Raw genomic sequence first — 55,542 nt, 5'->3', positions numbered from 1 at the left:
GCGCAAAATGACCCCGAAATTGAGGCAGTATCATGAATTTCCCCGAGCGGTTTTCGAACCTACCGGAATACGCGTTTCCGCGTCTACGCGCCCTGTTGGATCATCATCAGCCGGGTGGTGAAGTCGTTCACATGACCATTGGCGAGCCCAAGCATGATTTCCCATCTTGGGTGACCGACGTGATCATGGAAAACGCCGCCGGGTTTCAGGGCTATCCCCCGAACGAAGGCTCACCTGAATTGCGCGCAGCGATCACGGGTTGGATCAACCGCCGCTATGGTGTGTCGATGGATGCAGATGCCAATGTGATGGCACTGAACGGCACGCGCGAGGGTCTGTACAATGCCGCAATGGCGTTGTGCCCTGAGAAGAAGAACGGACAGCAGCCAATCATCCTGTGCCCGAACCCGTTTTATCAGGTTTACATGGTCGCCTCGATTTCGGTCGGCGCGCAGCCCTATTTTGTACCTGCAACCGCTGCGACCGGCCATCTACCGGACTATGCAGGCCTGCCCGAAGAGATTCTGAACCGCACTGCAGTGGCTTATATCTGCTCACCCGCGAACCCTCAGGGGGCGGTCGCCTCGCGCGATTACTGGGTCGAGCTGATTCAATTGGCTGAAAAGTACGATTTCCGCATCTTTGCCGATGAATGCTATTCCGAAATCTACCGCGACGCCGCGCCGGTTGGCGCGCTGACCGTTGCGCAGGAACTGGGTGCTGACCCCGAACGTGTCACGCTGTTCAACTCTCTGTCCAAGCGGTCGAACTTGGCCGGGCTGCGGTCGGGGCTGATCGCAGGTGGACCTGAAACAATCAGCCGTGTCAAACTGTTGCGCAGCTATGCGGGTGCCCCTTTGCCCGCCCCGCTGCAGGCCGCCGCCGCCAAGGTTTGGGCGGATGAAGCGCATGTGCAGGAAAACCGCGCGCTGTATCAGGAGAAATACGCCGTCGCGGATGAGGTTTTCGCAGGCGTACAAGGCTACATGCCGCCCGAGGCCGGGTTCTTCCTGTGGCTGCCGGTCGAAAACGGTGAAGAAACCGCATTGAAGCTTTGGCAGGAAACCGGTGTTCGGGTTCTGCCGGGCGCATATCTTTCTCAAGGTGATCCGGGGCAAAACCCGGGCGAGCAATTTATCCGGGTCGCGATGGTGGCCCCAAAAACAGAGATGAAGCGCGGGCTGATTACACTCCGCGACTGCATCTATTCGTGAGGTACGAGGGCAAAATGGCATCATATAACGCGCGAAACCGTGACCCGCTGCTGGACAGCAACACGCAAGCCGCCATTGAACGGCGTAGCAAAGAACTGATCGGGATCGCTTTGATCCTGTTGGGGTTGGCCGCTGCAGCGATGATCTGGTCCTATACCCCCGATGATCCAAACTGGATGGTTTCGACCGATGCGCCCGTGCAAAACTGGATGGGGCGCATTGGGGCCTCGATTGCCGCGCCGTTGTTTATGATCGTGGGTTGGGGCAGCTTGGGTGTCGCCTTGGTGCTGATCACTTGGGGCGTTCGATTTGCAGGTCATTTAGGTGAAGACCGTGCCATTGCCCGCCTGATTTTTGCGCCGATCTGGATCGCCGTTCTGGCTGTCTACGCAGCGACTCTGGTGCCGGGTGCCGAATGGCGGACGACGCACAGCTATGGCTTGGGTGGTCTATTCGGCGATACAGTGATGGGTGCGATTTTGACTTTGTTGCCGATCTCATCGCATTTCCTGGTCAAGCTGATGTCGCTGGCGATGGCGGTCGGTATGCTGGCTCTGGGTGTATTCGTGTTGGGTTTCGGCAAAGCGGACGTTCGCAATGGCTTCCGGGCGTTTCTGTTGGGACTGGTCATGGCCTATGATCTGTTGATGAACGCGCTGGGACGCGGGGCATCGGCGACAGCGCGGGCAGCACGGGACCGGAAGGCCCAATGGGCCGAGCGCAAGGCCGAACGTGCAGTTCCGGTTCAGGCGGATTTTGACGACGACCTGGCCTACGCTGATCCGGTCTTTGAGGACCCTGAGATTGAAGCGCAGGAACCTGTCGCCAAGACAGGCCTTCTGGCTCGGATGCCTTCCCTGATCCGTCGTCCTGACCCTATGCCCGAGCCTGAGTTGGTCGAAAACGTTGCGGTCGAAGGGTATTACGACATGCCGGGTGAGGATCGCATCCGGTCCAAGATTTCCGCCGCTGTGCGCAATCGTAAAGTGGCCGCTGGTGTGCTAACGCCCGAACCCGATCCCAACTTGCCATTGACCAAAGGGCGGGGCAGGGGACCGGACCCGTTGATTTTGAACTCTGGCGCGGCAGACGAGTTGCCGCCCGAACCCCCGATGACCTCTGCAGGTTTGCCACCCGAACCACCGCTGACAGCAGGATCTGATGTTGAGACGCTGGCGGCTGACTCCGAGGCTGATAATTGGATGCGGCAGGACTATGTTTCCGAACCGGACTATGATGATGAGGCCGTGTTTGATGATGCCCCCGAACCCGCGCTCCAACCGAGACAGGCTGTCAAGATTCCTGTCGCTGAGCCGCGTAAACCTGTAGTAGCTCAACCGGTCCGACGCACTCCTCCACCTTCGCGCAGGGCGCAAGCCGAAGCACAGCCGACACTTTCTTTCGAGGAACGGCATTCCGATTTCGAACTGCCACCGCTGGGCCTTCTGTCCAACCCTGCAAGCATCCAACGCCATCACCTAAGCGATGAGGCGCTCGAGGAAAATGCGCGGATGCTGGAAAACGTGCTGGATGACTACGGCGTCAAGGGCGAGATCGTAAGTGTCCGCCCCGGTCCGGTTGTGACCATGTACGAATTGGAGCCTGCACCGGGTTTAAAAGCCAGCCGTGTGATCGGTTTGGCCGACGATATCGCACGCTCAATGTCGGCTTTGTCCGCGCGGGTTTCAACTCTACCGGGGCGCTCGGTTATTGGCATTGAACTGCCCAATGAAAACCGTGAGATGGTGGTGCTGCGCGAAATCCTCGCCAGTCGCGATTTCGGCGATGGTAATCATGCGCTGCCCTTGGCGTTGGGCAAGGATATCGGCGGTGAGTCCGTGGTGGCGAACTTGGCAAAAATGCCTCACCTCTTGATCGCTGGTACGACTGGTTCCGGTAAGTCGGTGGCAATCAATACGATGATCCTGTCGCTGCTTTATAAGCTAACGCCGGATGAGTGCCGCCTGATCATGATCGACCCCAAGATGCTGGAACTGTCGGTCTATGACGGTATCCCGCACCTGCTTTCGCCCGTTGTGACCGACCCGAAAAAGGCGGTTGTGGCCCTGAAATGGGTCGTGGGCGAGATGGAGGATCGCTATCGCAAAATGTCCAAAATGGGCGTGCGCAATATCGCGGGCTACAATGGCCGCGTGAAGGATGCGCTATCCAAGGGCGAGATGTTCAGCCGCACGGTCCAGACCGGCTTTGACGATGAAACCGGCGAGCCAATGTTCGAGACCGAAGAATTCGCGCCCGAAGCAATGCCTTATATCGTTGTGATCGTCGACGAGATGGCTGACCTGATGATGGTTGCGGGCAAGGAGATCGAGGCCTGCATTCAACGTCTGGCGCAGATGGCGCGGGCCTCGGGCATTCACCTGATCATGGCCACTCAGCGCCCCTCTGTTGATGTGATCACCGGGACGATCAAGGCGAACTTCCCGACCCGTATTTCGTTCCAGGTGACTTCGAAAGTCGACAGTCGCACCATTTTGGGCGAGATGGGTGCCGAACAACTTCTGGGGCAGGGCGACATGCTGTATATGGCGGGCGGGGCGAAGATCACCCGTTGTCACGGTCCGTTTGTCTCGGATGAAGAGGTCGAAGAAATCGTCAACCACCTGAAACAGTTCGGCCCGCCGGCCTACATGAGTGGCGTGGTAGATGGCCCGGCCGAGGAAAAGGCTGACAATATCGACGCTGTTCTGGGCCTGAACACGGGTGGCAACACGAACGGAGAAGACGCCCTTTACGACCAGGCAGTGGCGATTGTGATCAAAGATCGCAAATGCTCGACGTCCTACATTCAGCGAAAACTTGCCATTGGCTACAACAAAGCTGCGCGGCTTGTTGAGCAGATGGAGGACGAAGGCGTTGTTTCCGGGGCAAATCACGTTGGAAAACGCGAAATCCTCGTCCCCGAGCAGTAAGATATTTAATAACAAGGGCAGAACGCCTATCTGGGTCCTATGAAACAGATTGCTTTTGCCCTTGCTCTGACACTGGCTGCGCCCGCCGCGTGGGCGGCTGAAAAGCTGCCACTGTCGCAAATCTCTAACTACCTGAACCAGATGAAGACGGTTCAGACCACATTCACGCAGGTGAATGATGACGGATCGCTTAGCACCGGTAAGCTGTGGCTCGAGCGGCCCGGAAAAATGCGGTTCGAATATGATCCGCCCAACAGCGCGGTAGTTTTGGCGCGGTCGGGGACGGTGCAGATCTTTGACCCGAAATCCAATCAGCCGCCCGAACAGTACCCGCTGAAACGCACACCGCTGTCACTGGTGTTGGCGCGGAATGTCAATCTGGGGCAAGCCAATATGGTTGTTGGGCACGATTTTGACGGGACCGCCACGGTTGTGACGGCTCAGGACCCCAAGAACCCGGAAAGCGGGCGGATCGAGTTAATGTTTACATCCAATCCGGTTGAGCTGCGCAAATGGGTGATCCACGATAACGCTGGAAGTCAAACGACCGTACTGCTGGGGCCGTTGACTGAAGGCGGAAACCTCGATTCCAGCGTGTTTTCAAGCAAAACCCGTATCAGGTCAGACGATCGCTGACCTGACAGGGTTTGTTTAGTAACGGCAGTTCGCCAGCTGCGCCTGATACAGTTGCGCTCGGGCGTCTACATCGTTCGCAACGTTCAACAGCCAAGATTTGCTGTTGTAGCTGCCGCGCGCGTAGCCGGTTTGCCCTTCGTGATAGGCTAGGTACTGGTTGCGCGCGTCGGTGGGATGAATCCCGTTCCGCTCATAGCTTTTGTTCATGTACCAGCCAATGAAATCCGACGCATCACGGATGCGATCCCGCTTGGCGCGGCGTTTGCCGGTTTCGCGTTGATACTGCTCCCACGTGCCATCAAGTGCCTGACCATAGCCGTAAGCACTGCTTTGGCGACCCATCGGGATGACGCCCAGCACGTATTTGTGCGGTGTGCGCGCATCTGCGCGATAACGGCTTTCTTGGTAAATCGTGGCCATCTGAACGTGAACGGGGACACCCCATTTGCGCTCGGTGCTTTTGAAAGCCTTGATATAATCGGGTTTTTCGCGCGCAATGCTGCACGCGTCATTCAGTCTGCTCGGTGGCTGTTTGGACCCGCCACCACAGGATGCCAAAAGCAGCACCCCGAAGAGTACGAAAAGAATTCTGCTCATGTGCCTCGTGCCTTTTTTCTTTATTCTAGCGCAGATTGAGCTCTGAGGAAATCACAATCGTTACAGAATAATAGCGAGAATTATCGGTAATGCGGCGACCGACAATACTGTCGAGACCATGACCATGCCTGCAACCGCGTCGGAATCCACATCAAACCGCTCTGCCAGCAGGTATGAGGTGACGGCGACCGGCGCACACATTTGCAAAACCAGAACTCCGAAGGCTACAGGACCCAGTCCAAAACTGATGGCAAGAGCCCAGCCCAACCCGAAGCACACCGCGAGTTTCAGCAGGGACAACCATATAGCCTGTTGCAGCTTCTGTGTTGTCAGGCGTGCAATCGCGACCCCAAGGGTGATCAGCATCATAGGCACCGCCATCTGGCCCAACAGTTCCAGCGTGTTGGTTAGAAACAGTGGCGTCTGCCATCCACGCCACAGAAACAATGCCCCCAGCAGCGTGGCCCAGACCATCGGCTCGCGCAGAACCTTGCCAAAGGCGCCGCGCCCCGCGACCAGATAGATACCGTAGGTAAAAGAAAACAGAGCCGTAACGGCCAAAAAGATCACCGCGAAACCCAACCCAGCCTGCCCAAAGGCAAAGATGCACAAAGGCAGGCCCAGATTCCCAGTGTTACCGAAGATAAGAGGTGACAGATAGGTCCGCTGCTCAAGCCCTGAGGCACGTACAATGACCCAGAAAACCACCGCCAAAGCAACATGTGATGCAATCGCAGCGAGCGTGAAAACGGTCAATTCACCGCCAGGAATGTCGGTTTGCATCAAAGCTACGAAGATCAGGCTGGGCACTGCAAGCGTCACCGCAAACCGCGTGACAAATTGCAGCCGATACTCGAACCCGAGCTTGACCCACGCAAACCCGATCCCGGCCAGAAGGAACACCGGGGCAACGATTTCGAACACTGTTAGGAGTAGGTTCACAGACTGTTTCCCCGAATTTCAGCTCATTGGTTGGCTTTTCTGCCCGAAAAGATGTACTAAATGCTTTGGGGGCCGAAACAATGCTAAAGACACAAGCCAAGTATCGCCTGGGACAGGTGGTTCGACACCGTAGACACCCTTTTCGAGGGGTTATTTTTGATGTCGATCCGGAATTCTCGAACTCGGAGGAATGGTATCAGGCCATTCCTGAAGACAGTCGCCCGCTGAAGGATCAGCCGTTCTATCATTTGCTGGCTGAGAATGATCAATCCTTCTATGTCGCTTATGTTTCAGAACAAAATCTGGTTGAGGACCAATCGGGTGAGCCGGTAGACCATCCCGATATCCCCAACATGTTCGGCCCGTTTCAGGATGGATCTTATCCGCTGCACTTTCAGTTGAACTGAATATGTCCGTCATAATGGCGTGTGTCAGTAGCCTAATGCGCAACCATCTTTACGGGGATCGCTAGCACCTTCCAGAACTCCGTTTGAACAGATTCGAATGGCTTGCGCACCACCCAGAGACGTTTCCGGTATTTGGACAGTGTGCCCCATATCGGATAATTGTTGCAGAACGGCATCGGAATAGCCTCGCTCAATTTTCAGAACACCCCCATCTGCAAATGCCCGAGGCGCATCGATGGCTTCCTGCAGCTCTATGTCGAAATCCGTGAGATTTGACACTAGCCGAGCGTGTCCGGTTGGTTGATAGGCACCTCCCATGACGCCAAAGGGCATCGCGATGCGGCCTTGGGCGCGCAACATTCCCGGTATGATTGTGTGCATTGGTCGCTTTCCACCGGCAAGCTCATTTGGATGACCGGGTTCGAGGTTGAAACCAGCACCCCGATTCTGCAGCAAAATGCCGAACTTTTCCGAAGCGATGCCCGACCCGAACCCGTGGTAGATCGAATAAATAAGTGAAACGGCCATGCGATCCCGGTCAACCACGGTGATATAGACGGTGTCTTTGTGAACAGACCCGGTCAAGGGAGCGGCGGCAGCCATGGCGCGTTTCGGATTGATCAGCGCGGCAAGTTGGGCGGCTGTCTCAGGTGCAAGAAAATGAGCCATCCGCGTGCTGTGGTCGGGATCGGCGATGAAACGATTGCGTGCGTCGTAGGCCAGTTTGCTGGCCTCGGCTTCGATATGTACGCGTTCAGCCCCCCAAGGGTCCATTGCGGCCAGATCGAAGTGCTTCAAGATATTCAGCAACAGGATTGCCGTCGCGCCCTGACCATTCGGTGGGTGCTCGACCAGTTCGACACCGCCATAATCTCCGCTGACGGGCACAGTTTCATCGCTTTGCACGGCCGCGAAATCCTGCGCAGTCTGTACTCCACCCAGATCGGACAGGGCCGCAAGCATGTCATCGGCAATCTCACCAGAATAAAATGCCTTTTGACCGTGTTGGGCAATGCGCCGAAGAACTTCTGCCTGACCGGGGGCGCGAAAAACCTGCCCGGTTTGCAAGGGTTTGCCGTCAATCAGATAATGATCACGTGCCGCGCCTTGCAGGGTGGACGCGCTGTTCATCCAATCAAAGGCAACGCGTGGAGCCACCGGAACACCTGACTCGGCATAATGGATTGCGGGTTGCAGGATTGCTTCCAGGCCCAGCCGACCTTCGGTTTTTGCTAGACGGCAGAATGCCTCAACCGCTCCGGGAATTGTCACGGCATCCGGGCTGGTCACGGGAACCGAATTTAAACCGCGATCCCGCAATGCCTGTGCATCCGCTGATGCCGCGGCCCGACCCGAACCGTTTAGTGCGCGAACAGTCTGCTCGCCTGCGCGATTGTACAGAACAAAGCAATCTCCGCCCAAGCCGGTCATTTGCGGCTCGCAAATTCCCAGAAGCACTGCGCCTGCAATGGCTGCGTCCATGGCATTGCCGCCCTGCTGCAGAATATCCAGCGCGATTTTGGCGGCCAACGGATGGGACGTTGCGCACATCCCTTCGGTTGCCAAAACTTCAGAACGGCCTGTCTTGTGAAAATCGCGCATGGGTCTTTCCTTCTGCAAACACGCAGACACTAAGCCGCAGCTGGGAATTGTCCAATGCTATCAGAGGAAGGAGGTCCTCGGCGCCGCTCACTGGGTGGGGGCTGTGACGCTAGGCGCCGAGGGAAGCTATCTGAGCTACCCCTTACTTATGACCTTTGTTTGCGGCGCGACAATGGTTCGATCTAGGCCTTATTGTGGCCATTTGATGCCTGCTAGGGCATCTCGTCAAAGTCGAACCGCAAGCAGAGCAGGTTCCCGCCGCTTTTGCGTTCATATTGTATGTCGCTGGCAAGTTGATGAATCAGGTGCCAGCCAAAGCCGCCCTCGGGCAGGTCCTGCAAAGCAGTGTCGACAGATGGTGGAGTGCCGCTCGGTATCCGCAATTCGGGCATCGGGTCGCCGGTATCGGTGATCTGAATCACCAGCTTCTTTGCACATAATGAGCAATCGATTTGAACGTCAGCGGCGGCCACCCCGGCATAGGCATGTTCGACCACGTTGTTGATCGCTTCCGTCAGCGCGATTCTTACGTCATCTGCTTTGCTTTCCGGCAATCCCTGCGCTGCCAGCCGTGCGCTTAACGCCGCGATCCCTGCGCTGGCCTGCACTTGTGTCGCGGGAAAGCTCACCTCCAGGCAGTTTTGTTTGCAACTCGAGCACACGCTGTTCCACCTCTGCCGATCGTCAGTCTGCACCAGCGCCGATCGCCTCATCCAGCGATTTGAACAGTCTGAACACGGTGTCCATGCGGGTCAGGCGGAACACTTTTTCAACGATCGGGCGCAAGCCGGCCAGATCCAATCTGCGCCCTTTTTCCAATTGTTTCATCGAGGCGACAATGGCGCCCAGACCGCTGGAGTCGATGAATTCGACAGAAGACAAATCCAACACCACCCGTTTGGCATGGGTTTGGGTTTCCGCGCGCATATCTTCCTTGAATTGAATCGCCATTGCGGCATCAATTCGATCACAATGAACGGATATTATCTGTGTCTCGCCGGTGATCTCGCTGCTGAGCCCCATGTTCGTCCGCCTTTGGCAATGCAAAATGATGGTAGAAATACGCTAGACGGTAATTCTTACCATTCGGTATCCATAGGCTGGAAAGTTCAAGGAGATTTCGGATGAACGAGGTTGTGATAGCAGGTGCCGCGCGTACACCAATGGGCGGCTTTCAGGGCATGTTTGACGGCGTCGCCGCTGCTGATCTGGGCGGTGCTGCTATCCGCGCAGCGCTGGAGGGTGCAGGCATTCGGGCCGTGGATGAGTTGCTGATGGGCTGCGTCTTGCCTGCCGGCCAGGGACAGGCCCCGGCGCGTCAGGCTGGGTTTGCCGCCGGTCTGGGGGAAGATGTACCTGCCACAACGCTCAACAAAATGTGCGGTTCAGGCATGAAGGCCGCAATGATCGCGTTTGATCAGATCGCTTTGGGCCATACTCAGACCATGGTCGCTGGCGGGATGGAGAGCATGACCAACGCGCCCTATCTGCTGCCCAAGATGCGCGGTGGCGCCCGGATCGGACATGGGCAGGTCGTCGATCACATGTTTCTGGACGGGCTCGAAGACGCCTATGACAAAGGTCGGCTTATGGGCACGTTTGCCGAGGACTGTGCCGAATCCTATCAGTTCACGCGCGAGGCGCAGGACGAATACGCCCTGCGGTCGCTCTCCAACGCGCTGTCCGCGCAGGAAAATAATGCGTTCGACCAGGAAATTACACAGGTCAAGATTCAGACTCGTAAAGGCGAGGTTGTGCTGGACGCGGATGAGCAACCAAAATCGGCGCGGCCCGAGAAGATACCCACACTGAAACCAGCCTTTCGCAAGGATGGAACGGTAACGGCAGCCAATTCTTCTTCGATCTCGGATGGCGCAGCCGCCCTTGTGCTTGCCTCGGCAGAGGCGGCAGAACAGCAGGGCCTGACCGTGCGCGCACGGATTCTTGGCCACGCCAGTCACGCGCAGGCACCGGGGTTGTTCACAACTGCTCCGGTTCCGGCGGCGCAGAAATTGTTGGGCCATATCGGTTGGAAAAAAGAGGATGTCGATCTGTGGGAGGTTAACGAAGCCTTCGCCGTTGTACCCATGGCTTTCATGCACGAAATGGGCTTGTCCCGTGAGATCGTGAATGTGAATGGCGGCGCATGTGCGCTTGGCCACCCGATAGGTGCCTCGGGGGCCCGGATCATGGTCACGCTGCTCAATGCGCTAGAAAAGCGAAATCTCAAGCGCGGTGTCGCTGCAATCTGCATTGGCGGCGGAGAAGGGACGGCCATCGCAATAGAACGCGTTTGACGCTTTGTCTTTTTGCAAATACTCGGGGAATTGGCGGCAGCGCCCGCAGTTCCCCGGATGCAAGGTCTACCAACATGAAAGCCGACTACGACACACTCGCCAAAACCATAGCCGCCTTGACCGACGGTGAAACCGACGAGGTTGCATTGATGGCTACGGTGGCATGCGAAGTGCATCACTCGGACGACCGATTCGACTGGACGGGATTTTACCGCGTAACTGAGCCCGAAGTGCTAAAGATCGGGCCTTATCAGGGGGGGCATGGCTGCCTAGTAATCCCTTTTGAACGCGGTGTGTGTGGTGCGGCTGCCCGTACAGGGCAAGTGCAATTGGTTTCGGATGTAGATGCTTTCCCCGGCCATATCGCTTGTGCGTCATCCACTCGGTCCGAGTTGGTTCTACCGGTGCGGGATGCGAATGGTAACGTGATCGCTGTCTTTGATATCGACAGCGACCAGCCCGACGCGTTTACCAAAGATGATGCGACCGCACTTGGTGCTATTCTAACGGATGTATTTGCGCGTTAGAGGGTTCCGAGCTATCGCAAAAATGCGCCAAGATCTCGGGACATAATCAGATAGCAAAGCCCGGCCTGAAACGCTGTGATCGTGTATAGCCAAGCCGAGAAACCGCGCTTGCGGGTCTTGTGCCCGAAGATCCAGCGCCCCAGTAGCGCGGCCAAGCTGCCACCTAGTGCCGCCAACCATAACAAGCGCCGCTCGGGGATGCGTCGCCTTCTACGGCGCGCGCGCAGCTTATCCAAGCCAAACGCCATCAAAGTCAGGGTATTAATGGCCCAAAGATAGATTACGGCAATCCACATGGAGCGTGCATAGCCAACTAAATTTGCAGACCCAAGTGAAAAAATGCTTGGAAATTTCACCGATTCGAGGCACCGTGAAAAAGTAACAGAAAATTTCACGCAGACTCGGAACGCAACTTGAATTCGCAAGCCCCTCATAGCGCATCCCTCGGTGCCGACCTTCGCGCACTGCGCAAGGCGCGCGGGCTGACTCTGACCGAGATCGCCAACCGATTGGATCGGTCCGTTGGCTGGCTCAGCCAGGTCGAGCGTGACATGTCCGAGCCGTCGATTTCGGATCTACGCCAGATTGCCGAATGTCTGGGTGTGCCGATGTCGATGCTGTTTGCCCATTCCGCTGCGCCGGTGGATGAGCAAGGGTATATTGTGCGGGCAGGGTCCCGTCGCCCGATGGGCTCTGGCGAAGAAGGGTTGATCGAAGAACTGCTTTCGCCTGACCTGACCGACGATTTCGAGATGGTGCATTCGACCTTTGAGCCGCATTCGCAGATGCAGACCCCGGCAAACCGGCCGACGCAGGAAGTCGGCTATATGGTTTCAGGCCGTCTGGAACTGACGATCGGCTCGCGCAGCTTTCAGGTCGGCCCCGGCGATAGCTTCCGGATCAAGCACGAGCCCTACACTTGGTCCAACCCCTTTGATGAGCCCGCTGTGGCCATCTGGGTCATCGCCCCTCCGGTGTACTGATGAGTTTTGAGGCCTGGACCATATTCGCTCTGTTCTGGGTGGTGTTCGTGACCACCCCGGGGCCGAATGCGGTCAATTGCATCTCAAATGGGATGAGCCTGCCGTTCTCCAAGGCTATGTTGGGTGTCTTGGCTATTTTGACTCAGGCGAGTGTGTTCCTGATCCTCTCGGCTGTGGGAATCACAGCGTTGATTGCCGCGTCGCCAACGGGTTTCTTTGTCGCCAAACTTATCGGGGCCGGGTTTCTGATCTGGATGGGCATTCGCGGTTGGATGAACGCAGCGAAACCCGCTCCGGCATCAGAGCGTCCGGCAAGACATGTTTACTTTCACGCGCTGGCTGTTGCCACGATCAACCCCAAGAGCGTCGCCGGATACCTTGCGGCGTTTTCGCAATTTGTGCAGCCGGATGTACCCATCTGGCAGCAAATGGCGGTGATCATGCCGACGGCACTGGTCATCACGACGCTCAGCTATACCGGGTTCACGTCGCTGGGGGCGCTGATGGGCAAGGCTGCGTTGGGGGCGGTGTTCAATATCTGGGTACGCCGCGTGATGGCGACCTGTTTCATCATTTATGGCGTTTTGCTGGGTGCCAGTTCGACGCCGACAGCGAGGGGATAAAGACATGCATACCGGTTCCTGCCTGTGCGGCGCGGTCGCTTTTGTTGTTGACGGAGACCTCACGCCACCAAATGCCTGCCATTGCGGGCAGTGTCGCAAACAGTCGGGTCATCTGTGGGCCTCGACCGTTACGCATCAGGACAATCTCAGCTTTACCACCAGCGAAACGCTGGGCTGGTATCGCGCCTCTGCCATTGCCAAGCGCGGATTTTGCCGCGCTTGTGGCTCGTTCCTCTTCTGGCAGCACAATGACGAGGACACGATCGCAATTTCCGTGGGCTCACTGGATGAGCCGACCGGGTTGAAACTCGCCCAGCACATCTTCGTTGCGGACAAGGGCGATTACTATGACATCAAAGACGACCTGCCCCAGCGGGCACACTAATAGGGAACCAAACACATGAGTGATTTTCCAACCAAGGCCCGTGTGGTCATCATCGGCGGCGGCGTTGTGGGCTGTTCATCGCTGTATCATCTGGCCAAGAAGGGCTGGACGGATTGTGTTCTGCTGGAAAAGAACGAACTGACCGCAGGCTCGACATGGCACGCGGCGGGTAACGTTCCGACGTTTTCGACCTCGTGGGCGATCATGAACATGCAGCGCTATTCGACCGAACTGTATTCGCGCCTCGCGGACGAGGTCGACTATCCGATGAACTACCACGTTTCCGGGTCAATTCGTCTGGCGCACAGCAAGGAGCGGATGCAGGAATTCGAACGGGCCATGTCTATGGGCCGCTATCAAGGCATCCCGATGGAGATGTGGACTCCGGAAGAGGCCAAGGAACGCTATCCTTTCCTGGAGACCCATGATCTTGAAGGCGTTCTGTATGACCCGACCGATGGTGACATTGACCCGGCGCAGCTGACTCAGGCTCTGGCCAAGGGAGCGCGGGATATGGGGCAAAAGATCATCCGATTCTGCCCGGCAACCGGTGTGACACAGCAGGACGACGGCACATGGACCGTGCATACCGAAAAGGGTGATATTGCCTGCGATTATGTGGTGAACGCCGCCGGTTACTATGCGCAGCGCGTAGGGGAATGGTTCAAACCCTTTGGCGGCCGAACCGTCCCGGCCATGGTCATGAGCCATCAGTATCTGCTGACTGACGAAGTTCCCGAAATCGAAGCGTGGTCGAAAGAAAATGGTGGCAAGAAGCTGCCGCTGCTGCGCGATGTCGATATCTCGTACTACCTGCGGCAAGAGAAGAATGGCTTCAACCTTGGCCCTTATGAGCCTAATTGCAAGGGCCACTGGATGACCGAGGATGACCCGATGCCCGAGGATTTCAGCTTCCAACTGTGGAACGATGATCTGGACCGGATCGAGGATATCGTCACCGATGCAATGGAACGGGTTCCGCTGATGGCAACCTCGGGCGTTGGTCGCGTCATCAATGGCCCGATCCCCTATGCGCCAGATGGTCTGCCGTTGATTGGCCCGATGCCGGGTGTGACAAACGCGTTCGAGGCTCATACCTTCACTTTCGGTATCGCCCAAGGTGGTGGTGCAGGCAAAGTTCTGGCCGAGTGGATCGTCGATGGTCACACCGAATGGGATATGTGGGCCGTCGATCCGCGTCGTTACACCGACTACACCGATCAGGACTACTGCAATCAGAAAGGGATGGAAGTCTACGGCAACGAATACGCCATGCATTTCCCACATCACGAATGGCCTGCCGCACGCGACAAGAAGGTCTCGCCTGTGCACGCCAAGGTCAAGGAATTGGGCGGTGTCATGGGCGCGTACAACGGCTGGGAACGCGCAAACTGGTTTGCGCAAACCGGCGATGACACGTCACTGGAAGCCACCCATACCTGGGGACGTTCGGGCCCCTGGGAGCAACGGGTCAAAGAAGAATGCGAAGCCGTGCGCGATCACTGCGGGGTGCTGGATCTGCCGGGCTTCTCGCGGTTCTGGATACAAGGCGAGGGGGCGGATGACTGGCTGCGTGGCTTCTGTACCGGAGGTATCCCTAAAGCAGGGCGCATGAATCTGATCTATGTCTCGGATGAAAGAGGGCGCATTTTGACCGAGCTGTCCTGTATCCGTCTGGCTGAGAACAATTTCGTCCTAATCACTGCTGCCACGGCACAGTGGCACGATGGTGATTTGATCCGCAATTCGGTGCCCGAAGGTGTGACCGTTCGGGAAACCACAACCGAGCGCGACACACTGATCGTGACCGGACCGATGACGCGGAATGTATTGTCCGGCATCACCGATGCAGATTTGCAGCAAGGGTGGCTGACCCACCAATTCGCCAAAGTGGCCGGGCAGGATGCCTTCCTGATCCGTGTATCTTTCGCGGGTGAGTTGGGTTGGGAAATCCATGCTGAAAATGATGCGATGCCCGCCATCTACGAAGCTGTGCTGGCTGCCGGAGCGAAACCCTTTGGCATGTATGCGTTGAATTCGCTGCGGATCGAGAAAGGCTATCGCGCGTGGAAAGGCGACCTAAGCACAGATTACTCTCTGCTGGAAGGTGGTTTGGGGCGCTTTGTCAAGCTCGATAAACCACAGGATTTTGTTGGCAAAGCAGCCATTCAGAACGAAAAACAGCAAGGCGTTAAAAAGTCCTTTGTCACTCTGATCGTGGACGCAGGTGAGGTCGATGCGCCTTACATGTCCTGCATCTGGAGCGGTGATGAGATCGTGGGTGAAACCACATCGGGTGCGTGGGGGTATCGCATTGGTGCCTCGGTCGCGCTGGGCATGGTGCGCGCAGATCTGGCTGTCCCGGGAACTGAGCTAGAGGTTGAAATCTACGGTCAGAAATGTCGTGCTGTTGTTCAGGAGGATCAGCCGCTCTGGGATCCTGCAAATGAACGGTTGAGGGCCTGACCCCTACGACAGAAAGGCGCTGATATGACCCGGCAGATGGAAGGCGTATATCTGACTGGCCATGGAGGTCCTGAGGTGTTGGAATGGCGGGAAGACGTCCCCGTTCCGACCCCCGGTCCGGGGCAGGTTCTGGTGCGCGTAGCCGCTGCCGGGGTGAACAACACCGACATCAACACGCGGATCGGCTGGTACTCGTCGGATGTTACAAAAGCGACGGATGCGGTAGATCAGCAGGTTGAGGCCGGCGGGTGGGGAGGTGCGCTGCACTTTCCCCGCATCCAAGGTGGTGATCTGTGTGGGATTGTTGAAGAGGTTGGACCGGGAGCGGCGTTCAAGCCCGGCCAACGCGTGACCTGTCCTATCAACTTGCCACGCCCGGGGCCGGGTAGACCGCATGGTTTTATCGCGCTTGGTTCAGAAATCGACGGAGCGTTTGCCCAATACTGTCTGGTCGATAGCAATGATCTCTATGATGTGACCGCCTCGCCCCTATCAGACGTGGAAATCGCCGCTATTCCCTGCGCGTTTGGGACCGCAGAAAACCTGCTGACTCGCGCTGGTGTGTCGGCAGGCCACACAGTGCTGATTACAGGGGCTTCAGGCGGTGTGGGCCTCGCCGCGGTCCAGCTCGCGGCGCTACGAGGAGCGACGGTCTGGGGGGTGACAAGCGCTGCCAAGGCGGATGTGGTCAAAGCGCAGGGGGCGTCGGCAACCTTTGACCGGGATGCGCAGCTGCCGAAGGATATGTTCGATGTCGTCATCGATGTGGTGGGCGGCTCGGCTTGGCCCGATCTCATACTGGCGCTGAAACCCGGCGGGCACTATGCGGTGTCAGGTGCAATCGCTGGCCCCATCGTCAGCGCCGATTTGCGAGACATCTATCTGCGCGACATCACAATCCATGGCTGCACCCATCAGCCTCCCGAAGTCTTTGGCCGACTTGTTGTGCTGATGAATGCAGGTCGGATCAGGCCTTTGGTCTCAAAAACCTACCCGTTGCGTGACATTGTTCAGGCGCAAGAGGATTTTATGTCCAAGACCTTGCCCGGGAAACTGGTATTAATACCGTGAAAGGGGGGTAGATGGCTGACATTACGCTTTTAGATGGTTCGATCGGGCAGGAACTGGTGAAACGCAGCGGTGACCAGCCCACGCCTTTGTGGTCAACGCGGGTGATGATCGACAAACCTGACTTGCTGACCGAAGTTCACGCGGCCTATTTCCGCAGTGGCGCGACGATTGCCACCACGAATACCTATGCCATTCACCGCTCGCGGCTGGTGCGTGAGGGGATCGAAGACCAGATGCCACTTCTGATCGAGGCTGCTCTTTCGCGGGCCGAGCAGGCTTGCGCGGGAACTGACGGTCGTATCGCTGGTGCGCTTGGTCCGCTTTTGGCCAGCTACCGGCCCGATCTGAATCCCGACCCAGACGATGCGGCTGAAAAATTTGCCGAGCTGGCTCAACTGATGGCAGACCGGGTTGATCTATTCCTGATCGAAACCGTGTCCTCGGTTCTGGAAGCCGAAGGTGCGCTTCGCGGTACCGAGAATTGCGGCAAACCCGTCTGGCTGGCAATGTCGGTTATGGATGATGACGGCACGCGATTGCGGTCAGGCGAAGCGCTGGAGGACATCGCCCCGCTTGTTGCGCGTTACGCCCCCGAGGCCGTTTTGATCAACTGCGCGCGCCCGGAAGCGATTCCGGCTGCACTGGAGATCATCGCAAAGCTGGGTCGCCCGTTCGGCGCTTATGCCAATGGCTTTACTGGTATCAAAGACGGTTTTTTGAAGGATGCCCCGACGGTTGACTCTCTGGAAAGCCGTCATGACCTAGACCCTGACGCCTATGCGCAGCATGCCATGGGCTGGGTGGCGCAGGGCGCGACGATTGTTGGCGGTTGCTGCGAAGTTGGGCCAGATCATATCGAAACCCTTGCCGACAGTTTACGTGCGGCCGGGCACACAATTGTTTGAGTGTGCCTCATGTCGATCCGCAACAAACCTGAACGGCGAAAAGATCGGGATCAGCAGCATTTCGATATTCTGGTTGCACCCGGTTTCGTGTTGCTGGAACTCGCGTCGCTGGTCGATGTGTTGCGCCTGGCCAACCGGGTTTGCGCGCATCCTCCGTTCACATTCACTTACCGGTCCCGAAAGGGGGGGCCTGTTGAAAGCAGCAGTTGCGCGACGGTGTCGACCGAAACCATACCTGCGCAGCCCGATGCGGATTATCTGTTTGTGATCGGAAACTCGGATCCGGATCAGCCAGAGCTTTCTTTAGGTCGCGTCGTGCCCGACTATACGTACCGGGGAGCCCAGGTCTTTTTGCTGGCCGAAGCGGCAAGCAGGTACATCGATGAAAACGGCGCTGATCATATGGCAACCCATTGGGAAAACGCCTCTTTCTTACGCGAACGTGGCGCGCGTTTTGAGGCCAAGCTTTCAATTGCGACCGAACAGGGTTCGGTGGTCACCTGCGCGGGAATGGAGGCAACGACGGATGTGGCACTGGCGGTGATTGGGCGGCACATTTCGGGTGCCGCCAAGATGACAGTTGCGGATATCATGCTGCACGAGAACATCCGCGATTTCTCATCCATGCAGCCGTTTTCGGGCGCTCGGAATACAGCCACAGGTGACGCAAAGCTGGATCAATGTATCAAGCTGATGCAGGCGAATATCGAAGAACCGTTACCGATCAATCAGATCGTTGACATGTTACACGTGTCGAACAGATCGCTCGAGCGCAAGTTCAAGGCAACTTTCGCAACCACTCCAAACGGATTCTACCGAGAAATGCGCTTGGCCAAAGCCAACAACTTGCTTTTGAACACAACGATGAGCGTGCGGGAAATCGGCTTGGTGTGCGGCTTTCCAAACGGATTCTCATCCGTTTACAAAAGCGTCTTTGGCGTCACTCCGTTTGTTCTGAGACGTCAAAAAAGACGTGCAGAATATAGGTGATTTTCGCGATTGAGATGACGTTTTTGACGCTTTTTTTGTCGATCCTTCATGGCATTTTGCAAAAAACCTGAGACAGCGGAGACATCAGGATGGTTGATCTTCCCACCAAGGCCCGTGTGGTCATCATCGGCGGCGGCGTCATCGGATGCTCGGTCGCGTATCACCTTACCAAGAAAGGGTGGACCGATGTTGTGTTGCTTGAGCGCAAGCAACTGACCAGCGGCACCACATGGCATGCTGCAGGTCTGATTGCGCAGCTGCGCGCGACCGCAAACATGACCAAGCTGGCCAAGTACAGTCAGGAACTCTATGGCGCACTTGAGGAAGAAACTGGCGTTGCCACAGGGTTCAAGCGTTGCGGATCGATCACGGTGGCCCTGACTGAAGAGCGCAAGGAAGAGATCTATCGTCAGGCCGCCATGGCCCGCGCCTTCGGGGTTGAGGTCGAAGAGATCGACAATGATCGTGTGCAAGAGCTGTATCCCCATCTGAACCTCGAAGGGGTCAAGGGGGCGGTTTATTTGCCTTTGGACGGGCAGGGTGATCCAGCGAATATCGCTCTGGCTTTGGCTAAAGGTGCGCGTCAGCGCGGTGGCGTCGTCAAAGAACGTGTGAAAGTCACCGACATCGTCAAGCAGGGTCGTAAAGTCACCGGCGTGGACTGGATTGCGGACGATGGCAGTTCCTCGGGCCATATCGAATGCGACATGGTGGTGAACTGTGCGGGCATGTGGGGCCACGAAGTTGGTAAGATGGCAGGTGTGAACGTGCCGCTTCACGCCTGCGAACATTTCTATATCGTGACCGAAGGGATCGACGGGCTGACCCAACTGCCGGTGCTGCGCGTACCGGATGAATGTGCCTACTACAAAGAGGATGCCGGAAAAATCCTGCTGGGCGCGTTTGAGCCAAATGCAAAACCCTGGGCGATGAACGGCATCCCCGACAGTTTCGAATTCGACCAGTTGCCAGAGGATTTCGATCACTTTGAACCAATACTCGAAGCGGCCTGCAATCGGATGCCGATGTTGGCCGAGGCGGGGATTCACACCTTCTTTAACGGCCCCGAATCCTTTACGCCGGATGATGCCTATCACTTGGGACTCGCCCCCGAGATGGATAACGTTTGGGTCGCTGCAGGGTTCAACTCGATCGGTATTCAGTCGGCGGGTGGTGCCGGTATGGCACTGGCCGAGTGGATGGACTCGGGCGAGAAACCGTTCGATCTGGGCGATGTTGACATCAGTCGCATGCAGCCGTTTCAGGGCAACAAGCAGTACCTCTTTGAACGTTCGAAAGAGACGCTCGGCCTGCTTTATGCCGACCACTATCCCTATCGCCAAAAGGCCACCGCGCGCGGTGTGCGCCGGACACCGTTTCACCACCACTTGATCGAGCAGGGTGCCGTGATGGGCGAATTGGCTGGGTGGGAGCGCGCCAATTGGTTTGCCCACGAAGGGCAGGAACGGGAGTATCAATACAGCTGGAAACGGCAGAACTGGTTCGAGAATTCGGCTGCCGAACACCGTGCCGTGCGCGAAAATGTAGGCATGTATGACATGTCGTCCTTCGGCAAAATCCGCGTCGAAGGGCCGGATGCCGAGAAATTCATGAACTATATCGGCGGCGGCGATTATTCAGTGCCCAATGGCAAGATCGTCTACACCCAATTCCTAAACCGTAGCGGTGGGATCGAAGCAGATGTCACGGTCACACGGTTGACTGAGACCGCCTACCTGGTCGTCACCCCCGCGGCGACCCGATTGGCGGATCAGACCTGGATGATGCGTCATGCAGGCGGCTTCAATGTGGTTATCACCGATGTCACCGCTGGCGAGGGCGTTTTGGCCGTCATGGGGCCGAATGCACGTGCATTGCTTGAAAAGGTTTCGCCCGCTGATTTCTCGAACAGGACCAACCCCTTTGGCACGGCGCAACAGATTGAGATCGGTATGGGTCTCGCTCGCGCCCACAGGGTGACCTATGTGGGTGAGCTTGGGTGGGAGATCTATGTGTCGTCCGACATGGCAGGTCATGTTTTTGAGGCGCTGCACGAAGCCGGACAAGATATGGGCCTGAAACTCTGCGGCATGCACATGATGGACAGTTGCCGGATCGAGAAGGGTTTTCGCCATTTCGGTCATGACATCACCTGCGAGGATCACGTGGTCGACGCGGGATTGGGATTTGCCGTCAAAGTGGACAAAGGCAGCGATTTCATCGGTCGCGAGGCGGTGATGGCCCGAAAGGAAAGCGGGCCCAAGAACCGGCTTGTCCAGTTTAGACTGACTGATCCCGAACCACTGTTGTTCCACAACGAACCAATCGTGCGCGATGGTGAATATGTAGGTTACCTTAGCTCGGGCAATTATGGTCACACGCTGGGTGGTGCCATTGGTCTGGGCTATGTGCCCTGCGAGGGCGAAAAGCCTGCAGACGTGCTGGCCTCGACCTATGAGATCGATGTCTGTGGTGTGAAAGTCCAGGCAGAGGCGTCGTTGAAACCGATGTACGATGCGAAATCCGAGCGGGTCAAAGTCTAGAAAACATCGACAGGGGTAGGCTCTGCCCCACCGTCCGTAACGGGCGACGCGCGCGAGAGTATTTTTGGCCAGATCAACAAGGGATCACCTGCTCATCTGGCCAACAATATCCATGAGCGTGAGACAGCGCTTCGCATGTAGGTTGGCTGCAGAACGCGCGACCTATCAGAAACTTTGATGCCCTGCTTCACAGTTTTGATAGTTCCCAAGCCCATCTGATTTGCCGTAGAGAAACACGGTATCAGTCGGAGACTCTCTGTGGCAGACACCCGCGTACCACCAAACAATACCGATACGCCTAAAGGGCTGGCGTTGGCTGTGATGGCCTATGTGCTTTGGGGCTTCCTGCCACTTTACATGAAAGCAATGGAGCATATCGGCCCGATCGAGGTAGTTGCGCATCGGGTGATCTGGTCGGTGCCGGTGGCCGGGCTGCTGCTGATAGCGCTCGGGCGGACCGGCGATCTGAAAACTGCACTTCGCAATCCCAAAATGTTGGGTATGGCGGCAATTACAGCGGCGCTGATCTCGGTGAACTGGGCGATTTATGTCTGGGCGATTTCATCGGGGCATGCGCTGGACGCGGCTTTGGGCTATTACATCAACCCTTTGTTCAGCATTGCGTTGGGTGCGATATTGCTGCGTGAACCTCTGAACCGAACACAGTTGGTTGCGGTCGGGTTGGCCGCTTTGGGGGTGTTGGTACTGGTGTTTCAGGCGGGAAGCTTACCCTGGGCGGCTTTGGGCTTAATGTTCAGCTGGGGGTTTTATGCGTTCTTCAAGCGCTCACTCCCGATCGGGCCCAACCAAGGGTTTTTGTTGGAAGTCCTGATTCTACTGGTACCCGCCCTGGCCTACGTCACCTGGCTTGGAACAAGTGGTGCCGGGCATTTTGGAGCAGCCGTGTCAGACACTGCGCTGCTTGCAGGCGCGGGGCTGGTGACTGCAATTCCGTTGCTGCTTTATGCCAATGGGGCCAAACTGGTGCGTCTGTCGACGATGGGCATCCTGCAGTACATCGCGCCCACGATGATTTTTATCACCGCGATCACGTTGTTCGGAGAGCGTATTGATCAGGCAAGATTGATCGCGTTCCCCCTGATCTGGGCCGGGTTGATTGTGTATTCGATCCCGATGATCCGGCAAATACGGTCTCAGGCCTAGCGAATGAGCTGGGCAAGCTGTTCGGCCCAGATTGCATAGGCCTTGGGGCTTGGATGATATCCGTCCGGCGCGGCGAGCGCCGGGTCATCGGGCAGGTTCAGCGCCAGATGTGAAACTTGCGGATATGCTGCAGCCACCGTCTGCAAGCCGTGATCCAGCCTTGCAGCCTGTTGCCCCAAAAACCAGGCGAGCGGCTGAGGCAGAGCGGGAAAACGCGCCATCTGAGGAACCGCAGACACGATCACCTGCCGGGCTTTCATCGGCCCGGTCAGAAGGTCTAATAGGCGTGCTTGGTGGTCCTCAAAGCTTTGTCTGCTTACCGCTCGGGTCACGTCGTTCACACCCAGCGCCGTTACGGCCACATCAAACTGTTCGGAAAGCCCTTGCAGCTGCTCAATAGTGTTTTGAGTGGTATGCCCGGTGGTCGCTTCAAGCCGCCATTCCACGGTATAACGCTTTGCCAATTGGCCGACCAGTTGCCCGGATAGCGCCTGGCCTAGGGTGCCCGCCCCAACGCCAGCGGCCGAGCTGTCCCCGGTGATCAACAAGCGCAGTCTGGGCCCGCGCCCTGCACACCCTTGGCGGGGACCAGTCGGTTCTGGCAGAAATTGCGCATTGCGTCTTACCGCGAACCCCTGAATTGCCAGAATAGGCAAAAGCGGAATTCTGAGAATCTGATCGGCGGCAACAGGCAAAGGAACCGTTAGCTCAGCGCATCTTTGAACTTTAGAAAGCGCGCATCTTTCATAACTCGTGCCATCATGGCTTCGCGCAAGGCTCCGACGGTCTTGTAAGGACGCATGACGACCTCAAATTCCTGAATAAGTCCGTCTGCGTTCAGCGTGATCAAGTCTACACCCACGGCGTCCAAGGCACCGACTTTGCATTGAAACTCCAATGCCCAATCGTCGCCGTCGCCCATGATCCGACGATACTGAAATTCGGAAAACACCTGACCCACATGACCCAGAACCGCTGCAACAGGTTCACGCCCGGTCCAGGTGCTGTAGTAAGTGGGTGGTGAAAACCGCACATCTTCGGCCAGCAACTCTTGGATCAGGCCTTCATCGCCCTTGGCCACCACTTCTTGCATTCGTTTGATCGTCGGGTGCATACCGTCTTCCCTCTTGTTGACCAAAGAGTTGCTGAACCTTTTCACTCACGCAAGGACGACGTTGCGGGAGGGGGCCGCCTGAGATAGGCAAGCGCGCATGAGCGAAACCTATGATCCCCCAAACTCCCCTCTGGATGTGCTGTTTGAAGACACGCAATTGATCGTGGTGAACAAGCCGGCGGGTTTGTTGTCCGTGCCGGGGCGGGGCGCGCATCTTGCTGATTGTCTACTAACCCGCGTGCAAGTTGCGTTTCCACAAGCGTTGCTGGTGCATCGGTTGGATCGGGATACATCCGGTGTAATGGTGTTTGCACAGACGCCGCATGCCCAGCGGCATCTGGGGCTACAGTTCGAAAATCGCCAGACCCGCAAAACTTATGTCGCGCGCGTATGGGGGCGGGTAGAACCAAAAACGGGAACGGTTGACCTGCCGCTGATCGTCGATTGGCCCAATCGCCCCCGTCAGATGGTCTGTCACGACACCGGCAAGCCTGCTGTTACGGATTGGCGCGTGGTTAAATACGAGGGCGAGACAACGCGTGTTCGCCTGTCTCCCAAGACCGGACGATCGCACCAGTTGCGGGTTCATATGCAGGCGCTGGGGCATCCTATCTTGGGTGATCCGTTTTATGCCGATGGCGCGGCGCGCGACTTCCCGCGGTTGATGCTTCATTCGGAAGAACTGCGCCTCAAAAATCCCGAAGGCGGGGTGTCGATGAAATTTCGCGCGCCAGCCGAGTTCTGATTCTAAGCGTTACTGGTCCAAAGCATCTTCAGGTTTCCGAGCGAAAACCGCCTGGTGCGATTGACCGGGCGTACAACTTGGCGTTCCCGTGCGGCAGCAATTTCACGTTCGATTTCGAATCCGCGCAAAACGTGATCTTGGGACCAGCGGTCCAGTTTCAAGGTCATCATGACGTGATTGTCGAGGTAGGGCATGGTCACTCTCCTGAATTGCAATTGCCCAATCTTCGCCCAACACTCCTGACACCACCTTGTCAGGGGGGTGTGCTAAGTTGTCAGCAGATCTTTAGGAGACCCGGATGCGCCGATCGACACGTCTGTTCGAAATCATTCAGATCTTGCGTGCTGCTGAAGCGCCCGTGACGGCCGATGCGTTGGCCGCCAAGCTCGAGGTTTCGGTGCGCACCGTCTACCGCGATATTGCCGTGTTGCAGGCCCAGCGTACGCCAATCGAAGGCGAAGCGGGTGTTGGCTACTTGATGCGGCGCGGCTATGATCTGCCGCCATTGAATTTCGATGCGGAAGAGGTTGAGGCTCTGTGGGTGGGCCTGTCGATGCTGGCCCGCACTGGTGACAGTACCCTGCAACAGGCCGCTGACCGGGTGTGTCGTAAGATCGAAGCCCTGCGCGCGCCAGCTGACTGGCTTCAGGTTGCGCCTTGGGGCGCGCCGATGGATGATCCGGAAAAGGGCTGTGTGCCGGTCGTAAACTATCGCGAAGCGATCCGGGCCGAACGTAAAATTCGCATCACCTACGTGAATTCGGAAGGCGAACGTACCGAACGCACGGTGCGGCCCGTCGCCCTGATCTACCACATAGAATGCACTATGCTGGCCGCGTGGTGCGAGCTGCGAAACGGGTTTCGCCATTTCCGCACAGATCGGATCTGGGCATGCGAGCTGACCGAGGATCATTTCTGCGGGCAAGGGGAACCTCTGCGCGCGATCTGGCAGGAGCAGAACAGCTGGGATAACTCCGCAGGGGTGGCCTGAATGGCGGGTATTCGCCGATTTCACTCAATTGTTGCTTGAGGCCTATTGTTCTCACTGTGTTATACTAAGCGTAACGAAACAAACCCGGTGAACGGGTACGCGAGCAGAAGGTGATTCAATGACGATTTCCAAATGTGTACTGACGGTTGGACTGTGTTCAGCCCTGTTTTTGGGGGCGTGTACCGACCCGGGCACCCTCAGCGTGCAGAACGATCCCAACCAGAATGCCAAGCAAGGCGCGTTGCTGGGTGGTCTGATCGGCGCTGGTGTGGGCGCAATTGCCAATGACTCTGACCCACTGTTGGGGGCGTTGGCCGGTGGTGCCATCGGTGCCGCAGGCGGTGGCGTGATCGGCAACCAACTTGACCGGCAGGCTGCAGAGCTGCGGCAGCAGTTGGCAAATGACGGCATCACGATCGTCAACGCGGGTGATCGCCTGATCGTCACGGTTCCGAATGACATCACCTTTGACACCGACAGTTCCACCGTGCGCCCGGCCTTGCGTGCCGATTTGGTGAAGGTGGGGCAGAATCTGGTCAATTACCCGAATTCGAATGTCCAGATTATCGGTCATACTGACAGTGACGGAGAGGCGTCCTACAACCTCGGACTGTCTGAACGCCGCGCCAATGCGGTGGCTGATATTCTGCAGGCCAATGGTGTCAGCTACGCCCGTATCACTACTGTCGGGCAAGGTGAAAACAACCCGATCGCATCGAACCTGACACCCGAGGGAAAAGCCCAGAACCGGCGGGTCGAGATTGTGGTGGTTCCCAGCGACAACACCTGATCACGCGTCTCGCGCACAATGACTGCGCGTCATCGGGTCTTTGGTTCGATGGTGTCTCGGGATAACTAAGGGGAAACACCAAAGCGGAGTTTCCCCATGTCCCAACCGATCCTTCTTGGCCTTTCCGGCTCGCTACGGCAGGATGCGACCAACCGTAAATTGCTGCGCGAAGCTGCACGCCTGTTCGAACCCGGCACGTTCATTGAGGCTGATCTCAGTCTGCCGCTTTATGACGGCGATCTCGAAGTTGGCGAAGGCATACCTGAAACCGTGCAGGTTTTGGCCGATCAGATTGCCCAGGCCCACGCGGTGATCATATCAACCCCGGAATACAACAAAGGGCCTTCGGGTGTTCTAAAAAACGCGCTGGACTGGGTCAGCCGGACGAAGGGCAAGCCTTGGATGGATAAACCGCTCGCCGTCATGTCTGCGGCTGCGGGCCGGGCCGGGGGGGAGCGGGCGCAAATGATCTTGCGGTCCTTCATGGTCCCCTTTCAGCCACGCATTCTGCAAGGTCCCGAGCTTCACTTGGCGGACAGCTCGAATGAATTTGATGCAGACGGGCGGCTGTCTAACGACCGCTACGAGCATACGCTGCATAACCTGATGCAGAAGCTGCGGGCAGAGGCCGGGTTTTAATCCCCTTTGCTTGCCGGTCTGTACCGCAACTTCTAGGTTATGCGGATGAAGGATCAAGACCAGATAGAGACTCAGGCCGATGTCGTAGATCCTGCCCGAGCGGCTGCACTGCAGGTAGCAATGGGGCGGGAACCGACGATTGAGGCAGGCTCAGTACTCCCTCCCTTCTTTCATCAGCTCTATTTCTGGTCGCCGCATGTGCCGAGCGATCTGGGGCGTGATGGACATCCGCGGGTAGGCCAAGGTCTGATCCCCGATATGGGACTACCAAGGCGCATGTGGGCAGGTGGGCGACTGCAGTTTCATCAGCCCTTTGTGGCAGGGGTCGCAGCCGAGCGTCGGACGGTCAGAGAAAGCGTCGTGGCAAAGACAGGACGTAGCGGACCGTTGGCATTTGTCACACTGCGTCACGAGATTTGGCAAAAGGGCGCGCTGAGCGTGACCGAATGGCAGGATCTGGTTTATCGTGAAGATCCCTCATCAGACGCACCGGCTCCAAAAGTTCCGATGGCTCGAACGGATGAGTTGGATCACCGCATTGTTGAATTTGATACAACCCTGTTGTTCCGCTATTCGGCGCTGACGTTCAACGGTCACCGGATCCATTACGATCTTGACTATGCACGCGACGTGGAAGGCTATGCCGGGCTGGTTGTCCATGGGCCTCTGCTGGCCCAATTCCTCATGTTGTTCGCAACCGATCTGTTGGGACCCTTGGCAGAGTTCAAATTTCGCGCGTCGTCGCCGCTGATGCATTTCGAAACGGCGACCCTGTGTCGGAACGGTCAGGAGTTTTGGGTGCGTGGACCCGGAGGCCGACAATGCATGTCAGCCAAGGCAATACCGCAATCAGAGTGAAGCTTCGGGCAGAAAATCCTGCGGGATTCTATCGCGCCTTTCCAGCATCAAGTCGGCCATGACCTCGGCCACCTTCGGTGCCATACCAAAACCGATCTTGAATCCCCCATTGGCGATAAACTGCCCTTTGTGCAGGGGATGCGCGCCCAGCATCGGCGCGCGGCTTTTGCTGCGGGGGCGGACACCGGCCCAGCGTTCGATCACTTCCGCCCCGTGCAGGACCGGCACGGCACGCATGGCGCGGTCCAGTACATCGTCCAGAGCGGCATCTGTGCTGGTCGGATCGTCGTATTCGCGTTCTGATGTCGAGCCAATGGCCAACGTACCATCGGCATGAGGCACGATATGAACAGCATCGGCAAACAACTGTGGTACGTCGCCCGCATCAAATCGCAGCAACGCCGCCTGTCCTTTCACGCCGTTACCGATTGTCTTGCCAAACGCCTTGCTGAGCTCTTGCAGACCCGCAAGTCCAGTGGCGTGTACGACTTGTCCCTTGTCGGGCGCTTCGGCGGTAACTTCTACTCCCATTACGGCAAGCGCGGCCACCAGCGCTGCGCAGGCACGCCTTGGGTGCATGCGCGCGCTTAGCGTATCGTGGACGACATATCCCGTCGGGCTGGGTGGGCACCAGGCACCAATCTGATCTATAAACCGGACGCGCCAATTAGCCTGACCCTGCCAGAGTGTTGCAGCTGTTTGTTCACGCGCTTGGGCCAGCTCCAAACCGCGTGCGTCTGGTATGGGTTGCAGACGCCCAAGACGTGCGTAGCCGGGCGACACACCACCGGTGGCCTCGACCTGTTTCCAGAACGGTTCAGCCATGATTAAACTTTCAAACTGGAACGCCTTTTTGGTGTTCCAGTTTTCGGGTACATGTGGGGCCAGCGCGCCAACAAGCCCTCCACTGGACCCCGCGCCCGGACCAAATGGGTCGACGATCTGAACCTTCGCGCCGCGCCGTGCGCAGGTCCAAGCGATGGAGAGGCCAAATATTCCTGCGCCCCGCACCGTCACATCGACCATTGCCAATCCCCTTTTCGTTGTTCAGTGTCGCGCCGCTTAGCTACAGGATTCCCCGATGTCAGACCAGCGCGCCGAACTTACTTGGACGGAAGACCAGATCCCGGTCTCGGATCGGTTCGATGACCCCTATTACTCGTTGCAGAACGGGTTAGAGGAAACGCGGCATGTGTTTCTGGCAGGCAACGATCTGCCAACGCGCTTTGTACCGGGGTTTCACATCGCTGAACTAGGCTTTGGCACCGGCCTGAATCTGTTGACCGCGTGGTCGGCGTGGGAAGCAGCAGGGCAGACTACACCTTTACGGTTCACCAGCTTCGAGGCTTTTCCGATGGCGCCTGACGATATGGCGCGTGCTTTAGCCGCCTTCCCCGAGATGACACCGTGGGCCGATCGCTTTCTGAAAACATGGAATGGGCAGAAATGCGTGCTGGACACGTTGCATCTTGAGGTCAACGTCGGAGACGCGCGCCAGACCTTGCCCACATGGGCAGGTGAGGCAGATGCGTGGTTTCTGGATGGCTTCTCACCCGCAAAAAACCCCGAGCTGTGGGAGGCTGACCTGATGCAGCAGGTGGCGGAGCACACGATTCAAGGCGGTACAGCGGCAACCTATACTGCCGCGGGTTTCGTGCGTCGGGGCCTATCCGACGCAGGTTTTGATGTTACCCGCAGCCCCGGCTTTGGCCGTAAACGGCACATGACCCGGGCGGTGAAGCAATGAGCCAGAAGAACAACGTCAACGCCGGTATAGCGCTTATGGTCAGCGCGACGATCGTGTTTGCTTTGCAGGATGGGATTTCGCGCCATCTGGCCGGTACCTACAATACGTATATGGTGGTGATGATCCGGTACTGGTTCTTTGCCGCATTCGTGATTGCTCTGGCTGCGAGATCTAGCGGAGGTTTGCGGGCGGCGGCGCAAACCAGCCAGTTGGGACTCCAGATATTCCGGGGTGTGTTACTGGCCGCAGAAATTTGTGTCGCCGTTTTCAGCTTTACCATTCTGGGCTTGATTGAAAGCCAGGCCGTTTTCATCAGCTATCCGCTGTTGATCGCTGCTCTCAGCGGCCCGGTTCTGGGTGAGAAAGTCGGCTGGCGTCGCTGGGCCGCCATCGGGGTCGGCTGCATCGGGGTGTTGATCATCCTGCAGCCCGGTGCCGGTGTGTTCAACCCTTGGGCTGTGATCCCGCTGATCTCGGCGTTTATGTTCGCGATTTATGGCCTGCTGACACGGTATGCGGCTCGGCGGGACAGTACCGCGACCAGTTTTTTCTGGACTGGGGTGGCTGGTGCAGTCGCAATGACTGCTGTCGGTGTCTGGTTTTGGGAACCCATGGCCAGCAGCGATTGGTTTTGGATGGGGTCGCTTTGCATCGCAGGCGCTCTGGGACACTGGCTATTGATTAAGTGCTACGAAATGGCCGAGGCCAGCGCCGTGCAACCCTTTGCCTATTTCCATCTGATGTGGAGCGCAATTCTCGGCATCACGATCTTCCACGAAACCCTGCGCCCCGAGGTTGTTCTGGGCGCAGCTTTGGTGATCGCGGCGGGCCTGTTCACCTTATGGCGCGAACGACGAAAGGGTTGAACCGGTTAGTTCCTTTGAGAATGGCACTGGTAAAGCTGGCTGCCCAAGCCGAGCGCGATAGACCGGCAGGCTTTCGGCGACACGCATGACATAGTTGCGCGTCTCCTTGAAAGGAATGGTCTCAATCCAGTCGATCACGTCCACCTGGCCCCGGCGCGGGTCGCCATAGCGTTCCATCCACGAAATCGGCCGTCTTGGCCCCGCGTTATATCCAGCGGCCATCATCACGACATTGCCGTTGAAATCCTCTGCAAGCGTTGCAAGATAATTCGCCCCCAGCTTTGCGTTATATTGCCAGTCCGAGGTTAGGCGCGCGGTTTTATGGCCACCCAGAATACCCAAATCCTGAGCCACAAGTTTGGCGGTAGCGGGCATGACCTGCATCAAACCGCGCGCGCCTGCGCCACTGATGACTACCGGATCGAACTCACTTTCGCGTCGGGCAATTGCCAGTGTCATTTCCTTCGCCATGGGAAGTCCCATATCTGCGACCGGGTGCACTGGGTAATAAGCGGCAGGCAAAACAACACCGGTTGTTGCCGCGCGCTTGGCGATCATGACGGCCAGATGCGGTTCGTTCAGTTCGATCACCAGGTCACCCAGCTGAGCGGCTTGGGTTTGATCGAGACCTTCCACCAAATGGGTCAGAAACCGTTCTGAAAGGTTTCCCTCTCCTGCGCGCTGCAACAGCAATCCAGCCTCCAACACGCTTGAGTCAGCGAATGCGGCTTGTTTCCAATGCGGCGCGCGGCGTGGGTTGGCCAATTCGCTGTCAAACGGACGGCCGATTTGTTCCGCCGCCAGCAACCCGTAGAACGAGGTCTGATAGTTCGCGCCTTCGGCATAAGCCTCGTGCGCCTTGTCAGCATCCCCCTGCGCCGCATAGGCGCGGCCCAGCCAATATCCACCTCGGCCCTTCGAAATCGGCGATTGCACCGCCTCCGAGAAATTCTGGAAATGCCGCACCGCCGTGGCCGGATCATTCAGCTTGCGCAGCGCCAGATATCCCGAGAGCCACTCTAAATCAGCGTAGCCATAGCCCATTTCGGGGGTCATGTGGTGATTGGCGGCAATCGCATAGGCGCGTTCGGCATCTCCCGTGCGCATCTCAAGACGTGCCAGTCTGCGTCGCCCTTCCGCCCATTTGTCGGGTTCACCCAGCGATTTTGGTCCGGTCGAGCGTGCCAACATCAGATCAATGGCGCTGTCGTCCAGTTCTTTGCGATCCCGCCACACGAAACGATCAAATGCCAGGCCAGGGTCTTTGGCCAGTGATTCCGGCACTGCGGCGACTTTGCCGTCCACTCCGTTTTCGCGCTTTTGCAGGGCAATGCGCGCCTCGGCCAGTTTGCGCTGATCAGAGTTGACCAGGGGCAGCATCCGCCCGGCGCTGACCAGATGCCCATCCCACAACATCCGATCCAACCTGGCCTCGTGATGTGGTCTCAGAAGTTTCCCGAAGTTCTCAAGATAATCCTTTTGCAGGCCCGACCCCATCGGCATAGTTCGCCACGCGGTTACGACGTCGGCTTCTGCTTCACCATTGCGGCCTTGGCTTTTCAAAGCCACGGCATAATTCAAAGCACCTTCTGCTGTTTGCGGAGGCATCCCTTCGTAGAATTTCAGAACTCGATTCGGATCGGCCCCGGTGAATGATGGCTCGCTTTTACGGCGCAGCCAGGCCAAACCGGGCCAATCCGGGCGCCGCTCAAGAAACACCAGCACATCGCCCGAGCTACCAAAACCTTCGCGTAGCCAATGCCAGACAATAATGTCACGCGCCACCGATCCACGCTGGCCTGCCACGCGCAGCGCGGCATTCCAATCGCCCTTGCGCATCTCATAGAGCCCCGCGCGCAAATCCTGCGTCGCATCCGCCCGAGTGGCATGCGGCTGTAGCATCAGCGCCAGAATCATCGCTATTCCAAGCGACAGAATACGTCTCATCCCTTGCATTCCCCAACAAACCAAGGATACAGCCATGCAGGATAAACCTTGCGCCGCCGGGATCAACTCACAAACCCTTAATCGTGACAGACCGGTGCGCAAAAAACACCTAAGGAGCGTTCCATGTTTAAAGGCTCAATGCCAGCCCTGGTCACCCCGTTCAGCAACGGCGCGTTGGACCTGGAAACGCTCAAACACCTGGTGGAATGGCAAATACAGCAAGGTTCGACCGGTCTGGTTCCGGTTGGTACGACCGGCGAAAGCCCGACCCTCAGCCATGAAGAACATGAAACGGTTATCGCCGAAGTGGTGAAGGCTGCAGCAGGTCGCGTGCCTGTCATCGCAGGCGCGGGCTCCAACAATACTGTCGAGGCAATTCGGTTTGTTCAGTTTGCGCAAAAAATCGGTGCGGATGCGGCGCTGGTCGTAACCCCCTATTACAACAAGCCGACCCAGAAGGGGCTGCTGGCGCATTTCCAAACTCTGCATGACAGTGCCGATATCCCGATCATCATCTACAATATCCCGGGTCGTTCGGTCATCGACATGACTCCTGCAACGATGGGTGAGCTGGCGAAACTGCCGCGCATCATCGGAGTCAAGGACGCGACCGGAGATCTGGCGCGCGTCAGCCAGCAGCGTGCAAGCTGTGGTGCGGATTTCTGCCAGCTGTCCGGGGAAGACGCGACTGCACTGGGCTTCAATGCTCATGGCGGAGTGGGCTGCATCTCGGTCACCGCAAACGTGGCTCCGAAGCTCTGTGCTGAATTCCAGCAGGCAACGCTGAATGGCGACTACAAAATGGCGCTGGAGTATCAGGACCGCCTGATGCCCCTGCACGAAGCGATCTTCATCGAGCCCGGTCTGGTTGGCGCAAAATACGCGCTCAGCAAACTTGGCCTGTGTAGCACCGAAGTGCGCTCGCCTCTGACCGAGCTGGAAGACAGCACCAAAGCCGCTATCGAAGCAGCAATGGCGCATGCTGGATTAACCTGAAATCAATATACGGACTCGTAAGGGCGGCCTCGAAGATCGAGCGCCGCCCTTTTTTAATTCGGGATCCAAATTTCATCTGGCTAGAAATACCTCGGGGGAGGCGCGGCTTGCCGCGACGGGGGCAGAGCCCCCATCAACGCTTGCCGTAGTACAACCCAACCACATGCTCTGCTTGCGCGAAGAACAACCAGCGTGAAACAGCAACGCCGGTGAGATGCGACAACACCGCCACAAGCGCAAAGACATGCTTGATCAGAACGCCGCCAAAGGGGATCAGAAGCAGCAGTAAAGGCAGCACAAAAGCCAGACCAAAAGATATCATCCGTAGTTTCTGCGCATGCTTCCGACCGACCACATGCACAAACTCACGCAGCAGATAGTTTGTACCTGTATGAGGTGGTTCGAATGCGCGGACAGCGCCTCGCTCACCAAGCCCTGTCGCGGTTGCCAGCGTGGTTCCCGATCGGGACAACGCATCGTCGCCCTTGGCCCAATAGGCAAGCTGTACAGCGCCGGCAATAGCCAGCAACCAAGGGGCAAGCGCTTCCGCTCCGGCCAACAAAGCACCGCCTGCAAGGCTGAACGACAAGAACATGGCCGGTGTCAGGTTCATGTTCCAGCGAGGGATGGTCTTGAGCTGCGTGTAGATCATCGATGTGGTGAAGACCGTGGCCAGCGAGAATGCCGCCCCGATCCAGCCCAGCACACCCCAGCGTTGGCCTAGAAAGACCGCACCAATGGCATAGAGCCCCATGACGAGCAACGCGATGACCGCGCACCAGCCCTCGCGGCTGAGCCAGCTTGAGCGCCACTGGGTGAAGGCTTTCCAGGCACGCTCTGGGTGGCCGAGGTGGAAGGTCGACGCGAGCAAACCTCCGACGGACAAGCCATAGGCAATTGCGAAAAACACAAACGCGACCCAGCCCGAGACGTCAGGTATGCCGAGCCCCAGGAAGAACAAGAGTCCAAATCCGAGGCCGGACAGGGTGGTAAAGATGATAACGGAAGGTGCCGGGTGCATCAGAGCTTCTCCAGGGTCTTGTCGAGCCAGCCGAGGAAACCCTTGGGCTCTTCGGCGACCGGGGCCAGCAGAGGGGCCAGGATGTCAATCTGCTCCTCAATTTTGTCCTTGGGTCGAGGCGGCAGGTATTTATTGACGGGTTTGGTGCCCATTTCAGGCATCAGGTCCATGCCCTCACGTTCAGCGACCAGCTTGCTGACATCGCTGTCGGGGTCTCCGAGATCGCCAAAGTGCCGGGCACCCGCCGGGCAGGTGCGAACGCATGAGGGCACACGATCCACTTCGGGCAGGTTCTCGTTGTAAATCCGATCGACGCAAAGCGTGCATTTCTTCATGACACCTTCGGCCTGATCCAGCTCGCGCGCGCCATAGGGACAGGACCACGCGCACAGGCCGCAGCCGATGCAGTCACTTTCGTTGACCAGAACGATTCCGTCCTCAACCCGCTTGTAGCTCGCACCAGTGGGGCAGACGGTCACGCAGGGTGCGTCTTCACAATGCAGGCAGGATTTTGGGAAGTGGATCAATTGGGCATGCCCTTCGGCGGGTTGCACCTCGTAAGAGTGCACCCGGTTCAGGAAGGTGCCTGAAGGGTCAGCACCATAAGCATCCTGATCCGACAGTGGCGCGCCGTAGTTTTCGGTGTTCCAGCCTTTGCATGAAATGACGCAGGCATGGCAGCCAACGCAGGTGTCCAGATCAATGACCAGACCCATCTTGCGTTCGATTGATTGGGGGAGCTGGGTCATGACTGCCTTGCCTCTGCGATTGTGGTCAGGGCGGGCTGGGGCTCTGCCCCAGACCCCGAGATATTTATAGCCAAATGAAGAACGGATCGGGTCATTTGCCCACCTTCCAGGCCAAATCCTTTGGCCCTTGCCCGACCGGCGATTTGATTGGAGCGAATTCTGGCTGGCTTTCAGCATCGCTTGGAGCGGCGGCCTTTTCGATTTTTACCTTCAGATCGAACCAGGCGGCCTGACCGGTGATCGGATCAGAGTTTGCCCAGCGCAGGCCGTCACCTTTGGGGGGCAGCAGCTCGTGGATCAGGTGGTTGAGCAGGAAACCCTTGGTGGCCTCGGGGGCGTCTTTCTGCAAGGCCCAGGCCCCTTTGCGCTTTCCGATGGCATTCCAAGTCCACACGGTATTGTTGTTCAGCGCAGCCATCTCCATGACGGGTACCGTGATCTCGCCATGTGGAGAGCTGACTTTGGCCCAATCGCCGTCTTGCAGCCCGTGTTCACGCATCAGCTTGGTCGGGACGTATAGCGGGTTGCGCCCATGTAGCTGACGCAACCAGGCGTTTTGTGTGCCCCAACTATGATACATCGCCATTGGCCGCTGGGTCAGAGCGTTGACGGTGAAGCCTTCATTGCCGGTCTGATCGGTTTCGTACCAAATGGGCAGGGGGTCCATTGTATCTTGGATCTGCGCGCGCAGGTGATCTGGGGGCTGGCGTTCCCCGTAGCCTTCGGCGGCCAGTTGGAATTTACGCATCGGCTCGGAATAGAGCTGGAATAGATAGGGCTGTGGGCTGTCATAGATACCCATGCCCACAGCCCAGTCTTGATAGGCAGTGTTCCAAGGTTTGTAGTAATCCGCACCTTCGGGAATATGCGCGACATAGAAGCCACCATTCTCGATGTATTGGTTCAATTGGTTGGGGTTAACCTCGCCACGACCTTCCTTGTCGCCGTTTTCGCCCCGGAAACCGGCAAGCGGTCCAATGCCCGGCTTACGTTCGTGGTTGACGATATAGTCGGCGTAATCCGTCCACTTGGCGCTGCCATCATCGTTGGTAAAGCCGGGCAGATCCATGCGATTGGCCAGATCAATCAGCACCGACTGGAAGCCGCGTACGTCGCGGTCGGGTTCAATCACTGGCCAGCGGATCGCGTCTGCCGCTGCCTCGGCCTCGCAGATCGGGCGGTCCAGCAGCGAGATACAGTCGTGTCGTTCCAGATAAGTTGTGTCGGGCAGGATAAGGTCGGCATAGGCCACCATTTCCGAGGAATAAGCATCGGAATAGATGATATGCGGGATCACGTAGTCGCCGTTCTCATCCTTGTCCGTCAGCATCTCCATGACACCCTTGGTGTTCATGGTCGAGTTCCAGGACATGTTCGCCATGTACATGAACAACGTGTCGATCTTGTAGGGATCGCCCGCATGTGCGTTCGAGATCACCATATGCATCAGCCCGTGGCTGGACATCGGGTTTTCCCATGTAAACGCTTTGTCGATCCGCGCCGGGCTGCCGTCTTCTTTAAGCGCCAGATGCTCGGGGCCGCGAACAAACCCCAGATGCGGCCCGTCCAGAGGTGTATTCGGAGTCACCTTACAATGCGGAGTCGGATGCGCCTCAACTGGCTTGGGGTAGGGCGGCTTGAAGCGGAAGCCGCCGGGGACTTCGACCGTTCCAAGCAGGATCTGCAACACATGCAGGGCGCGGCAGGTCTGGAAACCGTTCGCGTGGGCCGAAACGCCGCGCATCGAGTGCATCGCGACGGGGCGACCAATCATCTTCGAGTGTTTCTCGCCCCGGAAATCGGTCCATTCATGGTCCAGTTCGAACGCTTCATCAAATGCCACACGGGCGAGCTCGCCAGCAATCGCGCGAATGCGGGTCGCTGGTACGCCGCATTTTTCTGCGATTGCCTCGGGGGCGTATTCATCCGCCAGATACCGTTCTGCCATGTGGTGGAAGACGGGGCGGTGGGTGACACCGTCCTTTTCGTAGGTCGCTGATAGGTCAGGGCGGACGCCGGGGGTGTCGAAAGCAGTCAGCTTGCCGGTATTGCGGTCGATGACCAATGGCTTGCCGTCATCGTCTTTCAGGAACAGACCCTTTTCCGGACCGTCGGATGCGTTGATCAGGACCGGCGCGTTGGTGTAGCGACTTAGGTAATCCAGATCGATTTTGCCTGCCTTCATCAGCACATGGATCATCGACAAGATGAACAGGCCATCGGTACCGGGGGTGATGCCGACCCAATCATCTGCCACGGCGTTATAGCCCGAGCGGATCGGATTTACCCCAATCACCCGGGCACCGCGCGCCTTGATCTTGCCGATGCCCATTTTAATCGGGTTGCTGTCGTGGTCTTCTGCAACGCCGAACAGCATGAACAGCTTGGTGTGATCCCAGTCGGGCTGACCGAATTCCCAGAATGCACCGCCCATCGTGTAGATGCCACCGGCTGCCATGTTGACCGAACAGAACCCGCCATGGGCCGCATAGTTACAGGTGCCGAAATTCTGTGCCCAGAAACTGGTGAAGCTCTGGCTCTGATCACGGCCGGTGAAAAAGGCCAGTTTCTCAGGGTTGTCTTCGCGGATCGGTTTTAGCCAACCGACAGCGATCTCGAGTGCCTCGTCCCAACTGATCTCTTCGAACTCGCCAGACCCACGCGGGCCGACGCGTTTGAGCGGTGCGCGTAGGCGCGACGGGGCGTTCACCTGCATAATCCCCGCGCTGCCTTTGGCGCAGAGAACGCCCTTGTTTACTGGATGATCCCGATTGCCTTCGATATAGGCGACCTTCCCATCCTTCATGTGCACGTTGATACCGCAGCGGCAGGCACACATATAGCACGTGGTCCGGCGGATCTCGTCTGACACGGGTGGGGATAGGTTGAGGTTCGGTTGTTGATTCACGCTGTCTCTCCCTGTGGCGGATCGCCTTGGTACCTGTACGTGTTGAACACACTGGAGCGTAAGCACACCGGGCTCAACCATATAGAGGAAGAGAGTGCAGGCACCCCCTTCCTCTGCTTTTCTTTAAGCGGACCGGTTGAACCCGGTCCGACTTATGTTTTTGACAGCATTCAAACCTGCTGCAGACGCATGTCGCTTGCGTCGATACCTGCAACCTCAACCGGCTTCTTCATCGCGTCGCGACGGAAGGGTTCACCCAGTTCCTGGTTGATCATTGCTTCGATCAGGGTGGTGATGCCGTTCTTCTGGTCCTCGATCGCCTGGCTCAGCGCCGCTGTCAGTTCATCCTGAGTGCGCGCGATGACGCCTTTCAGGCCACAGGCGTTGGCGATGCCGGCATAGGACACTTTTGTGTCCAGCTCGGTGCCGACGAAGTTGTCATCGAACCACAGGGTCGAGTTGCGCTTTTCCGCACCCCACTGGTAGTTGCGGAACACAACCTGAGTGATGGCGGGCCATTCTTCGCGACCGATGGCGGTCAGTTCGGTGACTGCAATGCCGAAGGCACCGTCGCCAGAGAAGCCGACAACCGGTACATCCGGGCAGCCGATCTTCGCGCCAATGACCGAAGGCAGACCATAGCCACAGGGGCCGAACAGGCCGGGGGCCAGATACTTGCGGCCTTCTTCAAACGAAGGATAGGCGTTGCCGATGGCGCAGTTGTTGCCGATGTCGGACGAGATGATCGCCTCTTTCGGCAGCGCGGACTGGATCGCGCGCCATGCTTTGCGCGGGCTCAGCCAGTCCGGCTTGGCAGCGCGAGCGCGCTCGTTCCAGGTGGTGCCCGGATCGTCCTGCTCGTGATCCATCGAGGTCAGTTCTTGCGCCCAACGCGATTTGGTTTCGGCGATTTTCGCCTTGCGCGCGTCGCGGCCTTCGTCACCGGCTGTGTCGGACAGTTGGTTCAGGATGCTGGTGGCAACGGTCGCCGCATCGCCCACGATACCAACCGAGACCTTCTTGGTCAGGCCAATGCGGTCGGGGTTGATGTCGACCTGAATGATCTTTGCATCTGCAGGCCAGTACTCCATGCCGTAACCTGGAAGGGTCGAGAACGGGTTCAGGCGGGTGCCGAGGCACAGAACAACGTCTGCTTCCTTGATCAGCTGCATACCGGCTTTCGAGCCGTTATAGCCCAGCGGGCCAGCGAACAGTGGGTGCGAGCCGGGGAAAGCGTCATTGTGCTGGTAGCCAACGCAAACCGGAGCGTCCAGACGCTCGGCCAGTGCTTTCGACGCTTCGATGCCGCCTTTCGACAGAACGGTGCCTGCACCGTTCAGGATAACTGGGTTCTTTGCGTTCGACAGCAGAGCGGCAGCTTCGGATACGGCCGATGCACCACCCGAAGGCAGTTCAAACTCAACAACAGCAGGCAGCTCGATGTCGATCACCTGAGTGAAGAAGTCGCGCGGAACGTTGATCTGCGCAGGTGCCGAAGCGCGCTTGGCGTTCATGATTACGCGGCTCAGAACCTCTGCCATACGGCTGGGGTCACGCACCTCTTCCTGGTAGCAAACGCAGTCTGCGAACATGCGCATCTGCTCCATTTCCTGGAAACCACCTTGACCCATGGTCTTGTTTGCGGCCTGCGGAGTGACCAGCAGCAGCGGAGTGTGATTCCAATAGGCAGTTTTGACGGCGGTCACAAAATTGGTGATGCCGGGGCCGTTCTGGGCGATCATCATCGACATCTTGCCGGTTGCGCGGGTGTAGCCGTCAGCCATCATGCCGCCGGACCCTTCGTGGGCACAATCCCAGAAAGTGATGCCTGCTTTGCCAAAGATGTCGGAGATCGGCATCATGGCCGAGCCGATGATACCGAACGCATGTTCGATGCCATGCATCTGCAGGGTTTTTACAAAGGCTTCTTCGGTGGTCATCTTCATCTGCGTAATCTCCGATCATAGAAGGATGGAACGGGGGTTTTGCACCCAGTTTTCTGATCGGTTTTGGCGTACGGGTGTCTGTGGCGTTAGGGCCAGAACCGGTAGCGGTTTAAGTCCAGAGCGCTTAAGAACGCCGGATCGCTTCAGCAATCTGTTGGATTCCCGGTTCGATACGATCCGACGAGATTGAAGAGTAGCCCAGCCGATAAAAGTTCTTTGGCCTGTTCTGGCTTGAAAAAAATGCCTCACCCGGTTCGATATGGACGCTTTGGCACTGCAGGTCTCGGGCCAGTTTGCTGGTGTCTACATGCAGCGGCGCTTGCATCCAGATCGATGATCCGCCCAGCATCCCGCGCCCAGCAACAGTCAGACCATATTGTCCAATCGCCTCCTCAATCGCTTCGCGACGGCGTTGCAGCGTTTTAGACATGCGCCGGATCTGAGCATCATAGTGGCCGAGCGATAGGAAGTAGGCTGCGGTTCGCTGCATGTGGCCAGGAGGGTGACGCAAGACCAGAGATCGCAGGGCGCGCGCTTCACGGATAAAGGGTTCGGACCCGACCATGTAGCCCAATCGAAGCCCCGGAAACAGCGACTTGGAAAAGCTGCCTACGTAGATCACCCGCCCATCGCGATCCATTGACCTGAGCGCCGGTGACGGGGCCCCGAGAAATGACATTTCGAATTCATAGTCATCCTCGACGATCATGGCATCCAATTCGCGGGCACGACGCAGCAGTGCATGTCGGCGGTCCACCGGCATGGTCGCGGTTGTCGGGCTCTGGTGGCTGGGGGTGGTGAATATGACGTCGGTATCGTCAGGGATTGTTTCCGGGGGCAACCCGTCCCGGTCGACCTTCAGATAAGACAGCTTGCATTCCGAGTGAATCAGAAGATCGCGCAGGGCGTAATAGCAGGGGTCCTCGATCGCTGCCCTACGGTTCCGGTTCAGCAATATGCGAGACGCCAGCCAAAGGGCGTTCTGAGCGCCCAGGGTGATCAAGATTTCTTCGGGCCGGGCTACAATTCCACGGCGGGGAAGAGTATGCCGGGCGATGAATTCAAGCAGCAGCGGGTCATCTTGATCGACATAGTCCCCGGTCAGAGAATCAAAGTCCTTATGTCCCAACGCCCGAACTGCGCAGAGACGCCAGTTTGCATGATCGAACAGCTTTCTGTCGACTTGGCCATAAATGAAGGGATAGCGGTAGTCACGCCAGTTGCTGGGTTTTGTCAGCACATCACCGCCCGAGAAACGGCGGGCAAACGCCTGATCCCAGTCAACCACTTCGGTGTCGCGCCGCACTGGCGTGTAGGTCGGCGGCACTGGCGCATTTTCTGAAACATAGTATCCCGACCGGCCTTTGGCGGTCAGGTAATCATTGGCCAGCAGTTCAGTATAGGCAAGCGTGACCGTAATCCGGCTGACACCCAAATGGGCAGCAAGTTTACGGGACGAGGGCAGCTTTTCCCCGACGTGGAAGCGTCCTGACAGAATGCCTTCGGCAATCAGCTGTTGCAGCTGCGCCTGTAAGGTGCCTTGCCCATTGCGTTCCAAAAAGAATGTGTCGACCGAAATACCCATTGCATCGTTATAGGTTGGACCTAAGGCGGTGGCAATCTGGACTTATGGCCCTGCGAACCATGTTGGGAGTTTTACGCACACGTGTGGTTGACGCAGGATACGAATTAAACTAAATAACCAGAAATCTAGTTTAATAGAGATAAAAGATGTGGGAAGAAGCTGCCGCAGGTTTCTCTGCCATGGGCTCGGAAGCCCGATTGAAGGTTCTTAAGACCTTGGTTCGTGCTGGGGAAGCAGGCCTGACCGTTGGAGAAATTCAGACGAGGACAGGAATCGCGCCCTCGACTCTGGCGCATCATCTGCGGTTTCTGGCTGCTGGCGGAGTAGTTGAGCAAGAGAAGATCGGGCGTAGCACGATCAACCGCGCGTGCTTTGACGAATTGAGAAACCTGGCGCAGTTCATCCTTAGTGAATGCTGCGCAGACGAAATCGGAAAGGCCGCAAACGATGGCTGAACTAACACAAAACCCCAAGCCACTTGCCAGAAACCTGATCGACCTGATCAAAACGCCCTGGGCTCTGATCGTGGTCATACTGGCGCTGGTGGCCGTTCTTGATCCGGGCAACTGGACCGAGGTTGTGAGTTTTGCAGCCAAAGCGCTTGCGCATACGGGCCAGTACATCCTGTTTGCTGTTCTGCTGCTATCATACCTGAAGGCAACTGGGGCCGAAGTGATGGTCGCCCGTGCATTTGAGGGTCGCGAGACACGGATGATCTTTCTGGCCGCGTTGTTTGGCGGGCTGGCCCCATTTTGTTCCTGCGAAGTGATCCCATTCATCGCAGGTTTGCTGGCTCTGGGTGCGCCATTGTCGGCCGTGATGGCATTCTGGCTCAGTTCACCGTTGATCGACCCCCCGACGTTGCTGATTACTGCGGGTGCGCTGGGTTGGCCGTTTGCAATTGGTAAAGCGGTTGCCGCTGTCGCGTTGGGTTTGTTCGGCGGGTTTGCCGTGCGCACCCTGATGCGGGGAGGTGCCTTTGCGCAGCCGTTGCGTGAATACAAACCCGCTGGTTGCTGCGGTTGCGGACCAAAGCAAGATGACAAACCCGTCTGGAAGTTCTGGCAAGACCCTGACCGTCGGACGCGCTTTCGGGCCGAATTCGTTCATAACGGTCTGTTCTTGCTCAAATGGCTAGCGTTCGCCTACGTGCTCGAGGCGCTGCTGGTCAGCTATGTTCCGGCAGACCTGATCGCCCGGGTTGTTGGTGGTGAGGGTGTTGTGCCAATTGTCATCGCTGCCTTGGTCGGAATGCCTGCCTATCTGAACTCTTACGTCGCACCACCGCTTCTTGCGGGTCTGATGGAACAGGGTATGAGTGCGGGTGCTGCGATGTCGTTCATGGTGGCCGGCGCCGTCAGTTCGATACCTGCGATGGCGGCCGTGTGGTCACTGGTGAAACCGCGCGTCTTTGCCACCTATCTGGGTTTGGGCATCAGCGGTGCCATCGTAGCAGGCATCCTGTTTCAGATGATCTGAACAAAAAAACCGCCCGGTTGAGCCATCGGGCGGTTTTGCTTTTCTAGCTCGCTTCGCAATATCGTGGCAGTTTGAACCGATACCTTGGCTCTCCAGTTTCAACGAAAACCCGTTTCTCGATACAGGCTTGGGTTCCAACTGTCTGAGCAATCGGCCCTTCGGTCGAGGTGATTGATGCTGCTGAGCCATCCGGCAAGCGCACCGAAGCAATGACCCCGTTCTTGAGATCGCCATTGATCGGTGTCGCCGACAAAACCGCGACGGTGAGAAACGCCTCGTGCTCGTGCTTGCCGTCGTCATTCAGCAATAGCAAGCCAGCGACTATTGCAATCATCACTACGGCACCTGTAATGGCCAACCACCAGGATTTCAGGAACACATAGATTGAAACGGCACGATGCGCGTCGAAGAATAAGGATAGAACCTTTAGCATCAAATCACCCAAAAATCGGGTCCCAGCTACTTGAGGCCGGGACCATGCGCATCTCAGGGGCGCAGATCGTCTTCGTCTTCTTCATCACCACCACCCTTGGGCAGGTTGAAGAAGCTATCCGCATCGACGATGGGCTCTTCTTCTTCCTTCTCGTTGGTGTCCTCGGACAACGAGAATGTCTCGAGACCTTCGATCGCGGTCGGGATCTTGGGCGCTGAATCCATCTCGAGCGACTGTTCGGTCGAGACCAGTTTGCGACGCTCATCATCGCTCATCACGCCACCTTCGGCTGCTTTCTTGGCCGCGGCCTTTTGCACGATGGCATCCAGTTCGGATTGTTTGCACAGTCCCAGGGCAACCGGATCGATCGGCTGCATGTTCGAGATGTTCCAGTGCGTCCGCTCGCGGATCGACTGGATGGTCGGCTTAGTGGTGCCGACCAGCTTGGCAATCTGGCCGTCGCTGAGTTCTGGGTGGAACTTGACCAGCCACAGGATCGAGTTCGGACGGTCCTGACGCTTGGACAGCGGGGTGTAGCGCGGACCACGGCGTTTCTCTTCGCCTGATGCCGCCGGATTGAATTTCAGCTTCAGCTTGTGCAGCGGGTTGTTTTGCGCGGTGTCAATTTCTTCCTGAGTCAGCTGGTTGTTGGCAATCGGGTCAAACCCTTTGACACCTGCAGCCACATCACCATCCGCAATACCCTGCACTTCCAGCTCGTGCATGCCTACGAAATCCGCGATCTGCTTGAAGCTGATCGTGGTGTTGTCCACCAGCCATACGGCGGTTGCCTTGGCCATAAGCGGTTTTGCCATCAGCCCGTCTCCTATAAATACATCTGTCCCGTCGCCGGAATTCGGCGGCCCCGAAGCTATGGGGCAGGTTTCCGTTGTCGGGGAACTTGGGGCCTATATAGTCGCGACAGCTAAAGAAGGGAAGAGGCGAATGCGCTGGGCGATTTTGTGGGTGCTGAGTGCCATGGCTGCGATGGCCGAGGGCGAAAAGGCGGGCGATTTTGACTACTACGTCCTGTCGCTCAGCTGGTCGCCCAATTGGTGCGCCCGCGAAGGCGATGCGCGCGGCTCGGATCAGTGCGACACGCGACACGATCATGGGTGGATATTGCATGGGCTCTGGCCGCAATTCCATCAGGGCTGGCCTTCGTATTGTCGCACGTCCGAAGCGCCACCCACACGCCGCATGACGCGGGAAATGGAGGATATTCAGGGCTCATCCGGGTTGGCCTGGCATCAATGGAAAAAGCACGGCACCTGTTCGGGCCTCAGTGCACCCGACTATTTCGCCCTGTCGCGGCAGGCTTATGCAGGAGTTGCGCGCCCCGAAGTGTTCCGCAAGCTGGACGCTACGGTCAAACTGCCCGCTTCGGTGGTGGAAGAGGCCTTTCTCAAGGCCAATCCCACGCTTGAGCCTGACATGATCACCATCACCTGTAAGCAAGGCTATATCGAAGAAGTCCGCCTATGCCTGTCCCGCAATCTTGACCCGGTGCCCTGTGGCCGCGACGTGATCCGTGATTGCACCGCTAAAGACGCGGTGTTTGATCCGATTCGTTAGAGCTTTTTGTTCTGGCAGTCGCGCGCATAATCCAGCGCTTTGGCGGTGCCTTTCAGATCAATCGCCATGACGGTCTGACCTTCTGGATTGTAGACGGTCATGGTCTTGTTCTGCGCAATCGAGGTGACGAAACTCCGGTCCGTAAAGAACACCGTCGCGCCGGGCACGCGATCCTGCTTGAACCCGATGGCGGTGGCATCAAAGCTCTTGCCGTCCAGATCAAACCGGATCGGATATTGTTCCCCCGGTTTAATGTCGCCCCAAGCCTTGTTGTAGACAGTGAAGTATCCGCGATCGTCCAGTGCGTCATAGCCTAGCCGCACCACCGAAAGATCCTGATACACCGTCTGGATCAGGCACCCATTGCCGAGGTTGGGGTCCATCATGATGTTCCAGCCTTCGACGAAGCCTTTGTCGATGAGTGCCTGCGACAAGGCAGCAGTGGCGGTGAAGGCGGCTAGGGTTAGGGCGAGAAGGCGGGGCATATTTGAAATCCACAGAGTTACGTTGTGAAACTGTGCCCAAGTTACAAGTTTCGACAGCCCAGCCAAGAGCATTCTTTTATTGCGCCCCAGATACTAGGTCGTATTCAGCCAATCTGAATTCTAAGATCACCTAGCTTGTGGAGCGTTCGTCGTGAAGTAATAAAGCTACTAAGAAACTTATAGGCAGGACCCGTCGAAATTAGGCTTCAACTCGACTATGGTGTCATTCTGGGCTTCCCAAAAAACGAGCCAACGAAGCATGCAGGGAAAAGACTGTTTTTCAAAATACGCATAGCTTTTTCCTTTTGAAATAGAAAATCCATCTTGCTCTAGAAATCGGACCAGCTCTTGCTCTTTCAGCGGCAATGGGTATTCAGCGATTATCCTTCGAGCAAACTCTTTGTCAGCTTCGGCAAAACTGTCGGGCAGATTTCGCCCGATTTTTGGAGGTAGCGGAAACGGCGGGGACAGCAACAAGTGAATACCAATCACGACAATCAGCGCAGATGCACAAAAAACTATAATAAACTTTCGCATCAAATGCTTAACCTCCAAGAAATCCTAAGAAAGTGCTTGGTTTCTACAAGGCACGCAAGGAGCAGGCGACTACAAATCTAGATCTCCTTCCGCGCCCGCAACGCCGCAGTAATCGTCCCGTCGTCTAGATAGTCCAACTCTCCCCCAATCGGTACACCTTGCGCCAGGGATGTCAGACGAACCTGCCCCTCCAACTGATCAGCGATGTAGTGGGCAGTGGTCTGGCCATCGACGGTGGCGTTCAGGGCGAGGATGATCTCGCTGATACTCTCGGCCACAACCCGGTCCTTCAACCGGGGGATACGCAATTCATCCGGGCCGACCCCGTCCAAAGCCGACAAAGTGCCGCCCAGAACGTGATAGCGACCCTTGAAGACCCCGGCACGCTCCATCGCCCAAAGGTCGGCGACGTCCTCGACCACGCACAGCTCTCCGGTTGCGCGAGCCTCGTTGTTACAGATGTCGCAGATATCAGTGGTGCCCACATTGCCGCAGTTCAGGCATTCACGGGCAGTTACGGCTACCTGCTGCATGGCGTCAGAAAGCGGCGTTAGCAGCAGGGCGCGTTTACGGATCAGGTGCAGGACTGCGCGGCGGGCCGAGCGGGGGCCGAGACCGGGCAGCTTGGCCATCAGGTCGATCAGATTGTCGATGTCACTGTTCGAACTCACCGTGAGACCCTCGCAATTGGGCCAGAGAAACACGCCCCGGCCATAGATCCGTCAGGAGGGTGTATCAGAACGGCAGCTTGATGTCTGCGGGCAGGCCCATGCTTTCGGTCAGCTTGGCCATTTCTGCCTGTGAACGTTCCTGCGCCTTGGTTTGGGCGTCCTTGATCGCGGCGAGGATGAGGTCTTCGACCACTTCCTTATCGTCACCGTTAAAGATCGACGGGTCGATATCCAGACCTTTCAACTCGCCCTTGGCGGTCGCGGTGGCCTTGACCAGCCCGGCACCGGATTCGCCGACAACCATGATGGTGTTCAGCTCTTCCTGCATGTCAGTCATCTTGGTCTGCAGATCCTGCGCGGATTTCATCATCTTGGCCATGTCACCCAGGCCGCCTAAACCTTTTAGCATCGGTAATCTCCTGTCACTCGATTTGTGGCCTAGATACGAAGCGTAACCGTGCGGCACAAGAGGTCAGGATACTCCCGCCCGTCGTCAAGGTCTTTGGCAAGACCTTTCCTCCCGTTGGGCCCGGCAGCGCGCAAGGCGCGCTGCCGGGCCCAAAGCCGCTCAGGGGTATCGGCGCCAGCCGATGGCCCGTGGCGGGTGCGGGAGCATTTGGTTGAGGTGCGCTTATGCTCGAAAGTCAGTCCTCTTCAAACGGGTCCCATTCGTCTTCGACCTCGGGCAGGGCTTCGGTTTCGACTTGAGCGGCGCGTTGTTCTGCGGTTTCGATGCTCTTGATCCGCGCTTTCGGGAAATGAGTCAGCACTGCTTGCACCAGAGGATGCTGTTCAGCCTCGGCTTTCAGGGCCAAGTCTGCAGCGTCCCGTACCTCGGCAATGGTCGGTGCGTTGCCCTCAGCGACAATAGAAACGGCCCACCGGTTGCCTGTCCAACGCTGCAGCGACGCGCCCAATCGTTGTGACAGGTCGGTCGGGGCGTTGTCGGTTGGGGCGAACTCGATCCTGCCTGGTTGGTAGGACACCAGACGCACGCCGTTTTCAACCTCGACCAACAACTTCACGTCCCGGTTGGCTCGGATCAGTTCGACCACATGTTCAAATGTTGGATAGCGTGCCAGAGCTGCCTGCACATCTTGGGCTAGCGCGGCTGTTGGCCCGCCTGCGTTGCCGCCGATTCCCGATGCGGCATAGGCCGATCGGGCCACAGCCTGTGGCGCGGCAGGAGCATGTCCCGGCGCACCGATTCCCTTGCCGGGGCCACCATTGGGCGGCGGAGGCGTATCTTGCAGACGCTTGATCAGCTCCTCCGGGCTAGGCAAGTCGGCCACATGGGTCAGGCGGATCACGGCCATTTCCGCAGCCATCATTGCGTTGGGTGCGGCGGAAACTTCCTCGAGCGCTTTCAGCAGCATTTGCCACATGCGTGTAAGGACTCGCATGGGCAGAGCCTCGGCCATTTGTTGACCTCGGGCGCGTTCGTCGGGGGAAACGGTGGGATCTTCGGCGGCATCCGGGGTGATCTTGACCACCGAAACCCAATGCGTGATTTCAGCCAGATCGCGTAAGACGGCGAGTGGATCAGCCCCTTCGGCATATTGCCCGCTCAGCTCGGTCAACGCGCCTGCAGCATCGCCGCGCAGGATCATATCCATCAGATCCAGCACCCGGCCCCGATCGGCCAGCCCCAGCATCGCGCGCACCTGATCCGCGCTGGTTTCACCGGCCCCGTGCGAGATCGCCTGATCCAGCAGTGAGGTCGCATCGCGCGCCGATCCCTCGGCGGCCCGGGTGATCAACGATAACGCATCCTCGGCAATCTGTGCCCCTTCGGCACCTGCAATTTTGCGAAGCAGTCCGATCATATCCTCCGGCTCGATCCGGCGCAGATCAAAGCGCTGGCAACGGGACAAGACGGTCACCGGGACCTTGCGAATCTCGGTGGTGGCAAAGATGAACTTCACGTGTTCGGGGGGTTCTTCCAGCGTCTTGAGCAGCGCGTTGAAAGCGCTGGTCGACAGCATGTGAACCTCGTCGATGATATAGATCTTGTAGCGCGCGGACGCAGCGCGATAGCGGACGCTGTCGATGATCTCGCGGATGTCATTGACACCGGTGCGGCTGGCGGCGTCCATCTCCATCACATCGACATGGCGGCCCTCCATGATGGCTACGCAGTGTTCACATTGACCGCAGGGTTCGGTGGTAGGGCCGCCGCTGCCATCGGGACCGATGCAGTTCATACCCTTGGCTATGATCCGAGCGGTCGTCGTCTTGCCGGTACCGCGGATGCCGGTCATGATGAAGGCCTGCGCGATCCGGTCCGCCTCGAAGGCGTTTTTCAGAGTGCGCACCATGGCGTCCTGACCGACTAGATCGGCAAAGGTTTCGGGGCGGTATTTGCGGGCAAGAACCTGGTAGGCGGGGCTGGGCGTCTCGGTCATGTCTGCTCTGTCGGATTCGCGTTACGCCGCAGCGTAGAGGCCCCCGCCGCCCGCGTCCACAGCCGGCCGGGACGATTTTCATTTTGGAATGCGTGGGTATGCGGCTAAAATCCACTCTATTCTATTTACTGGACCAGTATGTTGTTGGGTGAAGTTTGTTTGGGGGGAGATTATGTCGCAACTGGTGGTTTATGCGTTGCAGGTTGGCGGAGGCACCTTGGCCTTGTCCTCGATGCCTGGGCGTGGAGGAACGTATACAGAAGACCTTGATCTTATCGCAGACTGGAAGCCGGGACTTGTGATCTCGATGACCACTGAGGTCGAGATGATTCAGGATGGTGCGCGGAATTTTGGCGCTGATATTCAGGGGCGTGCCAGCAGATGGGTGCATTTGCCGATCGAAGATTTTGGCACGCCACCCAAAGAGATTTTGGACCGCTGGCCCCGCGTTGGCGCGACCGCACGTCAGGCGTTGTCAGGTGGTGGCCGTGTGCTAGTGCATTGCCGTGGTGGCTGTGGCCGATCCGGGATGGTGGTTCTGCGTCTGATGGTTGAATGCGGTGAACGGCCTGAGGCGGCATTGAAGCGATTGCGTACGGTGCGTCCTTGCGCAGTCGAGACAAATGCCCAGATGCTTTGGGCCGTTGAACCGGCCCGTGTTCAAGCCGTTTGACGGCTTAGACACCAACATGTGGCGAGATTTCGCCACCGTTGTGCTGCACCAGAAGCGAAGCCTCAAGCATGGCGCAAGGAGGATTCCTTAGCAGGTGTGCGGGTAGGCTGCGGTACTCGGTTCCGAACATCATGTCTGCGTAGTCATCCAGCCGGCCGGTATCGATTTCAGGATCGGTTCCGCAGAATACACGTATCTGGTCGCATTGGGCGCGAAAGCGGGCGGTGCATCCTTCCGGGCAGTGCGACAGATCTATGGTGCCTTCAATCTCAAACTCAGATTTCGTGACCGGTTTTGTGGCGGACATGGCCTGCGTCAGAGCCCGCGCCATTTGCGCCAGTGCGGGGCAGGTTGCCCCAGTACGTTGGCACACGGTCGCCGCGAATTCGTGCGTTTTAGTCTTCCAGATCATCAATGCGCCCTCCGCGCGCAGGGCGAGGGCGTGGTACAGGTTGGTCCGTGCGGAGCACGATCAAACCCGTCCCGGACACCCCGCCCGAGTTTCGGTTCTACATCCGATGGCAGGTCTCCTGACTTGCGGGTCATCGCTTTGCCGACCTTCCCAGCCTTCGAGGCCAGTGGTATCTCGGCATTGCTCTCCGCTTACAGTTGCGGGGGCAGTCTCGGACTAGGTTCTTTCCGGATTTATCCGGGCAGAACCGCACCGTGTTCCCTTTTCATCCCGGCCCGATTGGGCGCGAGAACCATCGCGACATGGCTAGCGGCTGCGCCGTGCCCGAGTCAAGAAGATTGCGTCAGGCAAGTGACGTATGGTCCAGTCACGTCAACCTTGACTTGAGGCGCTTCGGGTGAACTGATCAGTTCAGTCGGTATTGGAGGGCACCATGTTGGACACGCAGCAGGCGGTTGTGACCGAGGATTTTCAGATCCCGTCCGACCCGGCAATGTTGTCGGCGCGGCTTTACCGTCCGGTTGCCGACCCCGAAAAGGTGGTCGTCATAAACGGTGCGACTGGGGTGCCGAGGGATTACTATCAGCACTTCGCCCGATGGCTTGCCGAGGAACAGGGCATGGCCTGCCTGACCTATGACTACCGGGATTTTGGTCACTCTTTGGTGGGTTCGCAAAAGCGGTCAAATGTCACCATGGCCGATTGGGCGTTGATCGACATTCCAGCCGCCCGGGCCGAGATGCGCCGACGGTTTCCGCAGGCCAAGCTATGGAGCATCGGTCATTCCTTGGGCGGAATGTTTGGTCCGATCCAACCCGATATCGATCAGATTGACAGGATGATCTGTGTCTGTTCGGGTCTGGTAACGCTGGCGGATCACCCTTGGCCTTATCGCGCTTTGGCGGCGTTGTTCTGGTATGGTCACGCGCCGCTGGTGGTCAAGGCGCTTGGCTACCTGCCCGGACGGTTGGTCGGGTTTGGATCGGACCTGCCTGCCCAAGTCTATTGGCAATGGCGCAAATGGTGCACCGCCCCCAAAAGCTATGTGCCAGAGATCGGCACGACACTGCCCGCCGCCCGCTGGGAAGACTTGGGCAAACGTGTCGATCTGTTTACCTTCGCAGATGATGAAATGGTGCCGCCGGATGCTGTCTGGCGTCTTGCCGATCTCTATGGACCCAAAGCCGGGCGCCATCTGCTTGCACCAAGCGAATTCGGAGTATCCAAGATCGGCCATATCGGTGCATTCGCAAGACGGAATGCGGCAGTCTGGCCTAGGCTAATCGCCTGATAGCGCTGGGCACCGGTAGGCCGGTGCCCAGCTTCGTTATAGCCCTTTACGGGATTTTTTCTCGTGCATCACGCTGCGCACCATCTTGCCGAACGCCTTGTCGCGGGCGCGGGCCTGCGCCACCGAAGCGGAATTGTGTTGGTCTTCGCGCCGCAGCTTGCGCCAGCGGTCCAGCCGCGCGGGATCAAGCGTACCAGAGTCGATTGCCGCCTGCACCGCACATCCGGGCTCGGTCTCGTGCTGACAATCCGAGAAGCGGCAATTCAGGCTGAGGTCTGAGATGTCCGAGAACACCTCATCCAACCCCTCTTGCGCATCTAGCAGACGTAACGCGCGCATGCCGGGCGTATCGATCAGCCAGCCGCCATTGCGCATGCGATGCAAGGCGCGTGAGGTTGTTGTGTGCCTGCCGCGCGCATCGTCTTCGCGAATACCTGCGGTGGCCTGATCCTGCCCCGTCATCCCGTTGGCGAGCGTCGTTTTCCCAACGCCGGATGATCCAATCAAGGCGCTGGTTTGTCCTTTCGGACACCACGACAGAACTTGTTCGAGATCGCCGTGATCCAGCGCGTTGACCGCAAGTACCGTCAGAAACGGGGCGAGCGATTGGGCTTGATCTACATAAAGGCTCGGATCATCGCACATGTCCGATTTGGTCAGAACGACCACCGGATAGCAGCCTGCCTGATGTGCCAGCGCAAGATACCGCTCCAATCGTGGCATATTGAAATCGGCGTTGCAGGAACTGACGATGAACAGCACATCAACATTTGCAGCAATCAGCTGCGCCGCTGCCCCTGTACCTGCGGCCCGGCGCTGCAGCAGGCTGCGCCGGTCCAGCACGCGGCGTATGCGTTTGTTTTCATCCACCAGAACCCAATCTCCGACGGCATATGCACCGGTTGATTGATCCAGAGATAACAAAGGCGATTCACCTTCAGGGCTCAGCCCGATCAGTCGATCCCGGTGTACGGCCGAGATGCGATACGGAAGAAGTGACGGATCAGCCGTATGCTGAGCCGCGAAATGAGAGGACCATCCGAGGTCCGGAAAGGAAAGTAACATTGGTCTGCCTGTGATCAGAAACAGCAATCCCGTCGAATGGCAATCGCGCATCCGCCGACGACGTGTTCAGGCAATCAGTTGATCGGAAAGGATCAGAACCGGTCTGCCCGAAGGGTTTTTGCTACAATCATAAACGCCCTCCTGCGGCTGATAGGTTCTAAGTGAGAGGTTGGACATCGACCCAAGCGGGGCTCGTTGTGGCTGCTTCCTTCCGGACCTGACCAGGTTGGCGAGGCGCTCGCCCGCGCCAACCTCTCAAAGCCGATATAGGTGCATCCCCTGAAAATGGCAACCCGTCAGAAGGTCAGATGAATACGCATGAAACCATCCGCAACGTCGGGCAGAATGCGTGGATGATACTCAGCAAGCTCTGCAACATGGTGTAGCGCGCGCGGCCCCGTTGTCAGGATCGCGCCCTGCCTTTGGTTTGGTACAAAAGAAAAGGGGCGCGGTGCATGCGCGAGTGGGTCGGCGGGCAATGTGCCCGCGACGTATTTGCATAGAATATCCTGTATGCTGATCTGAGGCAGGTCAATCATACGGGCTTGTCGCGCAATTGGAAAATGACCACCGCCATTGGCGCGGTAGTTATTGGTGGCGACAAGGAAACTCTGGTCAGGCGCAATCGGCTGCCCATCGAATTCCAGGTTGCGAATGCGGGAAAATGCCGGATCAATCACTCGACCGAGCGTATCGAACCGCGCCGGTTGCGAAAGATCGATCTGGTAGGTGACGCCATGCAGGACATCGAAATTGAAGCCCGTGCGCTGAGGATCGGCAAGATCGATCGGGGCGTCTGAGCCAAGTTGATGGAACAGCCCGGCTGACATCTCAAGCCAGTCCCGAATCTGAGAACCTGAGGCCAGCACCGCGCGCAATTCATTAGGAAAGACACTGAGATCGGCGATATGTCGAACTGAAATCTCGCCTGAGGGGATATCCGTGTAGTACTTGCTTCCTGCGCGCCCGCCGAACTTTGCCGGGGCGGCTGACGATATGATAGGCAAATCTGCCCAGTCGGTATCGACCAAATGCGGGCGTAGGGCAGCGGCCTGAGCCGCCGCAACCAAGGCCAGACCGCGATCCGGTACGCAATATGAGAAGTAGCTGTGCAGCGTGTGTGAGATTGTGCCCACTGGCCTGGTCACCCTTTTGCGCGTCGCAGCGTGGCCGGTCGCAAACAGCTCTGTGATCCTTTGGCATTCGGGTATTTCTGTACCCGATTGAGCGATTGCCCGTGCTTCGACATGGCTGCCTGTAATGCGCCAATCGCCGGTGGTATCTTTTTGCAGTGTCAGATCAATGATCCCAAGATGAGACCCGGCCCAACCCTGCATGACAACCGGCGTTCCATGGACAAGCCCCCGCGTACTGTCGACGAATGGATAACCATCATGCGCCTTTCCGGGCAGTGTCAGATGGGTGTGGCCTGCGACGACGGCATCAATCAGCGGCATCTCGGCCAGCGGGATGATCGCGTTTTCCATATCCGGCTCGGCCATTGCCGATCCCAGTCCGGTATGCGCAAGGGCGACAATCAGGTCGCAACCTTGCACGCTGAGATCTTCAGCAGCGCGCCGCGCAGCGGCCAGAATGTCTGTTACCACGACCCGGTCCGTTAGCAGATGTGCTTCCCACTGTGCGGTTTGAGAGGGCAAAACAGAAAGAACCCCGATGCGGATTGCGGTGTCCTGTCCATTTAGTCTGACAACCCGATGCAGAAGGGTGTGTGCATCCCAACCTTGTTCGGTCTGAGTGGTTTGCATATTGCTGCAAATCATTGGGCAGGCGGTTTGGCGAGCGATGCGATTGACGAGTTCCAGCCCAAATCCGAAATCGTGATTACCCAATCCGATCGCGTCATAGTTCAACGTGTTGAACGCGCGTGGCAGGGGATGGGCGTCTGGCACGTTTTCAGCTGCCCAGTTGCCAAATGGCGTTCCCTGCAGGCTATCACCATTGTCAAACAACAGCACAAGGGCGTCATCGCGTTCAGCCTGTCTGCGCGCCTCGTGAATCAGGCTGGCGGTACGGGTCAAACCAATCGCGGGTTCGGGGCGATCCGAATAGTAATCATATGACGTCAGGTGCATGTGTAGATCGGATGTAGCAAGGATTCGAATCCGTGCGCTATCACCCGCATCTCTTCGTCGTCGCATTAAATGCTTTGATTTCAATATCTTCAACTTCTAGCTGTCAGTGTGCCAACGTTTCCACCATGAGGTCGATTTAATGCAATTTCCGGGGCGATGCTGCGGTCATTCCGCGGCAGGGTCAAAAAATGTTTGGTCGATACCCGTTGCACGATCAGGTAAGACGTGGCAGCCCTTTGCGCGGCAGTCAGGAACGGCAGGCATGAAACGCGCAGAACAGGTGACATTTGGCGGCTCGGCACTGGATCGGGCGGGTTTGCTGCGCGGCGACGCGGACAAACTGGCACAGGTTTATCGTGACCCTTTGGCAACATGTGTGTTGCTGTGGCGTGGCAAACTGTTGGTTGAGGGTGAGGCACTGGACCGGCTCGTCCGGCTTCCGATGACGCACAAGATTCTCGAACAAGGCCCGGGCGGTGTGATCGAGCAACCGATTTTCCTTGGAAAATCCGAGGATGGATCGCCGCTTTTTGCCATGGACATCTCGGGCTGGGCGGCTGAAGGGCTGGATTTATCCGGTGTCGGAGATTTTGTCGATCGCAGCGAACAGCAGCACCCTGATCTGCCCGAGGGGTGTGTCTTTGCCGAGCTGCGCCGCATCATGACACGCCTCAACCCACGAGACGCAGAGATTGCGGCAACCGCCAAGGCGGTGATCGGCTGGCACGAAACGCATCAATTCTGTGCCCGATGTGGTGCCCGCAGCGAGATGTCTCAGGGTGGATGGCAGCGCAGTTGCCCGGCCTGCGGCGGCCAGCATTTCCCGCGCACCGATCCTGTGGTCATCATGTTGATTACCCATGGCAATTCGGTGCTGATGGGGCGCTCTCCGGGCTGGCCTGAAGGCATGTATTCGCTTTTGGCTGGTTTTGTTGAGCCCGGTGAAACGCTGGAAGCCGCTGTGCGGCGCGAAGTGATGGAAGAGGCGGGCGTGCCCGTGGGTGCGGTGAGCTATCTCGCAAGCCAACCCTGGCCCTTTCCCGCATCCCTGATGTTTGGATGCGCAGGCGAGGCGTTATCGCGCGATATCCAGATCGATCCGGTCGAGATCGAGGATGCGATCTGGGTCACACGGACCGAGATGATGCAGGCCTTCGCTGGGGATCACCCTAAGCTGTTGCCTGCCCGAAAAGGTGCGATTGCGCACTTTTTGTTGCAACACTGGCTTGCAGACAC

Annotated in this window: 55 protein-coding genes, 1 other RNA gene and 1 riboswitch (1 of these 57 cut by a window edge); of the genes, 29 read left to right on the top strand and 27 right to left on the bottom strand. The window is 57.7% G+C overall.

Features of this window, described 5'->3' with window-relative positions; genetic code table 11:
- The first annotated feature begins 32 nt into the window (after positions 1-32).
- The 3 genes from ACR0DK_RS05025 to ACR0DK_RS05015 are packed head-to-tail and all read left to right on the top strand — an operon-like array spanning position 33 to position 4,783.
- Positions 33-1,214 (top strand): aminotransferase class I/II-fold pyridoxal phosphate-dependent enzyme, encoded by a 1,182-nt coding sequence (locus ACR0DK_RS05025; protein WP_170425846.1) that lies wholly within the window; start codon positions 33-35, stop codon positions 1,212-1,214.
- A gap of 14 nt (positions 1,215-1,228) precedes the next feature.
- A complete protein-coding gene (locus tag ACR0DK_RS05020) occupies positions 1,229-4,147 on the top strand; it encodes a DNA translocase FtsK (RefSeq protein ID WP_480735004.1) in 2,919 nt (972 codons plus the stop codon).
- A gap of 39 nt (positions 4,148-4,186) precedes the next feature.
- Positions 4,187-4,783 carry a LolA family protein gene (locus ACR0DK_RS05015; protein ID WP_170398828.1) on the top strand — a complete coding sequence of 199 codons (597 nt, stop codon included), beginning with the start codon at positions 4,187-4,189 and terminating at the stop codon, positions 4,781-4,783.
- Positions 4,784-4,798: 15 nt separating this feature from the next.
- Here the strand turns inward: ACR0DK_RS05015 and ACR0DK_RS05010 are convergent, their stop codons facing one another.
- Positions 4,799-5,380, bottom strand: coding sequence for a transglycosylase SLT domain-containing protein (locus ACR0DK_RS05010; protein WP_170425842.1), 582 nt, complete (start codon positions 5,378-5,380; stop codon positions 4,799-4,801).
- 60 nt (positions 5,381-5,440) lie between these two features.
- Positions 5,441-6,322 carry an AEC family transporter gene (locus ACR0DK_RS05005; RefSeq protein ID WP_170425840.1) on the bottom strand — a complete coding sequence of 294 codons (882 nt, stop codon included), beginning with the start codon at positions 6,320-6,322 and terminating at the stop codon, positions 5,441-5,443.
- Positions 6,323-6,402: 80 nt separating this feature from the next.
- On the opposite strand from ACR0DK_RS05005, the gene hspQ reads away from it, so the two are divergent.
- The gene (gene hspQ / locus ACR0DK_RS05000; protein ID WP_170398818.1) at positions 6,403-6,729 is read left to right on the top strand and encodes a heat shock protein HspQ; all 327 of its coding nucleotides are present in this window, start codon (positions 6,403-6,405) and stop codon (positions 6,727-6,729) included.
- A 24-nt stretch (positions 6,730-6,753) separates the two neighbouring features.
- Here the strand turns inward: hspQ and ggt are convergent, their stop codons facing one another.
- The 3 genes from ggt to ACR0DK_RS04985 form a co-directional block, all read right to left on the bottom strand.
- Positions 6,754-8,331, bottom strand: coding sequence for a gamma-glutamyltransferase (ggt, locus tag ACR0DK_RS04995; protein WP_480735001.1), 1,578 nt, complete (start codon positions 8,329-8,331; stop codon positions 6,754-6,756).
- Between the two features lie 212 nt (positions 8,332-8,543).
- Positions 8,544-8,960: an ATP-binding protein gene (locus ACR0DK_RS04990; RefSeq protein WP_370644320.1), complete on the bottom strand. Its 417-nt coding sequence runs from the start codon at positions 8,958-8,960 to the stop codon at positions 8,544-8,546.
- Between the two features lie 55 nt (positions 8,961-9,015).
- The gene (locus ACR0DK_RS04985; protein ID WP_170398809.1) at positions 9,016-9,354 is read right to left on the bottom strand and encodes an STAS domain-containing protein; all 339 of its coding nucleotides are present in this window, start codon (positions 9,352-9,354) and stop codon (positions 9,016-9,018) included.
- Positions 9,355-9,455: 101 nt separating this feature from the next.
- Between ACR0DK_RS04985 and ACR0DK_RS04980 the strand changes: the two genes are divergently transcribed.
- The gene (locus ACR0DK_RS04980) at positions 9,456-10,628 is read left to right on the top strand and encodes an acetyl-CoA C-acyltransferase (protein WP_170801483.1); all 1,173 of its coding nucleotides are present in this window, start codon (positions 9,456-9,458) and stop codon (positions 10,626-10,628) included.
- A 74-nt stretch (positions 10,629-10,702) separates the two neighbouring features.
- On the top strand, positions 10,703-11,155 hold the full coding sequence (locus ACR0DK_RS04975) for a GAF domain-containing protein (RefSeq protein ID WP_170425832.1): 453 nt from the start codon (positions 10,703-10,705) through the stop codon (positions 11,153-11,155).
- Positions 11,156-11,166: 11 nt separating this feature from the next.
- On the opposite strand, the gene ACR0DK_RS04970 is transcribed toward ACR0DK_RS04975, so the two are convergent.
- On the bottom strand, positions 11,167-11,451 hold the full coding sequence (locus ACR0DK_RS04970; RefSeq protein ID WP_170562347.1) for a DUF1294 domain-containing protein: 285 nt from the start codon (positions 11,449-11,451) through the stop codon (positions 11,167-11,169).
- A 117-nt stretch (positions 11,452-11,568) separates the two neighbouring features.
- Here ACR0DK_RS04970 and ACR0DK_RS04965 point away from each other — a divergent pair, with 117 nt between their 5' ends.
- From ACR0DK_RS04965 to rarD, 9 genes are all read left to right on the top strand, one after another.
- Positions 11,569-12,138, top strand: a complete 570-nt coding sequence (locus ACR0DK_RS04965; protein ID WP_170425828.1) for an XRE family transcriptional regulator — start codon at positions 11,569-11,571, stop codon at positions 12,136-12,138.
- Positions 12,138-12,761 carry a LysE family transporter gene (locus ACR0DK_RS04960; protein ID WP_170611291.1) on the top strand — a complete coding sequence of 208 codons (624 nt, stop codon included), beginning with the start codon at positions 12,138-12,140 and terminating at the stop codon, positions 12,759-12,761. The genes ACR0DK_RS04965 and ACR0DK_RS04960 overlap by 1 nt, the downstream gene beginning before the upstream one ends.
- 4 nt (positions 12,762-12,765) lie before the next feature.
- Positions 12,766-13,146, top strand: a complete 381-nt coding sequence (locus tag ACR0DK_RS04955; protein WP_480734998.1) for a GFA family protein — start codon at positions 12,766-12,768, stop codon at positions 13,144-13,146.
- A 15-nt stretch (positions 13,147-13,161) separates the two neighbouring features.
- A complete protein-coding gene (locus ACR0DK_RS04950; RefSeq protein WP_170398785.1) occupies positions 13,162-15,612 on the top strand; it encodes a GcvT family protein in 2,451 nt (816 codons plus the stop codon).
- Between the two features lie 24 nt (positions 15,613-15,636).
- The gene (locus tag ACR0DK_RS04945) at positions 15,637-16,683 is read left to right on the top strand and encodes an alcohol dehydrogenase family protein (protein WP_480734995.1); all 1,047 of its coding nucleotides are present in this window, start codon (positions 15,637-15,639) and stop codon (positions 16,681-16,683) included.
- 11 nt (positions 16,684-16,694) lie between these two features.
- A complete protein-coding gene (locus ACR0DK_RS04940; protein WP_170514791.1) occupies positions 16,695-17,588 on the top strand; it encodes a homocysteine S-methyltransferase family protein in 894 nt (297 codons plus the stop codon).
- 9 nt (positions 17,589-17,597) lie between these two features.
- On the top strand, positions 17,598-18,578 hold the full coding sequence (locus tag ACR0DK_RS04935) for a GlxA family transcriptional regulator (protein WP_170406633.1): 981 nt from the start codon (positions 17,598-17,600) through the stop codon (positions 18,576-18,578).
- A gap of 89 nt (positions 18,579-18,667) precedes the next feature.
- Entirely contained in the window at positions 18,668-21,121 is a 2,454-nt protein-coding gene (locus ACR0DK_RS04930; RefSeq protein ID WP_480734992.1) for a GcvT family protein, read from the top strand.
- 258 nt (positions 21,122-21,379) lie between these two features.
- Positions 21,380-22,285 carry an EamA family transporter RarD gene (gene rarD, locus ACR0DK_RS04925; protein ID WP_170398771.1) on the top strand — a complete coding sequence of 302 codons (906 nt, stop codon included), beginning with the start codon at positions 21,380-21,382 and terminating at the stop codon, positions 22,283-22,285.
- On the opposite strand, the gene ACR0DK_RS04920 is transcribed toward rarD, so the two are convergent.
- Positions 22,282-22,941 carry an SGNH/GDSL hydrolase family protein gene (locus ACR0DK_RS04920; protein WP_480734989.1) on the bottom strand — a complete coding sequence of 220 codons (660 nt, stop codon included), beginning with the start codon at positions 22,939-22,941 and terminating at the stop codon, positions 22,282-22,284. The genes rarD and ACR0DK_RS04920 overlap by 4 nt on opposite strands.
- 47 nt (positions 22,942-22,988) lie before the next feature.
- Entirely contained in the window at positions 22,989-23,399 is a 411-nt protein-coding gene (locus ACR0DK_RS04915) for a nuclear transport factor 2 family protein (protein ID WP_170398766.1), read from the bottom strand.
- Between the two features lie 97 nt (positions 23,400-23,496).
- On the opposite strand from ACR0DK_RS04915, the gene ACR0DK_RS04910 reads away from it, so the two are divergent.
- Positions 23,497-24,144 (top strand): RluA family pseudouridine synthase, encoded by a 648-nt coding sequence (locus ACR0DK_RS04910; RefSeq protein WP_170625796.1) that lies wholly within the window; start codon positions 23,497-23,499, stop codon positions 24,142-24,144.
- A 2-nt stretch (positions 24,145-24,146) separates the two neighbouring features.
- On the opposite strand, the gene ACR0DK_RS04905 is transcribed toward ACR0DK_RS04910, so the two are convergent.
- Positions 24,147-24,338 carry a hypothetical protein gene (locus tag ACR0DK_RS04905; protein ID WP_480734986.1) on the bottom strand — a complete coding sequence of 64 codons (192 nt, stop codon included), beginning with the start codon at positions 24,336-24,338 and terminating at the stop codon, positions 24,147-24,149.
- Between the two features lie 104 nt (positions 24,339-24,442).
- On the opposite strand from ACR0DK_RS04905, the gene ACR0DK_RS04900 reads away from it, so the two are divergent.
- From ACR0DK_RS04900 to ACR0DK_RS04885, 4 genes are all read left to right on the top strand, one after another.
- Positions 24,443-25,135, top strand: coding sequence for a helix-turn-helix transcriptional regulator (locus ACR0DK_RS04900; RefSeq protein WP_480734984.1), 693 nt, complete (start codon positions 24,443-24,445; stop codon positions 25,133-25,135).
- A gap of 118 nt (positions 25,136-25,253) precedes the next feature.
- Positions 25,254-25,925: a YiaD family glycine zipper/OmpA-like lipoprotein gene (locus tag ACR0DK_RS04895; protein WP_170398755.1), complete on the top strand. Its 672-nt coding sequence runs from the start codon at positions 25,254-25,256 to the stop codon at positions 25,923-25,925.
- Positions 25,926-26,021: 96 nt separating this feature from the next.
- A complete protein-coding gene (locus ACR0DK_RS04890; protein ID WP_170663215.1) occupies positions 26,022-26,564 on the top strand; it encodes an NAD(P)H-dependent oxidoreductase in 543 nt (180 codons plus the stop codon).
- 45 nt (positions 26,565-26,609) lie between these two features.
- Complete coding sequence (locus ACR0DK_RS04885) at positions 26,610-27,422, top strand: HTD2 family dehydratase (RefSeq protein WP_480734982.1); 813 nt, start codon at positions 26,610-26,612, stop codon at positions 27,420-27,422.
- Here ACR0DK_RS04885 and ACR0DK_RS04880 read toward each other — a convergent pair.
- A complete protein-coding gene (locus ACR0DK_RS04880) occupies positions 27,414-28,448 on the bottom strand; it encodes an NAD(P)/FAD-dependent oxidoreductase (RefSeq protein ID WP_480734980.1) in 1,035 nt (344 codons plus the stop codon). The genes ACR0DK_RS04885 and ACR0DK_RS04880 overlap by 9 nt on opposite strands.
- Before the next feature lie 55 nt (positions 28,449-28,503).
- Here ACR0DK_RS04880 and mnmC2 point away from each other — a divergent pair, with 55 nt between their 5' ends.
- Positions 28,504-29,169 (top strand): tRNA (5-methylaminomethyl-2-thiouridine)(34)-methyltransferase MnmC2, encoded by a 666-nt coding sequence (mnmC2, locus tag ACR0DK_RS04875; RefSeq protein WP_223117119.1) that lies wholly within the window; start codon positions 28,504-28,506, stop codon positions 29,167-29,169.
- Positions 29,166-30,035, top strand: coding sequence for a DMT family transporter (locus tag ACR0DK_RS04870; protein ID WP_223117118.1), 870 nt, complete (start codon positions 29,166-29,168; stop codon positions 30,033-30,035). The genes mnmC2 and ACR0DK_RS04870 overlap by 4 nt, the downstream gene beginning before the upstream one ends.
- Here ACR0DK_RS04870 and ACR0DK_RS04865 read toward each other — a convergent pair.
- The gene (locus ACR0DK_RS04865) at positions 30,009-31,982 is read right to left on the bottom strand and encodes a transglycosylase SLT domain-containing protein (protein WP_480734978.1); all 1,974 of its coding nucleotides are present in this window, start codon (positions 31,980-31,982) and stop codon (positions 30,009-30,011) included. The genes ACR0DK_RS04870 and ACR0DK_RS04865 overlap by 27 nt on opposite strands.
- 123 nt (positions 31,983-32,105) lie before the next feature.
- Between ACR0DK_RS04865 and dapA the strand changes: the two genes are divergently transcribed.
- A complete protein-coding gene (gene dapA / locus ACR0DK_RS04860; RefSeq protein ID WP_480734976.1) occupies positions 32,106-32,978 on the top strand; it encodes a 4-hydroxy-tetrahydrodipicolinate synthase in 873 nt (290 codons plus the stop codon).
- Between the two features lie 133 nt (positions 32,979-33,111).
- Here dapA and ACR0DK_RS04855 read toward each other — a convergent pair whose 3' ends face one another.
- The 5 genes from ACR0DK_RS04855 to pdxR all read right to left on the bottom strand — a co-directional run bounded on the left by ACR0DK_RS04855 (position 33,112) and on the right by pdxR (position 41,187).
- On the bottom strand, positions 33,112-33,999 hold the full coding sequence (locus ACR0DK_RS04855) for a dimethyl sulfoxide reductase anchor subunit family protein (RefSeq protein ID WP_480616087.1): 888 nt from the start codon (positions 33,997-33,999) through the stop codon (positions 33,112-33,114).
- Positions 33,999-34,748, bottom strand: a complete 750-nt coding sequence (locus ACR0DK_RS04850; protein WP_480734973.1) for a 4Fe-4S dicluster domain-containing protein — start codon at positions 34,746-34,748, stop codon at positions 33,999-34,001. Before ACR0DK_RS04850 ends, ACR0DK_RS04855 begins: the two co-directional genes overlap by 1 nt.
- A gap of 91 nt (positions 34,749-34,839) precedes the next feature.
- On the bottom strand, positions 34,840-37,656 hold the full coding sequence (locus tag ACR0DK_RS04845) for a molybdopterin oxidoreductase family protein (RefSeq protein WP_480734971.1): 2,817 nt from the start codon (positions 37,654-37,656) through the stop codon (positions 34,840-34,842).
- 170 nt (positions 37,657-37,826) lie between these two features.
- Positions 37,827-39,602, bottom strand: coding sequence for a sulfoacetaldehyde acetyltransferase (xsc, locus tag ACR0DK_RS04840; protein WP_170398722.1), 1,776 nt, complete (start codon positions 39,600-39,602; stop codon positions 37,827-37,829).
- Between the two features lie 124 nt (positions 39,603-39,726).
- Positions 39,727-41,187, bottom strand: a complete 1,461-nt coding sequence (gene pdxR / locus ACR0DK_RS04835; RefSeq protein WP_480734968.1) for a MocR-like pyridoxine biosynthesis transcription factor PdxR — start codon at positions 41,185-41,187, stop codon at positions 39,727-39,729.
- A 146-nt stretch (positions 41,188-41,333) separates the two neighbouring features.
- Between pdxR and ACR0DK_RS04830 the strand changes: the two genes are divergently transcribed.
- The gene (locus ACR0DK_RS04830) at positions 41,334-41,642 is read left to right on the top strand and encodes an ArsR/SmtB family transcription factor (protein WP_170398716.1); all 309 of its coding nucleotides are present in this window, start codon (positions 41,334-41,336) and stop codon (positions 41,640-41,642) included.
- A complete protein-coding gene (locus tag ACR0DK_RS04825) occupies positions 41,635-42,666 on the top strand; it encodes a permease (protein ID WP_170425783.1) in 1,032 nt (343 codons plus the stop codon). The genes ACR0DK_RS04830 and ACR0DK_RS04825 overlap by 8 nt, the downstream gene beginning before the upstream one ends.
- Positions 42,667-42,709: 43 nt before the next feature.
- On the opposite strand, the gene ACR0DK_RS04820 is transcribed toward ACR0DK_RS04825, so the two are convergent.
- On the bottom strand, positions 42,710-43,099 hold the full coding sequence (locus ACR0DK_RS04820) for a hypothetical protein (protein ID WP_223117116.1): 390 nt from the start codon (positions 43,097-43,099) through the stop codon (positions 42,710-42,712).
- Between the two features lie 53 nt (positions 43,100-43,152).
- Positions 43,153-43,914: a DUF1013 domain-containing protein gene (locus tag ACR0DK_RS04815; protein ID WP_170406573.1), complete on the bottom strand. Its 762-nt coding sequence runs from the start codon at positions 43,912-43,914 to the stop codon at positions 43,153-43,155.
- Positions 43,915-44,044: 130 nt separating this feature from the next.
- Between ACR0DK_RS04815 and ACR0DK_RS04810 the strand changes: the two genes are divergently transcribed.
- Positions 44,045-44,674 carry a ribonuclease T2 family protein gene (locus ACR0DK_RS04810; protein WP_170508836.1) on the top strand — a complete coding sequence of 210 codons (630 nt, stop codon included), beginning with the start codon at positions 44,045-44,047 and terminating at the stop codon, positions 44,672-44,674.
- On the opposite strand, the gene ACR0DK_RS04805 is transcribed toward ACR0DK_RS04810, so the two are convergent.
- The 5 genes from ACR0DK_RS04805 to ACR0DK_RS04785 form a co-directional block, all read right to left on the bottom strand.
- Entirely contained in the window at positions 44,671-45,159 is a 489-nt protein-coding gene (locus ACR0DK_RS04805) for a hypothetical protein (RefSeq protein WP_223117115.1), read from the bottom strand. The genes ACR0DK_RS04810 and ACR0DK_RS04805 overlap by 4 nt on opposite strands.
- Positions 45,160-45,336: 177 nt before the next feature.
- The gene (locus tag ACR0DK_RS04800) at positions 45,337-45,696 is read right to left on the bottom strand and encodes a hypothetical protein (RefSeq protein ID WP_223117114.1); all 360 of its coding nucleotides are present in this window, start codon (positions 45,694-45,696) and stop codon (positions 45,337-45,339) included.
- 77 nt (positions 45,697-45,773) lie between these two features.
- Positions 45,774-46,367, bottom strand: coding sequence for a recombination mediator RecR (gene recR / locus ACR0DK_RS04795; RefSeq protein ID WP_480734964.1), 594 nt, complete (start codon positions 46,365-46,367; stop codon positions 45,774-45,776).
- A gap of 64 nt (positions 46,368-46,431) precedes the next feature.
- The gene (locus ACR0DK_RS04790) at positions 46,432-46,776 is read right to left on the bottom strand and encodes a YbaB/EbfC family nucleoid-associated protein (RefSeq protein WP_170398693.1); all 345 of its coding nucleotides are present in this window, start codon (positions 46,774-46,776) and stop codon (positions 46,432-46,434) included.
- Between the two features lie 235 nt (positions 46,777-47,011).
- The gene (locus tag ACR0DK_RS04785; protein ID WP_170406564.1) at positions 47,012-48,772 is read right to left on the bottom strand and encodes a DNA polymerase III subunit gamma/tau; all 1,761 of its coding nucleotides are present in this window, start codon (positions 48,770-48,772) and stop codon (positions 47,012-47,014) included.
- Between the two features lie 172 nt (positions 48,773-48,944).
- Between ACR0DK_RS04785 and ACR0DK_RS04780 the strand changes: the two genes are divergently transcribed.
- Positions 48,945-49,445, top strand: a complete 501-nt coding sequence (locus ACR0DK_RS04780; RefSeq protein WP_170398687.1) for a phosphatase domain-containing protein — start codon at positions 48,945-48,947, stop codon at positions 49,443-49,445.
- Between the two features lie 4 nt (positions 49,446-49,449).
- On the opposite strand, the gene ACR0DK_RS04775 is transcribed toward ACR0DK_RS04780, so the two are convergent.
- Positions 49,450-49,857, bottom strand: coding sequence for a hypothetical protein (locus tag ACR0DK_RS04775; protein ID WP_170398684.1), 408 nt, complete (start codon positions 49,855-49,857; stop codon positions 49,450-49,452).
- Between the two features lie 91 nt (positions 49,858-49,948).
- Positions 49,949-50,169: riboswitch (cobalamin riboswitch) on the bottom strand.
- Between the two features lie 121 nt (positions 50,170-50,290).
- Between ACR0DK_RS04775 and ACR0DK_RS04770 the strand changes: the two genes are divergently transcribed.
- Positions 50,291-51,148 carry an alpha/beta hydrolase family protein gene (locus ACR0DK_RS04770; protein WP_480734961.1) on the top strand — a complete coding sequence of 286 codons (858 nt, stop codon included), beginning with the start codon at positions 50,291-50,293 and terminating at the stop codon, positions 51,146-51,148.
- A 36-nt stretch (positions 51,149-51,184) separates the two neighbouring features.
- Here the strand turns inward: ACR0DK_RS04770 and rsgA are convergent, their stop codons facing one another.
- The 3 genes from rsgA to ACR0DK_RS04755 form a co-directional block, all read right to left on the bottom strand.
- Positions 51,185-52,213, bottom strand: coding sequence for a ribosome small subunit-dependent GTPase A (gene rsgA, locus ACR0DK_RS04765; RefSeq protein ID WP_480734959.1), 1,029 nt, complete (start codon positions 52,211-52,213; stop codon positions 51,185-51,187).
- A 159-nt stretch (positions 52,214-52,372) separates the two neighbouring features.
- Positions 52,373-52,471: signal recognition particle sRNA small type (gene ffs / locus ACR0DK_RS04760), an RNA gene on the bottom strand.
- A gap of 38 nt (positions 52,472-52,509) precedes the next feature.
- On the bottom strand, positions 52,510-54,372 hold the full coding sequence (locus ACR0DK_RS04755) for a bifunctional 2',3'-cyclic-nucleotide 2'-phosphodiesterase/3'-nucleotidase (RefSeq protein WP_480734957.1): 1,863 nt from the start codon (positions 54,370-54,372) through the stop codon (positions 52,510-52,512).
- A gap of 196 nt (positions 54,373-54,568) precedes the next feature.
- Between ACR0DK_RS04755 and nudC the strand changes: the two genes are divergently transcribed.
- A protein-coding gene (gene nudC, locus ACR0DK_RS04750; RefSeq protein ID WP_170425765.1) for an NAD(+) diphosphatase crosses the window boundary here: on the top strand, positions 54,569-55,542 show its 5' portion. 10 nt of this gene lie beyond the right edge of the window; 974 of the gene's 984 nt are visible here — the first part of the coding sequence; it begins with the start codon at positions 54,569-54,571; the stop codon falls past the right edge of the window.

This window comes from Ruegeria sp. CE6, from assembly GCF_056537485.1.
The sequence above is the reverse complement of the archived record's forward strand: the minus strand, read 5'-3'. Positions and strand labels throughout refer to the sequence as shown.

Excerpts from the sequence above, each read along its gene's own strand:
- ACR0DK_RS04905 (WP_480734986.1), bottom strand. The coding sequence starts at position 24,338 with ATGCCCTACCTCGACAATCACGTCATGATGACCTTGAAACTGGACCGC.
- ggt (WP_480735001.1), bottom strand. The coding sequence starts at position 8,331 with ATGCGCGATTTTCACAAGACAGGCCGTTCTGAAGTTTTGGCAACCGAA.
- ACR0DK_RS04985 (WP_170398809.1), bottom strand. The coding sequence starts at position 9,354 with ATGGGGCTCAGCAGCGAGATCACCGGCGAGACACAGATAATATCCGTT.
- ACR0DK_RS05025 (WP_170425846.1), top strand. The coding sequence starts at position 33 with ATGAATTTCCCCGAGCGGTTTTCGAACCTACCGGAATACGCGTTTCCG.
- ACR0DK_RS04770 (WP_480734961.1), top strand. The coding sequence starts at position 50,291 with ATGTTGGACACGCAGCAGGCGGTTGTGACCGAGGATTTTCAGATCCCG.
- ACR0DK_RS04960 (WP_170611291.1), top strand. The coding sequence starts at position 12,138 with ATGAGTTTTGAGGCCTGGACCATATTCGCTCTGTTCTGGGTGGTGTTC.
- ACR0DK_RS04790 (WP_170398693.1), bottom strand. The coding sequence starts at position 46,776 with ATGCTAAAAGGTTTAGGCGGCCTGGGTGACATGGCCAAGATGATGAAA.
- ACR0DK_RS05015 (WP_170398828.1), top strand. The coding sequence starts at position 4,187 with ATGAAACAGATTGCTTTTGCCCTTGCTCTGACACTGGCTGCGCCCGCC.
- ACR0DK_RS04825 (WP_170425783.1), top strand. The coding sequence starts at position 41,635 with ATGGCTGAACTAACACAAAACCCCAAGCCACTTGCCAGAAACCTGATC.
- ACR0DK_RS05020 (WP_480735004.1), top strand. The coding sequence starts at position 1,229 with ATGGCATCATATAACGCGCGAAACCGTGACCCGCTGCTGGACAGCAAC.
- dapA (WP_480734976.1), top strand. The coding sequence starts at position 32,106 with ATGTTTAAAGGCTCAATGCCAGCCCTGGTCACCCCGTTCAGCAACGGC.
- ACR0DK_RS04810 (WP_170508836.1), top strand. The coding sequence starts at position 44,045 with ATGCGCTGGGCGATTTTGTGGGTGCTGAGTGCCATGGCTGCGATGGCC.
- ACR0DK_RS04755 (WP_480734957.1), bottom strand. The coding sequence starts at position 54,372 with ATGCGACGACGAAGAGATGCGGGTGATAGCGCACGGATTCGAATCCTT.
- ACR0DK_RS04785 (WP_170406564.1), bottom strand. The coding sequence starts at position 48,772 with ATGACCGAGACGCCCAGCCCCGCCTACCAGGTTCTTGCCCGCAAATAC.
- ACR0DK_RS04870 (WP_223117118.1), top strand. The coding sequence starts at position 29,166 with ATGAGCCAGAAGAACAACGTCAACGCCGGTATAGCGCTTATGGTCAGC.
- ACR0DK_RS04880 (WP_480734980.1), bottom strand. The coding sequence starts at position 28,448 with ATGGTCGATGTGACGGTGCGGGGCGCAGGAATATTTGGCCTCTCCATC.
- ACR0DK_RS04780 (WP_170398687.1), top strand. The coding sequence starts at position 48,945 with ATGTCGCAACTGGTGGTTTATGCGTTGCAGGTTGGCGGAGGCACCTTG.
- mnmC2 (WP_223117119.1), top strand. The coding sequence starts at position 28,504 with ATGTCAGACCAGCGCGCCGAACTTACTTGGACGGAAGACCAGATCCCG.
- ACR0DK_RS04945 (WP_480734995.1), top strand. The coding sequence starts at position 15,637 with ATGACCCGGCAGATGGAAGGCGTATATCTGACTGGCCATGGAGGTCCT.
- ACR0DK_RS04935 (WP_170406633.1), top strand. The coding sequence starts at position 17,598 with ATGTCGATCCGCAACAAACCTGAACGGCGAAAAGATCGGGATCAGCAG.
- ACR0DK_RS04830 (WP_170398716.1), top strand. The coding sequence starts at position 41,334 with ATGTGGGAAGAAGCTGCCGCAGGTTTCTCTGCCATGGGCTCGGAAGCC.
- ACR0DK_RS04800 (WP_223117114.1), bottom strand. The coding sequence starts at position 45,696 with ATGCGAAAGTTTATTATAGTTTTTTGTGCATCTGCGCTGATTGTCGTG.
- ACR0DK_RS04895 (WP_170398755.1), top strand. The coding sequence starts at position 25,254 with ATGACGATTTCCAAATGTGTACTGACGGTTGGACTGTGTTCAGCCCTG.
- ACR0DK_RS04820 (WP_223117116.1), bottom strand. The coding sequence starts at position 43,099 with ATGCTAAAGGTTCTATCCTTATTCTTCGACGCGCATCGTGCCGTTTCA.
- ACR0DK_RS04950 (WP_170398785.1), top strand. The coding sequence starts at position 13,162 with ATGAGTGATTTTCCAACCAAGGCCCGTGTGGTCATCATCGGCGGCGGC.
- ACR0DK_RS04910 (WP_170625796.1), top strand. The coding sequence starts at position 23,497 with ATGAGCGAAACCTATGATCCCCCAAACTCCCCTCTGGATGTGCTGTTT.
- ACR0DK_RS04775 (WP_170398684.1), bottom strand. The coding sequence starts at position 49,857 with ATGATCTGGAAGACTAAAACGCACGAATTCGCGGCGACCGTGTGCCAA.
- ACR0DK_RS04975 (WP_170425832.1), top strand. The coding sequence starts at position 10,703 with ATGAAAGCCGACTACGACACACTCGCCAAAACCATAGCCGCCTTGACC.
- ACR0DK_RS04940 (WP_170514791.1), top strand. The coding sequence starts at position 16,695 with ATGGCTGACATTACGCTTTTAGATGGTTCGATCGGGCAGGAACTGGTG.
- ACR0DK_RS04955 (WP_480734998.1), top strand. The coding sequence starts at position 12,766 with ATGCATACCGGTTCCTGCCTGTGCGGCGCGGTCGCTTTTGTTGTTGAC.
- ACR0DK_RS04805 (WP_223117115.1), bottom strand. The coding sequence starts at position 45,159 with ATGCCCCGCCTTCTCGCCCTAACCCTAGCCGCCTTCACCGCCACTGCT.
- ACR0DK_RS04890 (WP_170663215.1), top strand. The coding sequence starts at position 26,022 with ATGTCCCAACCGATCCTTCTTGGCCTTTCCGGCTCGCTACGGCAGGAT.
- ACR0DK_RS04815 (WP_170406573.1), bottom strand. The coding sequence starts at position 43,914 with ATGGCAAAACCGCTTATGGCCAAGGCAACCGCCGTATGGCTGGTGGAC.
- ACR0DK_RS05010 (WP_170425842.1), bottom strand. The coding sequence starts at position 5,380 with ATGAGCAGAATTCTTTTCGTACTCTTCGGGGTGCTGCTTTTGGCATCC.
- ACR0DK_RS04915 (WP_170398766.1), bottom strand. The coding sequence starts at position 23,399 with ATGCACCCGACGATCAAACGAATGCAAGAAGTGGTGGCCAAGGGCGAT.
- ACR0DK_RS04970 (WP_170562347.1), bottom strand. The coding sequence starts at position 11,451 with ATGTGGATTGCCGTAATCTATCTTTGGGCCATTAATACCCTGACTTTG.
- ACR0DK_RS04885 (WP_480734982.1), top strand. The coding sequence starts at position 26,610 with ATGAAGGATCAAGACCAGATAGAGACTCAGGCCGATGTCGTAGATCCT.
- ACR0DK_RS04855 (WP_480616087.1), bottom strand. The coding sequence starts at position 33,999 with ATGCACCCGGCACCTTCCGTTATCATCTTTACCACCCTGTCCGGCCTC.
- hspQ (WP_170398818.1), top strand. The coding sequence starts at position 6,403 with ATGCTAAAGACACAAGCCAAGTATCGCCTGGGACAGGTGGTTCGACAC.
- ACR0DK_RS04850 (WP_480734973.1), bottom strand. The coding sequence starts at position 34,748 with ATGACCCAGCTCCCCCAATCAATCGAACGCAAGATGGGTCTGGTCATT.
- pdxR (WP_480734968.1), bottom strand. The coding sequence starts at position 41,187 with ATGGGTATTTCGGTCGACACATTCTTTTTGGAACGCAATGGGCAAGGC.
- rsgA (WP_480734959.1), bottom strand. The coding sequence starts at position 52,213 with ATGTTACTTTCCTTTCCGGACCTCGGATGGTCCTCTCATTTCGCGGCT.
- xsc (WP_170398722.1), bottom strand. The coding sequence starts at position 39,602 with ATGAAGATGACCACCGAAGAAGCCTTTGTAAAAACCCTGCAGATGCAT.
- ACR0DK_RS04980 (WP_170801483.1), top strand. The coding sequence starts at position 9,456 with ATGAACGAGGTTGTGATAGCAGGTGCCGCGCGTACACCAATGGGCGGC.
- ACR0DK_RS04865 (WP_480734978.1), bottom strand. The coding sequence starts at position 31,982 with ATGAGACGTATTCTGTCGCTTGGAATAGCGATGATTCTGGCGCTGATG.
- ACR0DK_RS04930 (WP_480734992.1), top strand. The coding sequence starts at position 18,668 with ATGGTTGATCTTCCCACCAAGGCCCGTGTGGTCATCATCGGCGGCGGC.
- ACR0DK_RS04900 (WP_480734984.1), top strand. The coding sequence starts at position 24,443 with ATGCGCCGATCGACACGTCTGTTCGAAATCATTCAGATCTTGCGTGCT.